This is a genomic window from Rhizobium sp. 'Codium 1' (assembly GCF_020889605.1).
GTDB lineage: Bacteria > Pseudomonadota > Alphaproteobacteria > Rhizobiales > Rhizobiaceae > Allorhizobium > Allorhizobium algae.
Map to the genome: position 1 here is coordinate 56,863 of NZ_JAJGPW010000004.1, position 57,671 is coordinate 114,533.

At 61.5% G+C, this 57,671-nt stretch carries 47 protein-coding genes and 1 tRNA gene (1 of these 48 running past the window's edge); 24 read left to right on the forward strand and 24 right to left on the reverse strand.

Annotated elements, in window-relative coordinates:
- A protein-coding gene (hflX, locus tag LJE98_RS11900; protein WP_229575742.1) for a GTPase HflX crosses the window boundary here: on the forward strand, window positions 1–1,214 show its 3' portion. Its footprint begins 193 nt before the window's first position; the window shows 1,214 of its 1,407 coding nt (coding positions 194–1,407); its start codon lies beyond the left edge, outside the window; its stop codon occupies window positions 1,212–1,214.
- Window positions 1,215–1,245: 31 nt separating this feature from the next.
- On the opposite strand, the gene mazG is transcribed toward hflX, so the two are convergent.
- Together mazG and LJE98_RS11910 are read right to left on the reverse strand one after the other, a co-directional pair.
- Window positions 1,246–2,064, reverse strand: a complete 819-nt coding sequence (gene mazG, locus LJE98_RS11905) for a nucleoside triphosphate pyrophosphohydrolase (protein WP_229575437.1) — start codon at window positions 2,062–2,064, stop codon at window positions 1,246–1,248.
- A gap of 20 nt (window positions 2,065–2,084) precedes the next feature.
- The gene (locus LJE98_RS11910; RefSeq protein WP_229575438.1) at window positions 2,085–2,672 is read right to left on the reverse strand and encodes a deaminase; all 588 of its coding nucleotides are present in this window, start codon (window positions 2,670–2,672) and stop codon (window positions 2,085–2,087) included.
- 268 nt (window positions 2,673–2,940) lie between these two features.
- On the opposite strand from LJE98_RS11910, the gene cysG reads away from it, so the two are divergent.
- The 5 genes from cysG (at window position 2,941) to LJE98_RS11935 (ending at window position 7,897) form a co-directional block, all read left to right on the forward strand.
- Window positions 2,941–4,383, forward strand: a complete 1,443-nt coding sequence (cysG, locus tag LJE98_RS11915) for a siroheme synthase CysG (RefSeq protein ID WP_229575439.1) — start codon at window positions 2,941–2,943, stop codon at window positions 4,381–4,383.
- A gap of 2 nt (window positions 4,384–4,385) precedes the next feature.
- The gene (locus LJE98_RS11920) at window positions 4,386–4,700 is read left to right on the forward strand and encodes a DUF2849 domain-containing protein (RefSeq protein ID WP_229575440.1); all 315 of its coding nucleotides are present in this window, start codon (window positions 4,386–4,388) and stop codon (window positions 4,698–4,700) included.
- 14 nt (window positions 4,701–4,714) lie between these two features.
- Window positions 4,715–6,388 (forward strand): nitrite/sulfite reductase, encoded by a 1,674-nt coding sequence (locus LJE98_RS11925; RefSeq protein WP_229575441.1) that lies wholly within the window; start codon window positions 4,715–4,717, stop codon window positions 6,386–6,388.
- A gap of 13 nt (window positions 6,389–6,401) precedes the next feature.
- Entirely contained in the window at window positions 6,402–6,914 is a 513-nt protein-coding gene (locus LJE98_RS11930) for a DUF934 domain-containing protein (protein WP_229575442.1), read from the forward strand.
- A gap of 170 nt (window positions 6,915–7,084) precedes the next feature.
- Complete coding sequence (locus LJE98_RS11935) at window positions 7,085–7,897, forward strand: ferredoxin--NADP reductase (protein ID WP_229575443.1); 813 nt, start codon at window positions 7,085–7,087, stop codon at window positions 7,895–7,897.
- 48 nt (window positions 7,898–7,945) lie between these two features.
- On the opposite strand, the gene LJE98_RS11940 is transcribed toward LJE98_RS11935, so the two are convergent.
- The 6 genes from LJE98_RS11940 to LJE98_RS20155 all read right to left on the reverse strand — a co-directional run bounded on the left by LJE98_RS11940 (window position 7,946) and on the right by LJE98_RS20155 (window position 14,091).
- The gene (locus LJE98_RS11940; protein WP_229575444.1) at window positions 7,946–8,761 is read right to left on the reverse strand and encodes a hypothetical protein; all 816 of its coding nucleotides are present in this window, start codon (window positions 8,759–8,761) and stop codon (window positions 7,946–7,948) included.
- A gap of 228 nt (window positions 8,762–8,989) precedes the next feature.
- Window positions 8,990–10,009, reverse strand: coding sequence for a betaine--homocysteine S-methyltransferase (gene bmt / locus LJE98_RS11945; protein WP_229575445.1), 1,020 nt, complete (start codon window positions 10,007–10,009; stop codon window positions 8,990–8,992).
- A gap of 131 nt (window positions 10,010–10,140) precedes the next feature.
- The gene (locus LJE98_RS11950; RefSeq protein WP_229575446.1) at window positions 10,141–11,193 is read right to left on the reverse strand and encodes a quaternary amine ABC transporter ATP-binding protein; all 1,053 of its coding nucleotides are present in this window, start codon (window positions 11,191–11,193) and stop codon (window positions 10,141–10,143) included.
- Window positions 11,186–12,100, reverse strand: a complete 915-nt coding sequence (locus LJE98_RS11955) for an ABC transporter permease (RefSeq protein ID WP_229575447.1) — start codon at window positions 12,098–12,100, stop codon at window positions 11,186–11,188. Before LJE98_RS11955 ends, LJE98_RS11950 begins: the two co-directional genes overlap by 8 nt.
- Window positions 12,101–12,324: 224 nt before the next feature.
- The gene (locus LJE98_RS11960; RefSeq protein WP_229575448.1) at window positions 12,325–13,323 is read right to left on the reverse strand and encodes an ABC transporter substrate-binding protein; all 999 of its coding nucleotides are present in this window, start codon (window positions 13,321–13,323) and stop codon (window positions 12,325–12,327) included.
- A gap of 639 nt (window positions 13,324–13,962) precedes the next feature.
- Window positions 13,963–14,091, reverse strand: coding sequence for a hypothetical protein (locus tag LJE98_RS20155; RefSeq protein ID WP_267499028.1), 129 nt, complete (start codon window positions 14,089–14,091; stop codon window positions 13,963–13,965).
- 238 nt (window positions 14,092–14,329) lie between these two features.
- Between LJE98_RS20155 and LJE98_RS11965 the strand changes: the two genes are divergently transcribed.
- Window positions 14,330–15,790, forward strand: a complete 1,461-nt coding sequence (locus tag LJE98_RS11965) for a cobyric acid synthase (RefSeq protein WP_229575743.1) — start codon at window positions 14,330–14,332, stop codon at window positions 15,788–15,790.
- A gap of 32 nt (window positions 15,791–15,822) precedes the next feature.
- Here LJE98_RS11965 and LJE98_RS20160 read toward each other — a convergent pair whose 3' ends face one another.
- Together LJE98_RS20160 and LJE98_RS11970 are read right to left on the reverse strand one after the other, a co-directional pair.
- Window positions 15,823–15,948, reverse strand: coding sequence for a hypothetical protein (locus tag LJE98_RS20160; RefSeq protein ID WP_267499029.1), 126 nt, complete (start codon window positions 15,946–15,948; stop codon window positions 15,823–15,825).
- 360 nt (window positions 15,949–16,308) lie between these two features.
- Window positions 16,309–16,384: transfer RNA gene (locus tag LJE98_RS11970), tRNA-Lys, on the reverse strand.
- Window positions 16,385–16,569: 185 nt separating this feature from the next.
- Between LJE98_RS11970 and LJE98_RS11975 the strand changes: the two genes are divergently transcribed.
- Window positions 16,570–17,316: a cytochrome c biogenesis CcdA family protein gene (locus tag LJE98_RS11975; protein WP_229575449.1), complete on the forward strand. Its 747-nt coding sequence runs from the start codon at window positions 16,570–16,572 to the stop codon at window positions 17,314–17,316.
- A gap of 42 nt (window positions 17,317–17,358) precedes the next feature.
- Entirely contained in the window at window positions 17,359–18,321 is a 963-nt protein-coding gene (locus LJE98_RS11980) for an AEC family transporter (protein ID WP_229575450.1), read from the forward strand.
- On the opposite strand, the gene LJE98_RS11985 is transcribed toward LJE98_RS11980, so the two are convergent.
- Entirely contained in the window at window positions 18,298–19,503 is a 1,206-nt protein-coding gene (locus LJE98_RS11985) for a UbiH/UbiF family hydroxylase (protein WP_229575451.1), read from the reverse strand. The two genes, LJE98_RS11980 and LJE98_RS11985, sit on opposite strands and share 24 nt — an antisense overlap.
- 190 nt (window positions 19,504–19,693) lie before the next feature.
- On the opposite strand from LJE98_RS11985, the gene pcsA reads away from it, so the two are divergent.
- From pcsA to LJE98_RS12030, 9 genes are all read left to right on the forward strand, one after another.
- Entirely contained in the window at window positions 19,694–20,422 is a 729-nt protein-coding gene (gene pcsA, locus LJE98_RS11990; RefSeq protein WP_229575452.1) for a phosphatidylcholine synthase, read from the forward strand.
- A 117-nt stretch (window positions 20,423–20,539) separates the two neighbouring features.
- Entirely contained in the window at window positions 20,540–22,135 is a 1,596-nt protein-coding gene (locus tag LJE98_RS11995) for an ABC transporter ATP-binding protein (RefSeq protein ID WP_229575453.1), read from the forward strand.
- Complete coding sequence (locus LJE98_RS12000) at window positions 22,125–23,216, forward strand: ABC transporter permease (protein ID WP_229575454.1); 1,092 nt, start codon at window positions 22,125–22,127, stop codon at window positions 23,214–23,216. Before LJE98_RS11995 ends, LJE98_RS12000 begins: the two co-directional genes overlap by 11 nt.
- Window positions 23,213–24,133 carry an ABC transporter permease gene (locus LJE98_RS12005; RefSeq protein WP_229575455.1) on the forward strand — a complete coding sequence of 307 codons (921 nt, stop codon included), beginning with the start codon at window positions 23,213–23,215 and terminating at the stop codon, window positions 24,131–24,133. The genes LJE98_RS12000 and LJE98_RS12005 overlap by 4 nt, the downstream gene beginning before the upstream one ends.
- A 38-nt stretch (window positions 24,134–24,171) precedes the next feature.
- A complete protein-coding gene (locus tag LJE98_RS12010) occupies window positions 24,172–25,245 on the forward strand; it encodes a BMP family ABC transporter substrate-binding protein (RefSeq protein WP_229575456.1) in 1,074 nt (357 codons plus the stop codon).
- A 150-nt stretch (window positions 25,246–25,395) separates the two neighbouring features.
- Window positions 25,396–26,148, forward strand: coding sequence for a FadR/GntR family transcriptional regulator (locus LJE98_RS12015; protein ID WP_229575457.1), 753 nt, complete (start codon window positions 25,396–25,398; stop codon window positions 26,146–26,148).
- Window positions 26,149–26,222: 74 nt separating this feature from the next.
- Entirely contained in the window at window positions 26,223–27,584 is a 1,362-nt protein-coding gene (gene glmU, locus LJE98_RS12020) for a bifunctional UDP-N-acetylglucosamine diphosphorylase/glucosamine-1-phosphate N-acetyltransferase GlmU (RefSeq protein ID WP_229575458.1), read from the forward strand.
- Between the two features lie 139 nt (window positions 27,585–27,723).
- Window positions 27,724–29,550 (forward strand): glutamine--fructose-6-phosphate transaminase (isomerizing), encoded by a 1,827-nt coding sequence (glmS, locus tag LJE98_RS12025; RefSeq protein WP_229575459.1) that lies wholly within the window; start codon window positions 27,724–27,726, stop codon window positions 29,548–29,550.
- Window positions 29,551–29,651: 101 nt separating this feature from the next.
- Window positions 29,652–30,380 (forward strand): DUF502 domain-containing protein, encoded by a 729-nt coding sequence (locus LJE98_RS12030; protein WP_229575460.1) that lies wholly within the window; start codon window positions 29,652–29,654, stop codon window positions 30,378–30,380.
- A 12-nt stretch (window positions 30,381–30,392) separates the two neighbouring features.
- Here the strand turns inward: LJE98_RS12030 and recG are convergent, their stop codons facing one another.
- On the reverse strand, window positions 30,393–32,498 hold the full coding sequence (gene recG / locus LJE98_RS12035; protein ID WP_229575461.1) for an ATP-dependent DNA helicase RecG: 2,106 nt from the start codon (window positions 32,496–32,498) through the stop codon (window positions 30,393–30,395).
- A 95-nt stretch (window positions 32,499–32,593) separates the two neighbouring features.
- Between recG and LJE98_RS12040 the strand changes: the two genes are divergently transcribed.
- Window positions 32,594–32,908 (forward strand): succinate dehydrogenase assembly factor 2, encoded by a 315-nt coding sequence (locus LJE98_RS12040; RefSeq protein WP_229575462.1) that lies wholly within the window; start codon window positions 32,594–32,596, stop codon window positions 32,906–32,908.
- Window positions 32,909–32,914: 6 nt separating this feature from the next.
- Window positions 32,915–36,421: a transcription-repair coupling factor gene (gene mfd / locus LJE98_RS12045; protein WP_229575463.1), complete on the forward strand. Its 3,507-nt coding sequence runs from the start codon at window positions 32,915–32,917 to the stop codon at window positions 36,419–36,421.
- 31 nt (window positions 36,422–36,452) lie between these two features.
- Here mfd and LJE98_RS12050 read toward each other — a convergent pair whose 3' ends face one another.
- The 3 genes from LJE98_RS12050 to LJE98_RS12060 all read right to left on the reverse strand — a co-directional run bounded on the left by LJE98_RS12050 (window position 36,453) and on the right by LJE98_RS12060 (window position 40,027).
- Window positions 36,453–37,388 (reverse strand): DMT family transporter, encoded by a 936-nt coding sequence (locus LJE98_RS12050; RefSeq protein ID WP_229575464.1) that lies wholly within the window; start codon window positions 37,386–37,388, stop codon window positions 36,453–36,455.
- Window positions 37,389–37,445: 57 nt separating this feature from the next.
- Window positions 37,446–38,117, reverse strand: a complete 672-nt coding sequence (locus tag LJE98_RS12055; RefSeq protein ID WP_229575465.1) for a DsbA family oxidoreductase — start codon at window positions 38,115–38,117, stop codon at window positions 37,446–37,448.
- 98 nt (window positions 38,118–38,215) lie between these two features.
- The gene (locus LJE98_RS12060) at window positions 38,216–40,027 is read right to left on the reverse strand and encodes an extracellular solute-binding protein (protein ID WP_229575466.1); all 1,812 of its coding nucleotides are present in this window, start codon (window positions 40,025–40,027) and stop codon (window positions 38,216–38,218) included.
- Window positions 40,028–40,291: 264 nt separating this feature from the next.
- On the opposite strand from LJE98_RS12060, the gene LJE98_RS12065 reads away from it, so the two are divergent.
- On the forward strand, window positions 40,292–40,924 hold the full coding sequence (locus tag LJE98_RS12065; protein WP_229575467.1) for an invasion associated locus B family protein: 633 nt from the start codon (window positions 40,292–40,294) through the stop codon (window positions 40,922–40,924).
- Window positions 40,925–41,005: 81 nt separating this feature from the next.
- Here the strand turns inward: LJE98_RS12065 and hspQ are convergent, their stop codons facing one another.
- The 4 genes from hspQ to LJE98_RS12085 all read right to left on the reverse strand — a co-directional run bounded on the left by hspQ (window position 41,006) and on the right by LJE98_RS12085 (window position 44,304).
- Window positions 41,006–41,335, reverse strand: coding sequence for a heat shock protein HspQ (gene hspQ / locus LJE98_RS12070; RefSeq protein WP_229575468.1), 330 nt, complete (start codon window positions 41,333–41,335; stop codon window positions 41,006–41,008).
- 87 nt (window positions 41,336–41,422) lie between these two features.
- Window positions 41,423–42,343 (reverse strand): DMT family transporter, encoded by a 921-nt coding sequence (locus tag LJE98_RS12075; RefSeq protein ID WP_229575469.1) that lies wholly within the window; start codon window positions 42,341–42,343, stop codon window positions 41,423–41,425.
- 150 nt (window positions 42,344–42,493) lie between these two features.
- A complete protein-coding gene (gene glnA, locus LJE98_RS12080; RefSeq protein WP_229575470.1) occupies window positions 42,494–43,903 on the reverse strand; it encodes a type I glutamate--ammonia ligase in 1,410 nt (469 codons plus the stop codon).
- A 62-nt stretch (window positions 43,904–43,965) separates the two neighbouring features.
- A complete protein-coding gene (locus LJE98_RS12085; protein WP_006727717.1) occupies window positions 43,966–44,304 on the reverse strand; it encodes a P-II family nitrogen regulator in 339 nt (112 codons plus the stop codon).
- Window positions 44,305–44,655: 351 nt separating this feature from the next.
- Between LJE98_RS12085 and LJE98_RS12090 the strand changes: the two genes are divergently transcribed.
- Complete coding sequence (locus LJE98_RS12090) at window positions 44,656–46,131, forward strand: NAD(P)H-hydrate dehydratase (protein ID WP_229575471.1); 1,476 nt, start codon at window positions 44,656–44,658, stop codon at window positions 46,129–46,131.
- Between the two features lie 21 nt (window positions 46,132–46,152).
- On the opposite strand, the gene LJE98_RS12095 is transcribed toward LJE98_RS12090, so the two are convergent.
- The 3 genes from LJE98_RS12095 to uvrA all read right to left on the reverse strand — a co-directional run bounded on the left by LJE98_RS12095 (window position 46,153) and on the right by uvrA (window position 51,784).
- Window positions 46,153–47,814, reverse strand: a complete 1,662-nt coding sequence (locus tag LJE98_RS12095) for a Na/Pi cotransporter family protein (protein ID WP_229575472.1) — start codon at window positions 47,812–47,814, stop codon at window positions 46,153–46,155.
- Between the two features lie 151 nt (window positions 47,815–47,965).
- Window positions 47,966–48,769 (reverse strand): DUF72 domain-containing protein, encoded by an 804-nt coding sequence (locus LJE98_RS12100; protein WP_229575473.1) that lies wholly within the window; start codon window positions 48,767–48,769, stop codon window positions 47,966–47,968.
- 93 nt (window positions 48,770–48,862) lie between these two features.
- Window positions 48,863–51,784 (reverse strand): excinuclease ABC subunit UvrA, encoded by a 2,922-nt coding sequence (uvrA, locus tag LJE98_RS12105; RefSeq protein WP_229575474.1) that lies wholly within the window; start codon window positions 51,782–51,784, stop codon window positions 48,863–48,865.
- A 268-nt stretch (window positions 51,785–52,052) separates the two neighbouring features.
- Here uvrA and LJE98_RS12110 point away from each other — a divergent pair, with 268 nt between their 5' ends.
- Window positions 52,053–52,586, forward strand: coding sequence for a single-stranded DNA-binding protein (locus tag LJE98_RS12110; protein WP_229575475.1), 534 nt, complete (start codon window positions 52,053–52,055; stop codon window positions 52,584–52,586).
- A 91-nt stretch (window positions 52,587–52,677) separates the two neighbouring features.
- Here LJE98_RS12110 and LJE98_RS12115 read toward each other — a convergent pair whose 3' ends face one another.
- Window positions 52,678–53,964, reverse strand: coding sequence for a DUF2254 domain-containing protein (locus LJE98_RS12115; protein ID WP_229575476.1), 1,287 nt, complete (start codon window positions 53,962–53,964; stop codon window positions 52,678–52,680).
- 12 nt (window positions 53,965–53,976) lie between these two features.
- Entirely contained in the window at window positions 53,977–54,606 is a 630-nt protein-coding gene (locus LJE98_RS12120) for a MarC family protein (RefSeq protein WP_229575477.1), read from the reverse strand.
- Window positions 54,607–54,801: 195 nt separating this feature from the next.
- On the opposite strand from LJE98_RS12120, the gene gyrA reads away from it, so the two are divergent.
- Complete coding sequence (gene gyrA, locus LJE98_RS12125; protein WP_229575478.1) at window positions 54,802–57,615, forward strand: DNA gyrase subunit A; 2,814 nt, start codon at window positions 54,802–54,804, stop codon at window positions 57,613–57,615.
- Window positions 57,616–57,671: the final 56 nt, after the last annotated feature.

Genomic DNA, 57,671 nt, shown 5'->3' on the forward strand with positions numbered 1-57,671 from the left:
CGCGCGCCATAGATCTGACCATCGTCCAGGGCCTGATCGTTGCGGTCAACCAGCCGCGCCCGGCCACCCTGCTTGGAACGGGCAAGATTGCCGAAGTGGCGGCCCTGCTCGACGAGCACGACGCGGGCCTTGTCATCGTCGACCATCCGCTGACACCGGTACAGCAGCGCAATCTCGAAAAGGCCTGGAACGCGAAGGTCATCGACCGTACGGGTCTGATCCTCGAAATCTTCGGCCGCCGCGCCTCCACCAAGGAAGGTACGCTGCAGGTCGAGCTTGCTCACCTCAACTATCAGAAGGGCCGCCTCGTGCGTTCCTGGACCCACCTTGAACGCCAGCGCGGTGGTGCAGGCTTCATGGGTGGCCCGGGTGAAACCCAGATCGAGGCCGACCGCCGCCAGCTGCAGGACAAGATCATCAAGCTTGAGCGCGAGCTCGAACAAGTGGTCCGCACGCGCCAGCTGCACCGCGCCAAGCGACGCAAGGTGCCCCATCCGATCGTGGCGCTCGTGGGGTATACGAACGCCGGCAAGTCGACACTGTTCAACCGCATCACCGGTGCGGGCGTGCTGGCCGAAGACATGCTGTTTGCGACGCTCGATCCGACGCTTCGCCGGATGAAGTTGCCGCATGGCCGGACCGTCATCATGTCGGATACCGTCGGTTTCATCTCCGATCTGCCGACCCACCTGGTCGCCGCCTTCCGCGCGACACTGGAAGAGGTGCTGGAAGCCGATCTCGTCCTGCATGTCCGCGACATGTCCGACCCAGACAACGGGGCCCAGTCGGCTGACGTCCTGCGCATTCTCGACGATCTCGGCATTGACGAGAAGGAGCGCTCTGAGCGCATTATCGAGGTCTGGAACAAGATCGACCGGCTCGATCCTGAAAATCATGACGGAATTCTGCAAAAGGCCGCAGGCCGCGAGAATGTCTTGCCTGTCTCCGCCATCAGCGGTGAAGGTGTCGACACGTTGCTGGATGTCATCTCGCAACGCCTCTCGGGCGTGCTGACCGAGGCCACGATCACCATTGCCGCCGACAGGCATGCCGTGATTTCCTGGCTCTATGAAAATGCAGTGGTGAGCGGCCGCGAGGATCATGAGGATGGCAGCGTCAGCCTGGACGTGCGCCTCACCGACCGTCAGGCCGATGAACTGGAGCGCAAGCTCGGCGGCAAGAAGCCGACCGAGAAGGAAGACTGGGAGCGCTGAATCCTGTGGAGGTCTGCAGGCGGCCGGGCTGTCATCTGCCCTTCGCCGCTTGCCAAAGCTCTTCCATGCGCTCCAGCGAAGCCGCTTCGAGCGTTTCGCCTGCCCCTTGAAGAGACTGTTCTATATAGCTGAATCGATTCCGAAACTTGGTATTCGTGCCACGTAGCGCCTGCTCCGGTTCCGCCCCCACATGCCGGCCGATATTGACCAGCGCAAAGATCAGGTCACCGAGTTCGTCCTTGACCTTGTCCGCTTTGTTCTCGGCCAGCGCCTCGCGCAATTCGCCGATCTCCTCCTCGATCTTGTCAAGGATGGGGGCTGCCTCCGACCAGTCGAAGCCAACCTTGGCGGCGCGCTCCTGCAGCTTCAGCGCTTCGGTGAGTGCCGGGAAGGAGCGCTGCACCGAACCGAGATAGCCGGTATCGGGATCGTCAGCCGATCCACGGGCGGCACGCCGGGCGAGACGCTCGGCCTTCTCCTGCTGCTTGATCTTGTCCCACTGCGCCTTCACCGCTTCGGGCGTATCGGCGTCCGAGCGGGCAAACACATGCGGATGGCGGCGGATCATCTTTCGGGTGATTGCCTCGACCACATCGCCGAATGAGAACAACCCCTCTTCCTCGGCAATCCGCGCATGGAAGACCACCTGCAGCAACAGGTCGCCCAGTTCCTCGCAGAGATCGTCCGGGTCCTTGCGCTCGATCGCGTCCGCGACCTCATAGGCCTCCTCGATCGTATAGGGCTTGATCGTCTCGAAGCTCTGGACAATGTCCCAGGGGCAGCCGGTCTCGGGTTGACGGAGCGCCGCCATGATCTCGAGCAGGCGATTGATGTCGTGGGAGGCTTCCATGATGGTCCTGTAATCGTCGCTCAGTTGAGCGGAATGTCGTTGGCGCCCTTGGACGACTGGTAGCTCTCCGAAAGACGGTCATATTCCGCCTTGATCCGGCTCACCTGTTCGAAAAGTGCAGGGCGCTCGGCGTCGCTGGCCGAGGCGACCATCTCGATCATCGCATGGCTGAGCCAGAAGGCGTTTTGCCGTCGATAACCCCCGGGCTCAAGCCCGAAGAGCTCTTTCAGGATCTTCAGGTCGTGCGGGATGGCGAAAGCGTCGCGGCTATCCTCGTGGCTGAAGAAATAATAGAAATTGTCGAAGCCCGCCCAGGTGATCGCCGACATGCACATCGTGCAGGGTTCGTGCGTCGACAGAAAGATCAGGTCCTTGGTGTCGGGCCGCTCGCCCAGTTCGTAGAAGCGCTTCAAGGTATGCACCTCGCCATGCCAGAGCGGGTTTTCCAGTTCGTTGTTGGTTTCGGCCAGCACCAGTGACAGGTCCGACTTCCTGAGGATCGCCGCACCGAACACTTTGTTGCCTAGGGCAACGCCGCGCTGCGTCAGGGGAAGAATATCATGTTCGATGACGTCGAGCAGTCGACGGGTGAGTTCGGGGGTCGTCACGTGTTGCCACTCCGCGCTGTTGGGACTTCGATCCTAGCCCCTGGCAAACATGCGCCGAAAGCGAAATGATGGACTGTCTCCAACTTTTTGCGGCAGTTCGGGCTTTGATTGCTGATGGAAGCACGTAAGTAGAGGACCCGGTGACTTTTGCTCGCAACGGTGACGGGACTAGGACAGAAATACGCAAGGCCTCCGGCCAAGGGATTTCTGTTTCTTCAAATTATGAGCACGGGACGCGATATTGGGTTTCTCTGGCATCGGATGATTCATGACGCAGCAGGACAAACAGCTTTCGGTTTTCCCGGCCTTCTTCAAGGTTGAGAATCAGGTCGCCGCCGTTTTCGGAAACGGTGACGAGGCCTATGCCAAGGCGCGTCTGCTGAGAAACACCGAAGCCCGGATCATTGCTTATGCCGACGCACCGGAAGCCGACTACGCCGCCTTCCTGGCCCAGAACGGCATCGAGCAGGTCGCAGAGGCATTCGAACCCCTTCAGGTCGAGGGCGCATGTCTTGTATTTGCTGCGACGGGTGAGGGCGCACTCGACCGTGAGATCGTGGCGGCCGCACGTCAGGCGCGCATCCCGGCCAATGCCGTCGACCAGCCCGATTGGTGCGATTTCTACACGCCCGCGCTCGTCAACCGTGCTCCGGTTGCGGTTGCGATCGGCACAGAGGGCGTCGGCCCGGTTCTCGCCCAGATGATCCGCGCCGATATCGATCGTCTCCTGCCGCGCTCGCTCGGCAAGCTGGGGCGCCTCGCCAATTCCTATCGCCGTGCCGTTGATCGCCTCGTGCCGCGCGGAGCGCCGCGTCGGCTGTTCTGGCGCGATTTTTTCAAGGGCAAGGTCGCAGACCACGTCGAGTCGGACGACATCAGCATGGCCCGCCGCGAGGCGACCCGCCTCCTGAAGGGCGTGGCTGCCGATCGTGTTGAGGGGCGCGTCTTTCTCGTCGGTGCCGGTCCCGGTGCCGAGGATCTGCTGACCCTGCGCGCCCATCGCCTGATGATGGAATGCGATGTTATCGTCTATGACGCCCTGGTCCCCCGCGAAGTGGTCGATATGGGCCGTCGCGACGCCGAGCGCATTCCTGTCGGCAAGCGCAAGGGCTGTCATTCGAAATCCCAGACTGAAATCAACGCGCTTCTGGTGGAGCTGGGCCATGCCGGCAAGCGCGTCGTGCGCCTGAAATCAGGCGATCCACTGATCTTCGGCCGTGCAGGCGAGGAAATGGCCGCGCTGCGTGATGCGGGCATTGCTTACGAAATCGTCCCAGGCGTGACTTCTGCGCTTGCAGCAGCGGCCGATTTCGAATTGCCGCTGACGCTCCGCGGCGTCTCGTCGTCGCTGGTCTTCACGACCGGTCGCGACCTTCAGGGCAATGTGCTGCCGGACTGGGCGCGTCTCGCGCTGTCGGGCGCCACGGTCGCCGTCTATATGGGCCGCACTGTCGCAGCTTCGGTTGCCGAGCGGCTGATGGCCGGTGGGCTGGCCGAGGACACGACGGTTGCCGTCGTGGAGAATGCCGGGCGTCGGGACAGCCGTCTTCTGCACGGCACGCTCAAGGAATTGCCGGGACTGGAGGCTCGCACCGAGCTGACCGGTCCGGTCATGGTCATCATCGGCGACGCTGTCGCCGGAGCCGATTTCAGCCGTTCCGAGCCGCTTGGCGCGCTCGTTTCGGCCGAACCGCAACTTGCAAGGATTTGAGGATGGTAGACAAGGTTTTGACAGCAAACCGCCTGACCGACGGCATCGCCGTCTGGCTCGACGCCAGCGGCCAGTGGACAGACCGTCTGCAGGAAGCTTTCGTGGCGCGCCACGCCGAGGCCGTCGAGGCGCTGGAAGCCGCAGGCAAGCAGGCCTTCGCGAGTAATCTCGTCGTCGACGTCAACGTCATCGAGATCGAGGAAAAGGATGGCAAGCTCCGCCCGCTGCGTCTGCGCGAGCGTATTCGGGCGGAAGGCCCGACCATTGCATATGCCGAGGGTCACGGTTATGCCGACCCGGCATTCATCGCCGCCTGAGCCTGAGGTAAGACATGTATCGCTATGACGAATTCGACCACGCCTTTGTATCAGCGCGCGTAGAGCAGTTCCGCGACCAGGTGGCCCGCCGCCTGTCGGGCGAACTCGCGGAAGACGCCTTCAAGCCGCTGCGTCTGATGAACGGCGTCTATCTCCAGCTTCATGCATACATGCTGCGCGTCGCGATTCCCTACGGCACGCTGAACGCGAAGCAACTGCGCATGCTGGCCGAAGTCGCCCGAAAATACGACCGCGGCTATGGCCATTTCACCACCCGCCAGAACATCCAGTACAACTGGCCGAAGCTCTCGGATACGCCTGCGATCCTCGAGGATCTTGCAAGCGTCGAAATGCACGCGATCCAGACCTCCGGCAATTGCATCCGCAACGTCACGGCCGATCATTTCGCAGGCGCTGCCGCCGATGAAGTTGCCGACCCGCGCCCCTATGCCGAGATCCTCCGCCAGTGGTCCTCGTTGCACCCGGAATTTTCCTTCCTTCCGCGCAAGTTCAAGATTGCCGTGACGGGTGCCGAAAAGGATCGCGCTGCGATCCAGGTCCATGACATCGGCCTGCATCTGAAGAAGAACGAGGCCGGAGAACTCGGCTTCGCCGTGTATGTCGGCGGTGGCCAGGGCCGCACGCCGCTGATTGCCAAGAAGATCTGCGACTTCCTGCCCGAGGCCGATCTCCTGACCTACATCACCGCCATCGTGCGCGTTTACAACCTGCATGGCCGCCGAGACAACAAATACAAGGCCCGCATCAAGATCCTCGTTCACGAGACGGGCGTCGAGGAGTTGACGCGTCAGGTCGAAGCCGAATTTGCTGAAATCCGCGACAGCGAGTTGAAGCTGCCGGAAGGCGATATCCGCGCCATCGAGACCTATTTTGCGCCGCCGGCTCTCACCGCTCGACCAGACGGCTGGGAAGCACTCGCCCGCGCCCAGAAGGCCGACCCCGCCTTCGCATCCTGGGTCCAGCAGAACGTCCAGCCCCATCGTCATCCCGATTATGGCATGGTCACCATTTCGCTGAAGCCGATCGGTGGCACGCCGGGCGACGCCTCGGATGCCCAGATGGACCTCGTTGCCGATCTTGCCGAGCGCTATGCCTTCGACGAAATCCGCGTCAGCCACGAGCAGAACCTCATCCTGCCGCATGTCGCCAAGGGTGATCTCTATCCGCTGTATCAGGCGCTGGAAAAGGCAGGTCTCGGCACCGCCAATTCGAACCTGATTACCGACATGATCGCCTGTCCGGGCCTGGACTACTGCGCGCTCGCCAATGCGCGCTCCATTCCGGTTGCGCAGGAAATCTCGACCCGCTTCGGTTCGCAGAAGCGTCAGGAGGAGATCGGCGAACTCAAGATCAAGATTTCAGGCTGCATCAATGCCTGCGGTCACCACCATGTCGGCCATATCGGCCTGCTCGGTGTCGAGAAGAAGGGCGCCGAACTCTACCAGATCACGCTCGGCGGTTCCGGCGACGAGAACTCTTCGGTCGGGGAAATCATCGGTCGCGGTTTCGAGCCGGAAAAGGTAACCGATGCGGTCGAGACGATCGTCGACACCTATCTCGGCCTGCGCCTCAACCCCAGGGAAACCTTCCTAGAGGCCTATCGCCGCGTCGGCCCTAAACCGTTCAAGGACGCGCTTTATGGCGCAGCCCCAGTCGAAGCCGCCTGAGACAGGACAAGACATGACCAAGATCTGGAAAGAAACCGGTTTCGTCGAGGGCGATATCTGGGTGACCGAGACGGAAGAGCGCAAGGCAGGCGAGGGCGAGAAGGCCCTTTTGCCCGTGGAGGATTTCCTCGAATCCGTTGCTGACACAAACGACGTCGGACTCGGTGTCTTCCTGGCACCTGCCGATGACGTGCGGAAACTTGAGCCGTATCTCGACCGTATCGCCTTGATCGCCGTTGCCTTTCCGGCCTTCAGCGACGGCCGCGGTTTCAGCCATGCGACACTGCTGCGCGACCGGCTCGGCTATACGGGCGAGCTTCGCGCCGTCGGTGACGTCCTGATCGACCAGGTGCCGCTGATGCTGCGCACCGGCTTCGACAGCTTTGCCGTCACCAATCCGGTTGCCCAGCGTCGGCTTGCCGAAAACCGTCTCACGGGCGTTGCACAGCGCTACCAGCCGACGGCTCGGGATTCTGAGGCAGTTGGCGGTTTCAGCTGGCGCCGTCTGGGCTCAACGGGCGCTTGAGAGATAAATAAAACGCTATGTGCGGGCGGCGAATTGACCTCGGTCAAGGTTGCCGCCTTCGCTTTGGCAGATACCTCGGCTGCGAAATCTGCATGCCGGCTGAATTGTGGAATGGGGCGGTCTGGATTATAGGCTCTACCCAATCGACCGAAGGATAGGACCGACAGCCTATGAATGCTCCCGTGAAGACCGACAATGCCGAACTGATCGTGCCCGAAGGCGTATTCGCTGAAACGGTACTGAGCGTGACGCATTATACCGACCATCTTTTTCGCTTCCGCATGACGCGACCGGCTGGCTTCCGCTTCCGCTCGGGTGAATTTGCCATGATCGGCCTGATGGTCGAGGGAAAGCCGATCTACCGCGCCTATTCCATCGCAAGCCCGTCCTGGGACGAAGAACTCGAATTCTTTTCGATTAAGGTCCCGAACGGTCCGCTGACCCAGCATCTGCAGCGCATCCAGCCAGGCGACAAGGTGTTGATGCGCAAGAAGCCGACCGGGACACTTGTCCTCGACGCACTCACCCCGGGAAAGCGCCTCTACATGTTCTCGACCGGCACCGGCATCGCGCCCTTCGCCAGCCTGATCCGCGATCCGGAGACCTATGAGAAGTTCGAGGAAGTCATCCTGACCCACACCTGCCGTGAGGTGGCTGAGCTGAAATACGGCTTCGACCTCGTGGACGAGATCAAGAACCATGAATTTCTGGCGGAACTGGTGGGCGATAAACTGAAGCATTACGCCACGGTTACGCGCGAAGACTACCCCTTCAAGGGCCGCATCACCGATCTGGTTGAAAACGGCAAGATGTTCACGGACCTTGGCGTTCCCCCGCTCGACCCCGCGATCGACCGCGGCATGATCTGCGGATCGACAGCGATGTTGAAGGACACCAAGGCGCTCTTGGAAAAGGCTGGCCTTACGGAAGGCGCCAACAACAAGCCGGCCGAATTCGTGATCGAGCGCGCCTTCGTCGGTTGATCAAAGACGAGGGACCGACGCAACGCCCGGCCGACCCGCCGGGCGTTTTCATTTCTGCAGTTCGACGGTCGTTCTCTGACCGTTGGTCAGTTCAAGTCGAAGTGTGCTGTCACTGACTGCAGCCATTCGCTCTATGGGGGAGGGAACAGACCAATCATTGGTGATGACGGCCTGTTCCTGGTGAAAGGAGACGGCAACCAGCCGCGTCCGGTCCAGCGAGGGGAGAACGATCTCCATGCTGCCGTCACCATCCAGGTCTGCAACATGCGACAGATCGAGATTCCGACTGCCATTGATGTGGTTTGTCACGCCGTCGATGCCACCGAGATCAACCAGCCGTTTGCCCTCGATGCGGTAGAAGCGCAGCGATCCGCTCAGATGGGGGGTCACGACTGCGGCAATCAAAAGCTCGCCTGTGCCGCTGAAATCGGCAATGCCAACGGGATTGAGCCAGCGATTTCTATGGCCGATGGGCGCGCTGTCCGCCATCAGCTCGATACGGTCCCCCTTGATGGTGTAGAGGGCAAGTGACGCGCCCTGCGTCAGATGCGCCCGAACGATCAAGGCTTCCGGACTGCCATCCGCATTGACATCAGCAAGCCTGACCCGCCGATCCTCGAAAACCTGATCTGCCGGAAGTCGAAAATGGAGCTTCACCCCATTTCGCTCAATGACAAAGCCTGCCGCCTCGATGGCGTCTCCAAGTGCAGCATGGCCATAGACGCCGGTCGGTCCAACCAGCCAGGCGGAATTGGTTCCAAGGCGACTGATCTCGCCGTCGGGCAATTTCCTCGTATCCTGGGCGGACGCGGAACCTGCCGCAACGGTGCATGCGATTGAAATCAGCAGGCCTGCTTTCCACACGGAAACATCTCCTTGATGCATCGCCGAGGCACGGCGGAACAATGTGACGGGTTCACTGTGTCGGTCTGCTTCCAAAGTTGCATTTCACGTTTGGGTGACAGCGGAGATCCATGCTTCACCCTACCATCCTGGCGAATGGCTGGACCATGCCGGCTGCGCCTGCGACGGAAGAGCAGAATGAGAAAGGGCGCCGCAAGGCGCCCTTTTTTTGAGATTCTTTCCGACGGGTCAGTTGCCGCGGCGTCGCGGGCGCCGGCTGCTTTCCTGCGCGCCACTCTCGTCTGCGGTCTTGTTGCGCAACGGGCCGATCCGGTCGACGATCACCTCCAATGTCGGGCGGGGCCCAGGCGTGTAGTCGTCGAGCGCCTTGCGCATGGCGGCCAGATGATCGCAGGACGTGCCGCAGCAGCCGCCGATGATCTTTGCGCCGGCGTCGCGGGCGAGGCGGGCATAATCCGCCATCAGCGGTGGCGTTCCCGAATAGAAGATCTCGGTGCCGCGGAATTCCGGAATGCCGCAATTGCCCTTGACGATCACGACTGCATCGGGGTTCGCGCCGGTCATGTCGAGCAGGCTCTGCAGGATGTCCGAGGCGCCGACACCGCAATTGGCGCCAACGGCGAGTGGTCCGGAGCCGACATCAGGAGCTACACCGTGGATGTCCTTCGGATGAAGCCCCATCATGGTCTTGCCCGCCGTGTCGAAGGAACCGGTGAACGTGTAGGGCATGCCGACCTTGACGGCGGCTTCGGCCGCCGCGCGGATCTCGTCCGGCGATGACATGGTCTCGATCCAGGCGACATCCGCGCCGCCGGCTTTCAAACCTTCCATCTGCTCGACAAATGCGGAGACCGCATCTTCGTAGGACATCGCACCGAGCGGGATCAGCAATTCGCCGGTCGGACCGACGGATCCGGCCACGATCACCTTGCGCGGCGCCTTGTCGGCGACAGAGCGGGCGATCTCGGCAGCCTTCTTGTTGAGTTCATGCACCCGGTCCTGGGCATGGTGCAGCTTCAGGCGATGGCGGGTGCCGCCGAAGGAATTGGTCAGGATGATATCGGCGCCGGCATCGACAAAATCCTGATGCAGCTTGACGATTTTTTCAGGCTGCGCCTCGTTCCACAGCTCAGGCGCCTCGCCCGCCTCGAGACCCTGCGCGAAGAGATTGGTCCCGGTCGCGCCGTCGGCGAGCAGCGCGCCCTTCTCGGCCAGCAGTTCGGAAAGCGGATTGGACGGGGTTGCCATGGCGGTTCCTCTCTTTGTCATGCCAGTCATATAAAGAAGTCTTTATATCGTATCAATCTCCAAAACGACAACGGCCCCGCAATTGGCGGGGCCGTCGAGCCGCATGTCCCTGATCGGGAGAGTGATTGCCGCTATTCCGCAGCCAGTTGGTTGTCGTCGTGGCTCTTCGGCGTGACCATGGCGGAAATGATCTGTTGCAGGTCCGCTCTTCCGATCGGCTTACCTGCCTCGTCGGTGACGATTATGCTCGACTGCGAGGCATCTGTCATGATCCGCGCGGCAGCCTCAAGCACGGTACTTCCGGTCAAGGCGAGCCCGTCGCCCGCACCCGAGACAGGACCCATGATGGTGTCGAGGCGAATGACACGGCCACGGTTCACTTCCTTGACGAATGCGGAAATATAGTCGTCGGCCGGCTGCAGCACGATCTGTTGGCCTGTACCTTGCTGAACCACCTCGCCATCCCGCAGGATCGCGATCTGATCCCCAAGACGCAGCGCCTCGTCGAGATCGTGGGTGATGAAAACGACGGTTTTCTTCAGTTCCTGCTGCAGTTCCAGAAGCACGCTCTGCATATCGACGCGGATCAGCGGATCGAGCGCCGAATATGCTTCGTCCATCAGCAGGATGTCCGCATCGTTCGACAGCGCGCGCGCAAGCCCAACACGTTGCTGCATGCCGCCAGACAGCTGGTTCGGATAATGGCTTTCGAAGCCCGAAAGGCCCACCCGATCAATCCAGCCGCGCCCTGTTTCTTCGCTCTTCGAGCGCGGAATGCCCTGGATATCAAGGCCGTAGATGGTGTTCTCCAGCACGGTGCGGTGCGGCAGGAGCGCAAACTTCTGGAACACCATTGCCGTCTTGTGCCGGCGGAACTCCCTGAGCTCCAGCGGGCTCATCTGACAGACATCGACGCCATCATAGAGCACTTCTCCGGCAGTCGGCTCGATCAGCCGGTTGATATGGCGGATCAGCGTCGACTTGCCGGATCCCGACAGGCCCATCACCACGGTGATTCCGCCGCCCGGCATATGGATGTTGATGTCCTTCAGGCCAAGGACATGGCCATGCTTCTCGTTGAGATCCGCCTTGGAGAGGCCGGATTTCACCTGGTCGATATAGGCGGCGCCGTCTGGTCCGAAGATCTTGTAGAGACTGCGGATTTCAATGTCGTGACTAGCCATGGACGACCTCCGTGTGGCGCTGAAGACGCTTGCCATATGCCTGGCTGGCGCGGTCGAAGATGATGGCAATGGTAACGAGCGCGAAGCCATTGAGGAAGCCGATGGTCAGGAACTGGTTGGCGATCGCCTGCAACACATTCTTGCCGAGGCCACCAACGCCGATCATCGAGGCAACCACGACCATGGCGAGAGACATCATGATGGTCTGGTTGATGCCGGCCATGACGGTCGGCAGCGCCAGCGGGATCTGAACGTTCATCAGTTTCTGGCGTGACGACGAACCGAAGGCGTCTGCCGCCTCCAGAACCTCGACATCAACGAGCCGGATGCCGAGATTGGTCAGGCGGATCATCGGCGGCACCGCATAGATGACGACGGCAATGACACCCGGCACCTTGCCGATGCCAAAGATCATGACGACAGGGATCAGGTAGACGAAACTCGGCATGGTCTGCATCACGTCGAGGATCGGATTGACCACCGCCTGGGCACGATCCGAGCGCGCCATCATGATGCCGATCGGGATGCCGATGATAATCGCGAGCAACGTCGAGACAGTGACGATCGCCAGCGTGATCATCGTGTCTTCCCAGAGCCCGACAAAACCGATGAAGAGCATGCCAATGATCGTCAGGGCGACAATCCGCATGTTGCGGCTGGTCAGATACACAATCACGACCATCACCGCGAGGATGATGAACCATGGCGTATCGACGAGCAGGGCTTCAAGCCAGTTCAGAAAGATTTGCAGAGGGTCTGTTACCGCGTCGATCACGTTGCCGTAAGCGCGTACGAAACCCTTGAAACTGTCGTCTATGCCTTTGCGCGCGATGCGCATGGCGGTGTCGTCGATCTCCGGAAACGTGCAGAGCAGTTCCGGCAGGTAGTTGCATAAAGTTGAAGCCATCTCGTTCCCCTTGTCGACCCCCGCTTACTGTGGCGTTTAAAACGCTGCGGTCGGCCTTGGCGGCGCTGCCCCATATTCCCGCGGCGAGAGGCTAACCGAGTTCCGAAAGGGAATTCATGCCGTCTGCGACGTCGGAAGTCGTTTCAATCGTGTGACGCGGCAGGCCGCCTCGCAGAAAGCGCGGCGGGCCGAAGCCCGCCGCGTGTAATCATTTAGGGCTGCGCTCAGAGAGCTGCCTTGACCTTCTCGGAAACCTCAGGGGCGACCCAGGTGGTCCACATGTCCGGGTAGGTTTCGAGGAAGTGCTTGGCGCCGTCTTCATTGGTGCCCTGGTTTTCTTCCATCCAGGCAAGGACCTTGCCGACCGTGGCATTGTCCCATTTGCGGGTCTTGACGTAGTCCATGGCAACGCCGGCCTTATCTGCAAAGCCCTTGGTCACGACAGTGTAGACGTCGGAGATCGGATAGGAATTGACCTTCGGATCAGCGCAATCCGGAACGGCCGTGCAGGCGTCCCAGGACTCCTTGTCATGCTCGACGCCAAAGGAGAGCTTGACCATCTCGTACTTGCCGAGAATTGCGGTCGGGGCCCAGTAGTAGCCGAGCCAACCCTTCTTGTTTTCAAAGGCATTGGCGATCGAGCCGTCGAGGCCGGCAGCCGAACCGGTGTCGATCAGTTCGAAGCCCTTTTCCTTCGCGCCGAGGGCACGATAGAGGTTCGAGGTCGAGACCTGGCAATTCCAGCCCGAGGGGCAGTTCGTTACTGCAGCCTTGGATGGATCTTCCGGCGCCGGGAACAGTTCCGGATGATTCAAGGCATCCTGGACCGACTTGATATCCGGATTGGCGTCGGCAATGAACTTCGGAATCCACCAGCCTTCCACGCCGCCGTCGGAGAGGAGCGGAGCGGCCTGGATGAGGCGGCCTTCGGCGATTGCTTCGTCGAGGGCGGTGCGCACGGCATTGACCCAGAATTCCGGAGCCATGTCCGGCTGGCCCTTTTCGTTCATCGAGGCGAAGGTCGGCATGGTGTCGCCGGTGACAACAGTCACCTTACAACCATAGCCGCTTTCGAGGATGATCTTGTCCACGTAGGCGGCGACGCCAGCCGAGGCCCAGTTCATTTCTGCGATGGATACATCGCCGCATTCGGCAGCTTGGGCGGACCCTGCAACTGCGTAGAGACCCGCGGCGAGAAGTGTGGAAGCGAGGAGCTTCTTCATGGAGTTAAGACCTCCCAGTCTTATCTGGCAGCGTTCATCGGGACGGGCAGAGACGGCTACTGCAGACCGCTCGGCCAATTATGTCTTCATTTTGGATGGCGACCGGGACGCGTCGAGCCGGTGCGACATCCATTGGACCCGGTCTTGTCATGGAGAGCATTTTGCCCTGTCGACCGTCTGTCACGCTGGACAACCTACGTCTTTGGGACCGAAAATCAACCTCCCGAACGACGCGGGGTGGTCCGGGGGCGCAACCACCAAGTCATTGGTGCGACTGATTTTGACGCAATTCGGCCGCTGCTGGAAGGCAAGTCGCTCAAGAGACGGGCTGTTGAATTCGGCGGATCGCAGTGGAGGCTAATTTGCCGTCCCGGTTGAGACTTCGGATATCCCAGATGCGCCAATATATAGGGTATGCGTCCGGTTTCACAGACACAAAAAAAATTCTAAAAATGTTTCAGAAAGAGTGGGCGCTAACGATACGGTAACGCATGAAACGATAGATGGGTCAGCTGGCAGTTCGCTGTCGGTTGCGCCCCGGATCGAGTATTGCGTCCCGGGGCGTTTGTTTTTTGTGGATAGGGTCACGGTGCAGACCCTGCCTGGGTGGCATGCGCCCGATTGGCCTCGCGGATGCGATCAGCCCTTTACCGAGATGACAGGCATGCGCGGACGGCGCACTTCCCAGCGGGCAATCGTCTGGCTGTGCGGGGCACGGCTGTTCCAGGCAATGGCAAGTCTATTGCGGTTCTGCAGGATGTAGAGCATGGGTGTTTCCTAGATTGCCGCGCCTCTTCGAGCGCTGGTTTCGAGGCGCAGATAACCACTGATCTGCCCGCGCGCCAGAGCATAAACCGTCACCATATGTCGCAAACGACAAACTGACGAAGAAAAGTCCGCGGCAGCCTGTCGCAGTGTCGCAATCGCGGAAACCTTCATGGCGGGATCGTGGCAAAACGAAGGAAAACAGGCGGCAAACCCCATGGCGGAAACAGGACAGGATGCGATGACGCGAACGATCATGTTGCAGGGAACAGGGTCGGATGTCGGAAAAACGATACTCGTCGCAGGCCTTTGCCGGCTGGCATCGAATCGTGGCCAGAACGTCGCCCCCTTCAAGCCGCAGAACATGTCGAACAATGCCGCCGTATCCGACGACGGGGGAGAGATCGGCCGGGCGCAGTGGCTGCAGGCGCTTGCCGCGCGCACCCCCTCGTCGGTGCATATGAATCCGGTCCTGCTGAAGCCCCAGAGCGAGACGGGCAGTCAGATCATCGTTCAGGGCAAGGTTTTCGGACAGGCGAGGGGGCGTGACTATCAGCGCCTCAAGCCTCAGCTCCTCGGAGCGGTCATGGACAGTTTCGCAAGGGTCAGTGCGGGCAGGGACCTCGTAATTGTTGAAGGCGCCGGCTCACCGGCCGAGATCAACCTGCGGGCGGGCGATATCGCCAATATGGGGTTTGCCACGCGCGCCGGAGTGCCTGTCGTTCTGGTCGGCGACATCGATCGTGGAGGAGTGATCGCTTCGCTCGTGGGAACTCACACGATTCTACCCGACGAGGACCGTCGTCAGATCTGCGGCTACATCATCAACAAGTTCCGTGGCGACGTCACCCTGTTCGACGAGGGCATTGCCGCGATCGGCGCTTTCACGGGGTGGCCATGCCTCGGTGTCATCCCCTGGCTCAAGGCTGCCGGTCGGTTGCCGGCAGAGGATTCGGTGGTTCTGGAGCGACTGGTCAAGGGCAGCGGCGGTGCATTGAAGGTCGCCGTTCCCGTGTTGTCACGCATCGCCAATTTCGACGATCTCGATCCACTTGCCGCCGAACCCGAAGTTGACCTGGTCTTCGTCCGCGCCGGTGATCGCTTGCCCGCGGATGCAGGCCTGGTCGTCCTGCCGGGCTCGAAATCGACGATCGCCGATCTCGAGGAGTTTCGGTCGCATGGATGGGACCGCGACATTGCAATGCATGTCCGTCGGGGAGGCCGCGTGATCGGCATCTGTGGTGGATACCAGATGCTTGGCCGCAGCGTTGCCGATCCACTGGGATTGGAAGGACGGCCACGCACGGTCGAGGGACTGGGCCTGCTCGACGTCGAGACCGTGATGGCGGCAGAAAAGACGGTGCGCAACAGCAGGGCCCATTCACTCGAGCATGACGTGCCGCTGTCGGGCTATGAGATCCATCTCGGACTGACCGAAGGCCCCGACACGATCCGCGCCCCGATCTCAATCGACGGCCGGACCGACGGAGCGGCCTCTGCCGATGGTCGGGTCACAGGTACCTATCTGCACGGCCTGTTTTCCAGTGACCCTTATCGCCACCGTCTGCTTTCGAGTTTCGGGATAGAGGGGGGAGGACGGAGCTATCGCGACATGGTCGACGAAGCGCTCGACGATCTGGCATTGGAACTTGAGCAACGCCTGTCGCGCGAATGGTTGCGCGAGCTGCTTGGCGGCGGATGAAATTCAGGCGCCTTCCCTGTGGTGTGGAAATGTCACGATTCTTTCGTCACATCCATGGGCGACGCCATGAGCTCGCCACCGCCCATTGAATTGTTGGCATATTTGAAAGCGAGAATGCTGAGCACCGAGGCGACCAGCAGAACGAATATATATCGCATTGTTTTTGGCTCCTGCCTGACCATCGACAACGAGATTGCGGCAAAAGCAGTTCCAGCGGCACACCCTTTGAGGGTTCGCCGCTGCGGATGAATCGAATCTGTTGCTGATCGGCAACAGATTCGCTAACGGATCACTCAACTGCTCGCTACCTCGGCCGGGGACGCTGTCAGGCGCCTGGACCCGAGCGAATTGTCCGAATGCTTGATCGCCAGAATGCTGAACACCGCCGCGATCATCAAGAATACCATCACGCGCATGGGCTACCCCCTAGCCAGAGCCTGGCTCAGAATAGGACAGGCCGATTGGGGATCAGCTAAGCCGATCGTTACAATCCGAATGATCTCATGGAATTTTGAAAGTGGTGAGAGCGCAGGGGTTCGAACCCTGGACCTACTGATTAAAAGTCAGTTGCTCTACCGGCTGAGCTACGCTCTCCCGTGCGGCTCTGGCGCCGCCTCAAGAAGTGCGCGGAACATAGGCAGGTGACCCCGACCGGTCAACCGCAAAAATGCAGTTATGCGAGCAAAATGTGGCCCCGTTGTCGCAGCCTACGCAATGGTGATTGGCAAGCTGGGGTCGGCGGGATTAGGAAGGGCCCGGTTTGGGTTCCGGAGTTGATCGTGTCGATTGCCGATATTTCCTTTTTCAGCGCGCTTCTGGCCGGAGCCCTGTCCTTTCTGTCGCCTTGCGTGCTGCCGCTCGTGCCGCCGTATCTCTGCTACATGGCAGGGATTTCGGTCGACCAGTTCCGTGATGGTGAGCAGGCGGAAAACGCGGCCGCCCGGCGGACCGTGCTGCTGACGTCGCTTGTATTCACCCTGGGCTTTGCCACGGTCTTCGTCTCGCTGGGGGCGGGGGCGTCGACCATCGGCGGGCTGCTGCGCCAGCACATGGACCTCCTCTCCAAGATCGGCGGCGCCATCATCATCGTCATGGGCCTCAATTTTCTCGGTGTCTTCCGCCTCGGACTGCTGTCGTCGGAATACCGATTCGCCGGCGGCGGCAAGCCGGCCACCCTGTCGGGCGCCTATGTCATGGGACTCGCCTTCGCCTTCGGCTGGACGCCCTGCATCGGCCCCGTACTCGGTGCGATCCTCGGCGTGGCCGCGTCGAAGGAAACCGTCGGCGACGGCGCGCTTTTGCTTGCCGTCTATTCGCTGGGTCTTGCCGTTCCCTTCTGGATCGCTGCCGGCTTTTCCGGCGCCTTCATGCGCTTCCTGACGCGCTTCCGTCGACATCTCGGCGTGGTGGAGAAGGCGATGGGCACTCTTCTAATGCTCACCGGCCTCGCTTTCATCTTCGGCTATGTTTCCGACATGGCGATCTGGTTTCAGCAGACCTTTCCAATCCTCTCGCAAATCGGCTAAGTGCGGATCAGGCGCAGATGCGCGTTCTGAGGGAGAGAGCCCATGGCGGATATCGTCGCACTGGTATTGCCGTTTTTCGGCCTGATCCTGATCGGCTACGTGTCCGGCAAGCTCGGTGACCATTCCTCCCAGGCGCTGGGCTGGCTGAATTTCTTCGTCATCTACGTCTCGCTGCCGGCGCTGTTCTTCAAGCTGGTGTCGCGCACGCCGATTGAAGAGCTCACACGCATCGACTTCATCGCCGCCTGCCTTGCCGCAACCTATTCGATCTTTGTGCTGGTGTTCGTGATCGGCCGCTATGTTCGCGGTAACAATATCGCCGAATCGACCGTACAGGCGCTGGCCGGAGCATATGGCAATATCGGCTACATGGGGCCTGGCCTTTCGCTGCTGGCATTCGGGGAGAAGGCGGCTGTTCCGGTGGCGTTGGTCTTCTGCTTCGAAAACGCGGTCCATTTCATGGTCGCTCCCGCCATGATGGCCTTTGCCGGAGGTGACAAGCGGCCGCCCGCCCAACTGGCGCTCGATGTCGTCCGAAAGATCCTGACGCATCCCTTCATCATTGCCACTCTTGTCGGCTTCCTGGCAGCAGCCCTTGCTTTCGAGCCACCGCTCGCGCTTCAGCGCCTGATCGATTATCTCGCCCAGGCGGCCGCCCCTTGCGCGCTTTTTGCAATGGGCGTGACTTTGGCGCTGCGCCCGTTGAAACGCATCCCGGTCGAGATCGGCTATATCGTGCCGATCAAGCTCGTCCTTCACCCGATCCTGGTCTATGTCGTCCTGAGCTTCGTCGGAAATTTCGATCCGCTCTGGGTCTATACGGCCGTCTTGCTCGCCTCCCTGCCGACGGCCACCAATGTCTTCGTCATCGGCCAGCAATATGGCGTCTGGCAGGAGCGGGCCTCCGCCACCATCCTCGTCACGACAGTCATCTCGGTCGTTTCGGTTTCGGCCCTGCTGTTCGCAATCACCAGTGGCGTGTTACCGCCCGACCTTTTTCCGTAACAGCGACGGCAGGCTCCTCAGGCCCCGCCCGGGGGCCACGCCTTCCTGCATGATGAGATTGCGCAAGGGCGCCACGCTTGCGAGCACTTGCAGCCCGGCAGCCCTCAGCATTTGAACCGGAAGCAGGTCTGACAACAGTGAACGGTTGAGCAGGTCGACGCTTGCCGTTCGGCTGGCGATGTCGAGCCGGCGCTTGCGGTCGAACCGGTCACCGCAGTCAGGCGCGATGGGTCCCGAATTATGGTCGGCGAGGATGTCCTCGAGCGCCGCAATGTCGCGCAGACTGAGGTTGAGGCCCTGCGCCCCGATCGGCGGGAAGGCGTGGCCAGCTTCGCCGACGAAGGCTGCGCGTCCCTTGCCGAAGCGCGTGGCGGTCATGCCCGAGAGCGGCCATGCCTGCACGCCGTCTTCCACCGTCACCTGTCCGAGCATGGACTGCATGCGCGCTTCGACTTCGCCCGAGAGCTGCTCGACAGGGAGCGCCGTGAGACGCTCGGCCTCCTGCGGCGTCACCACCCAGACGAGGCTCGATCTCAGGCCGGGCAGGGGCACTTGGGTAAACGGACCCGATTCCGTGTGGAATTCGGTCGATATGTTCTGGTGCGGCAGCGTGTGGGTGAGGTTCATCACGACCGCGGTCTGCGGATAGGACCATGTCTTCACGCCGACGCCGGCGCTTTCACGCGTATTGGAGCGTCGTCCATCCGCACCGATCGCAAAGGCGGCCGTGATCGCATCCTCGCCGCTCAGTTCGATCGTCACACCATCCGTGCCGATTTGAATGGTGTCCGCCGCGCATGTCTTGCGGGTGATCAGCGGCTCTGCCGAAACAGACTTCGACAGTGTCTCGAGCAAAGCCGAATTGGGAATGTTGTAGCCGAAGGCCTCGAGCCCGATCTCCGCACTGCGGAAGGCGACGGTGGGCGCGCGCAGAAGCCGTCGTGTGCCGTCGATGATCTGCATCACAGCAAGCGGGGCGGCCCTGGCCTTCAGATCCTGCCAGAGGCCGAGGCGCCCCATCATCGACAGGGACTGTTCCATCAGGGCCGTGGTCCGCCGATCGGAGGCATCCGGCTCAGGCCCCACCAGCATGACGCGACGCCCGCCCCGTGCCATGGCAATGGCGGCGATCTGGCCGGCCGGGCCGGCTCCGATCACGGCAATGTCGTATTCGTGGCTCATGGTCAGGATTCCTGATTGGCGATGTCACCAGGATATCTAGATCTGCGCCGCCATAAAATCCATGGGCCCATTTGGCGCAGATGGCCGGACATGCGTTGGCGATTTGCGGGCATATTCTGCCTCTCGTGTTGCAAACACCGCCATTTCATCCGATACCGGTTCCTCCGTAGTGCCGCCGACTGGAGCAGGGATGAAGATCTTCAATTACAAGCGGGTACCCTATGCCGAGATCCGTGCCTTCTCGGTCCATATCCTGACCGCTTCCGGATCCTTCCTGGCCTTTCTCGGCGTCGTTGCGGCAGCCGAACATCGTTTTGTCGACATGTTCTGGTGGCTCGGCCTCGCGCTTGCCGTCGATGGCATCGATGGCCCGATCGCCCGCAAGGTGCGCGTCAAGGAAGTCCTGCCCAACTGGTCCGGCGACACGCTCGACAACATCATCGATTATGTCACATACGTGCTTCTGCCGGCCTTCGCGCTCTATCAGAGCGGCATGATCGGCGAGCCCTGGTCCTTCGTCGCCGCCGGTCTGATCGTGGTGTCGAGCGCCATCTATTATGCCGACATGGGCATGAAAACGGATGAATACTTTTTCTCCGGCTTCCCGGTCGTCTGGAACATGCTGATCTTCACGCTCTTCGTGATCGACGCCAGCGCCACAACGGCCTTGTTCGCCGTCCTCGTTTCTGTCGTCCTGACATTCCTGCCGATCAGTTTTCTGCACCCGGTGCGCGTCAAGCGTCTGCGCACGCTCAACCTTGCCGTATTCTTCCTCTGGTGCGGGTTCGGTGGCTATGCGCTCCTCCTGCATTTCAATTCACCGCCATGGGTCGTGACCGGCATGGTCTTGAGCGGCATCTATCTCTACGTGATCGGCGGCGTGCTGCAGTTTTTTCCTGGACTTGGGCGCCGCAACTGACATCGGACCGAATGCGTCTGGGCAAAAACCAAAAAAACTGTTGCCTATATATTGTGCGCTGCCGCAAACCGGTTATGAATTGAGCGATGGACCGGGCGCAAGACCTGGCCGGGACGCATGAGAGTGCAAGGGGGACCTGTGCCGCAACAATCGCCAGAGGGTGACAAGCCGCTATTGACCGTGCGGGGCCTCACGAAGCTGTTCGGCAGTTTCAAGGCTTGCGACGGAATCGATCTCGATGTCGGCCATGGCGAGATCCATGCGCTTCTCGGCGAGAACGGCGCGGGCAAGTCGACCCTCGTCAAGATGCTCTTCGGCATCCTCGCGCCGTCCGCCGGTACGATTGGCTGGGAAGGTCTTGACCGGGAGATCGCCAATCCGGCCGCGGCACGGCACCTCGGTATCGGCATGGTATTCCAGCATTTTTCGCTGTTCGAAGCGTTGACCGTCGCCGAGAACATTGCGCTCTCGCTCGACGAGAAGATCTCGATTTCCGATCTCGCGGAAAAGGCGGCGGAGCTGTCGATCGCTTACGGTTTGCCGCTGGATCCCTACGCTCATGTGGCCGATCTCTCCGTCGGCGAGCGCCAGCGCATCGAGATCGTTCGGGCGCTGTTGCAAAACCCGAAACTCATCATCCTCGACGAGCCTACTTCGGTCCTGACGCCGCAAGAGGCAGACAAGCTCTTCGAGACACTGTTCAAGCTGAAGGCGGAAGGACGCTCGGTTCTGTATATCAGCCATCGCCTGGAAGAGGTGCAGCGCATCTGTGATCGCGCCACGGTGCTTCGCCACGGCAAGGTGACGGGCACCTGCGATCCGCGCCAGGAAACGCCGGCTTCGCTTGCCCGCATGATGGTCGGCGCCGATGTGGCTGGCGTCGAAAAGGCGGAACCACCCTCGGACGGCGCCGTCCAGCTTCAGGTGATCGATCTCTCCGTCAGCCCACGCACGCCATTTGCGATGCCATTGAAGAACGTCTCCATCACCGTGAAGGCTGGCGAGATCCTCGCCATCGCGGGCGTCGCCGGCAACGGGCAAAGCGAGTTGTTCGATGCCTTGTCCGGCGAATACGCGGTGGAGAACCCTGACGCGATCCGCCTGCGTGGCAGGTCGGTTGGACGTCTCGGCATCAATGAGCGCCGCCTGCTCGGCGCGGGCTTCGTCCCCGAGGAGCGCCATGGCCATGCGGCGATCCCGGCGATGAGCCTTTCGGAAAACCTGTTTCTTTCACGCAATGCCTCCGATCGCTCGGCCTATCTCTCGGGCGGCAGGATCGGCCTGATCCGCCACGGCCTCGTTCAGCAGGCGGCGCGGCGGATCTCGGAGATGATGGATGTGCGCAAGAGCGGCGACGATCCGGCAGCGGGCTCGCTCTCGGGCGGCAATTTGCAGAAATTCATCGTCGGCCGTGAACTCGATCGCCAGCCCTCCGTTCTCGTGGTCAATCAGCCGACCTGGGGCGTCGATGCCGGGGCTGCAAGCCGTATCCGCCAGGCACTTGTCGATCTTGCCAAGGCGGGTTCGGCGGTCGTCGTGATCAGCCAGGATCTGGATGAAATCTTCGAGGTCGCCACCGCGATCGCGGCCATCTCCGAAGGCAAGCTCTCGGATGCCTATCCGGCCTCGGCCATGACCCGAGAGCGCATCGGCATCCTGATGGGAGGCGTTCATGGTCTCCAGACCGCCCCGGAGGCCGCCCATGCGCATTGAACTCGAACGCCGGTCCCGTCAATCGAACCTTTTCGCCATCGTGTCGCCGCTTCTTGCGCTGGCGCTCACGGTCTTCTTCGGCGGCATCATGTTCATGCTGCTCGGCAAGGACCCGGTCTCGGCCCTGTACAGTTTCTTCATCGAGCCATTGCTGGAGGTCTGGTCACTGCACGAGCTCGCGGTCAAGGCTGCACCCTTGATCCTGATCGGTGTCGGTCTCTCCGTCTGCTATCGCTCGAACAACTGGAACATTGGCGCTGAAGGTCAGTTCATCGCGGGCGCTATCGTTGGTTCCATCCTGCCGATCACCTTCTATGAATGGAGCTCACCGCTGCTCCTGCCGCTGATGCTGGTCATGGGCGCGATCGGTGGTGCCGCCTATGCCGCGATCCCGGCGCTGTTGAAGACGCGCTTCAACACCAACGAGATTCTGACCAGCCTCATGCTGGTCTATATCGCCCAGCTCCTCCTCGACTGGTTGACGCGCGGCATCTGGAAGGATCCGGCGGGCTATAACTTCCCGCAGTCGCGGTCCTTCGTGTCCGAAGCCGTCCTGCCGGAAATCCTGTCGTCTGGACGCGCCCATCTCGGCATCGTTTTCGCCCTGGTGGCTGCCGTCGCCGTCTGGTTCATGTTGCGCTACACGCTCAAGGGCTTTCAGGTCGTGGTGCTTGGACAGTCTGAACGGGCGGGGCGCTTTGCCGGCTTTTCATCGCGCAAGATGGTCTGGTTTTCGATGATGTTCTCCGGCGCCCTTGCTGGCCTTGCCGGCATAGCGGAAGTCTCGGGCTCGATCGGCCACCTGCAGCCGACCATTTCGCCGGGCTACGGCTTCACCGCCATCATTGTCGCCTTTCTCGGCCGCCTCAACCCGCTCGGCATCATCGCCTCGGGCTTCGTGCTGGCCTTGACCTATCTCGGTGGCGAGGGAGCGCAGCTGTCGATCGGTGTCTCCGACAAGGTGACGCGCGTCTTTCAGGGCCTGCTGCTCTTCTTCGTGCTCTCTTGTGACACACTGATCCTCTACAAGGTGCGCCTTGTCTTCGATCGGGCCCGCAACGCGTCGGCAAAGGGGGCATGACCATGTTCGAAGCCATCCTGCTGACCGTCATTACCGCCTCGACCCCCCTCGTGATCGCCGCCATGGGCGAACTGGTGACCGAACGCTCGGGCGTGCTCAATCTCGGCGTCGAGGGCATGATGATCATCGGCGCCGTCTGCGCCTTCATCGCGACCAACATGACGGGATCCCCGTATGTCGGCCTTCTCGCGGGCGTTGCAAGTGGCGCCGCCTTTTCCCTGCTCTTTGGCTTCCTTACCCTGACGCTGGTCGCCAACCAGGTCGCGACCGGACTGGCGCTGACCATTCTCGGTCTCGGGGTGTCCGGCATGGTCGGGGAAGGTGTCGTCGGCGTACCGGGTGTGAAGATGCAGCCGATCGTGATTCCGCTTCTGTCGGACATCCCGGTTGTCGGCCCGATCCTCTTTGCTCAGGACCTGTTCTTCTACCTCTCCATCCTCCTGGTGGCTGGCGTGAACTGGTATCTGTTCAAGAGCCGCTCCGGCCTGAAGCTGCGCGCCATCGGCGACAGCCATGGTTCGGCGCACACGCTGGGGCTTTCGGTCATCCGCACGCGCTATCTCGCCGTGATGTTCGGTGGCGCCTGCGCCGGTTTGGCTGGCGCGCAGCTGTCGCTGGTCTACACGCCGCAATGGGTCGAGAACATGTCGGCGGGTCGCGGCTGGATCGCGCTCGCGCTTGTCGTGTTTGCGGCTTGGCGCCCGTGGCGTCTCCTGGCAGGTGGCTATCTCTTCGGTGCCGTCACAATTGGCCAGCTCCACGCCCAGGCACTCGGGATCGGCCTGCCGTCACAGTTTCTGTCCGCGCTGCCTTATGCGGCGACCATTGTCGTGCTGATCATCATCTCGCATAATCGCCGCACGACGCTGATCAACACGCCGGCCTGCCTCGGCAAGCCTTTCGTGCCGGATCGATAAAGAAAACAAAAGTTCAACCAAACCAACAGGGGTAAATCATGAAAAACATCCTCCTCGTGCTTGCTGCTTCGGCAGCCGCCATCGTCGGCGTCGCGGCGCCGGCAGCAGCCCAGGACAAGACGAAGGTCTGCTTCGTGCACGTGGGCTCCAAGACCGACGGTGGCTGGACCCAGGCCCACGACATCGGCCGCCAGCAGCTGCAGGAGCATTTCGGCGACAAGATCGAAACGCCTTACCTCGAAAACGTTCCGGAAGGCCCGGATGCCGAGCGTGCGATCGAACGCATGGCCCGTTCTGGCTGCGCCATGGTCTTCACAACCTCCTTCGGCTTCATGGACGCGACGCTCAAGGTCGCCGAAAAGTTTCCGGACGTGAAGTTTGAACATGCGACCGGCTACAAGACCGCCGACAATGTCGCCACCTACAACTCGCGCTTCTATGAAGGCCGCTTCATCAATGGCCAGATTGCCGGAAAGATCTCGAAGACCGGCGTTGCCGGCTACATCGCCTCCTTCCCGATCCCGGAAGTCGTTGCCGGCATCAATGCCTTCCTGCACGGCGCGCGTACGGTAAACCCCGAGTTCAAGCTGAAGGTGATCTGGGTCAACACCTGGTTCGATCCGGGCAAGGAAGCTGATGCCGCCAAGGCTCTCTTCGACCAGGGCGTCGATGTGTTGACACAGCACACCGACACGACAGCCCCGATGCAGGTCGCCGAAGAGCGTGGTCTCAAGGCTTTCGGTCAGGCTTCCGACATGATCGCCGCCGGCCCGACCGCGCAGCTCAGCGCCATCGTCGACACCTGGGCGCCTTACTACATCAAGCGGACCCAGGCCGTTCTCGACGGCACCTGGACCTCCGTCCAGACCTTCGATGGCCTGAAGGACGGTATCCTGTCGATGGCGGCCTATACGAACATGCCTGACGACGTGAAGGAAATGGCCATGGATAGCGAAGCCAAGATCAAGTCGGGTGAACTCAAGCCCTTCACCGGCCCGATCAACAAGCAGGACGGTTCGGCCTGGCTGAAGGAAGGTGAGTCTGCGGATGACGGCACGATCCTCGGCATGAACTTCTATATCGAAGGTGTAGACGACAAGCTTCCGCAGTAAGCTCTGCGGTTCAGACCTGTGGAAAGGGCGCCTTTGGCGCCCTTTCTTTTAAGTGTTTCCGTGAATTGGAAAATTCTCAGATACTCACTTCACGATCTTTGCTGTTTCCTATAACAAGCCGTCCCATGATAAAGCAGGGACTGGTGACGGATGCGCAAGGATGAAGTTCGGGATCTGAGGGTCGTAACAAACCTTCGCACCAGCCATGCGCGGGTGGTGGATCAGCTCGGCCTGGCAATCGTCGGCGGGCAGTTCGAGATCGGCGAACCGCTGCCCGGCGACAGCGAGCTGGAATCCCAGTTCGACGTGTCGCGTTCCGTCTTGCGCGAGGCCATGAAGACGCTGACGGCCAAGGGCCTGGTCGTCGCGAAGTCACGTGTCGGAACGAGGGTGACCGATCGCTGCCATTGGAACCTGATCGACGAAGACGTGCTTCGCTGGCATTTCAAGGCCGGCGTGACCCGCGAGTTCATCGATTATCTCTATGACGTCCGCCTGGTCTTCGAGCCGGCCTCGGCGGCCTATGCCGCGCTGCGGGCAACGCCCGAGGACTGCGCCGAATTGCGACGCTACGCAAACCTGCTCGGCGCCAAAGACCTCGACTGGCAGAGCCAGGTGGAGGCTGACCTGCGCTTCCATGTGCTGCTGGTCCTGGCCGGTGCCAATCCCTTTCTCGAAAGCATGATCGGCTTCCTGAAGGCTGCTCTCGACGGCGCATTCACGCTGGCCTTCGACCCGAAACTCGCAGGCCGGGGCGAGACAATCATCGATACCCATCTGGCAATCGTTGATGCAATCGAGCAGAAGGATGCAGACGCCGCACGGGCTGCGACGGAGAAGGTCGTTCAGCTCGGCCGCATCACGGCCCTGAGGGCCGTCGACGCGTCCACCAATCGGACCTGACGTCGAACGCCGGTCTTGCAGCCCTGCGTCGCGGGCGTTAGTGAGAATCGCGTTTCTCATGCCCGGAGCCAACCATGACCCGCACATGCCTTGCCATCGTCCTTGCTGCCGGCGACAGCACCCGGATGAAGTCCTCGATGTCCAAGGTGCTGCACCCTGTCGGGGGACGACCGATGATTGCCCATGTTATGGGCTCGATCGCAGCCAGCGGGGTCTCGGATGTGGCTCTTGTGCTCGGGCGAGATGCCGACAGGGTCGAGGCGGCGGCAAAGATCGGCGAACTCACTCTCGAGAGCGTCCTGCAGACGGAGCGCCTCGGCACCGGCCATGCCGTTCTCATGGCCCGCGACGCAATTGCTCGCGGTTACGACGAAGTTCTCGTCGCCTATGGCGATGTACCTCTGATTACCGCCGGCCCGCTCAAGGCGGCCCGTGAAGCGCTGGCTGGTGGCGCGGATGTCGCGGTCATCGGCTTCCACACGATGAATCCGACAGGTTACGGCCGTTTGCTGGTGGACAATGGCGAGCTGATTGCAATTCGCGAGGAAAAGGACGCGACCGATGCCGAGCGCGCCATCACCTGGTGCAACAGCGGCCTCATGGCAATCAACGGCCATAAAGCGCTCGATCTCCTGAGCCGGATCGGCAACAGCAATGCCAAGGGTGAATTCTACCTGACAGACCTCGTCGAGATCGCGCGTTCCCTGGGCGGCAGGGCGGTCGCCGTCGATGCGCCCGAGAGCGAACTGACCGGCTGTAACAACCGTGCCGAGCTTGCGGCAATCGAGCGGCTCTGGCAGGAGCGCCGCCGCCACGAATTGATGGTCTCGGGCGTGACGATGATCGCGCCGGAGACCGTCTTCCTTAGCCACGACACGGTGATTGGCCAGGATGCCCTCATCGAGCCGAACGTCGTGTTCGGACCCGGTGTTACCGTCGAAGGCGGCGCTGTCATCCACGCCTTCTCGCATCTCGAAGGCGCCCATGTGTCAGCCGGCGCGAGCGTTGGACCCTTCGCCCGCCTGCGTCCCGGTGCGAACCTTGCCGAAGGCTCCAAAGTCGGCAATTTCTGCGAGGTGAAGAAGGCCGAGATTGGCCGCGGCGCCAAGGTCAACCACCTGACCTACATAGGCGATGCCATTGTGGGGGCCGAGGCCAACATCGGTGCCGGCACGATTACCTGCAACTATGATGGCGTGAACAAGCACGAGACGCGGATTGGAGCAGGGGCCTTCATCGGCTCCAATTCATCCCTCGTCGCTCCCGTCTCGATTGGAGACGGAGCACTGATCGCCTCCGGCAGCGTCATCACCAAGGATGTGCCAGCCGATGCGCTCGCCTTCGGTCGCGCACGCCAGGAGATGAAGGCTGGTCGTGCCGCAGTCATTCGCGAGCGAAACCTGGCAATCAAGGCGGCCAAGAAGGCCGGCAAGTAACGGCGTCAGACCAGACTTCACCGCTTGTTATGCTGCGTTGCATTACGAGACGAAACGCAATTTGACCTGTCGTGCGATTGCCTATTGCGGCGGAACCGCTAGGAACAGTCCGCGAGAACGATATGAAACGGAGAATTGCATGTGCGGCATCGTCGGCATCGTCGGTAACCAGCCCGTGGCGGAGCGTCTGGTCGACGCGTTGAAGCGGCTCGAGTATCGCGGCTATGATTCCGCCGGTGTCGCCACGATCAACGATGGCAAGCTCGATCGTCGCCGCGCCGAAGGCAAGCTCTTCAATCTCGAAACCAAGCTCGCGGGTGATCCGCTTGCAGGCAATATCGGGATTGCCCATACCCGCTGGGCCACCCATGGCGTGCCGAACGAAACGAACGCCCACCCCCATTTCGTCGACGGCGTCGCCGTCGTCCACAACGGCATTATCGAGAACTTCTCCGAGATCAGGGACGAATTGGCGGCCGAAGGCGCCGCCTTCACCACCCAGACCGACACGGAAGTAGTCGCCCAGTTGCTTGCCAAGTACAGGCGCCAGGATCTCGGCCGCCGCGAAGCCATGCACGAGATGCTGCGCCACGTGACGGGCGCCTATGCGCTTGCCGTTATCTTTGAGGATGATCCCTCGACGATCATGGCAGCCCGCTCCGGCCCGCCGCTTGCCATCGGCTTCGGCGATGGCGAGATGTTTCTGGGCTCCGACGCCATCGCGCTCTCGCCCTTTACCAATCGCATCTCTTATCTGCACGACGGCGACTGGGCCGTCATCGGCAAGCAGGGCGCTCACATCTTCGACATGGACGGTAACCCGGTCGATCGTCCTGTCCAGATTTCTTCGGCCAGCGCCTACATGATCGACAAGGGCAACCATCGTCACTTCATGGAGAAGGAAATCTACGAGCAGCCGGAGGTCATCTCCCACGCGCTCTCCTACTACGTGGATCTCGCCGAGCACAGGGTGCGTGATACGGCGGCTGAAATCGATTTCGCCAACCTGCGCGGTCTTGCCATCTCCGCCTGCGGCACGGCCTATCTGGCGGGCCTCGTCGGAAAATACTGGTTCGAGCGCTATGCCCGCCTGCCGGTCGAGATCGATGTCGCCTCCGAATTCCGCTATCGCGAGATGCCGCTCTCGAAGGATCAGGCCGCTCTCTTCATCTCCCAGTCTGGCGAGACCGCAGACACGCTCGCTTCCTTGCGCTACTGCCGCGACAACGGCCTGAAGATCGGTGCCGTCGTAAACGTCAAGGAATCGACGATCGCGCGCGAAGCGGATGCCGTCTTCCCAATTCTGGCAGGGCCCGAAATCGGCGTTGCATCGACCAAGGCATTTACGTGCCAGCTCGCAGTTCTTGCCTCGCTGGCGATTGCCGCCGGTCGCGCGCGTGGCACCTTGACCGAGGACGAGGAAAAACAGCTCGTGAAGAGCCTGGCCGAAATGCCGCGCATCATGAGCCAGGTGCTGAACTTGGTGCAGCCGCAGATCGAGGCGCTGTCGCGCGATCTCTCCAAGTTCAAGGACGTGCTCTATCTCGGCCGCGGCACCAGCTATCCGTTGGCGCTCGAAGGGGCACTCAAGCTCAAGGAAATCTCCTATATCCACGCAGAGGGTTATGCTGCCGGCGAACTGAAGCACGGCCCGATCGCCCTGATCGACGAGAACATGCCGGTCATCGTGATTGCACCCTTCGACCGCTTCTTCGAAAAGACCGTGTCGAACATGCAGGAAGTGGCGGCCCGTGGTGGCCGTATCATCTTCATCACCGACGACAAGGGGGCTGCCGCCTCGAAGCTGGAGACCATGGCGACAATCGTGCTGCCATCGGTGGCGGAAATCATCTCCCCCATGGTCTATTCGATCCCGATCCAGCTGCTCGCCTACCACACGGCCGTCTTCATGGGCACGGATGTCGACCAGCCGCGCAACTTGGCCAAGTCGGTCACGGTCGAGTGAATGATCTGACGGAGAGGCGACCGCCCGAATTCTTGCTCTTGCGCCGCCCTTGACGCTCCGTCATTGTCCAAGTGTTACGGCGCTGCACAATGACGGTGGGCATGAGCGAAGGTTCTGACAGGATTTCGATGGCGACGCGGCTCAGGAACAACTTCCTGACCGGCCTGATCATCTGCGCGCCTATGGCGATCACCGTCTATCTGACCTGGACTTTCATCCGCTGGGCCGACAGCTGGGTGAAGCCCTACCTTCCGGACCGCTACAATCCGGAGGCCTATCTGAAGTTTGCCGTTCCCGGCACAGGTCTGCTGATCGCCATCCTCTTCATCACGCTTGTCGGTTTTCTGGGCCGAAACCTGATCGGCCGTTCGATCGTCGCCTATAGCGAGAACATCCTCAACCGGATGCCTTTGGTGCGTACCGTCTACAAGAGCACCAAGCAGATCTTCGAGACCGTGCTGAAGGAGCAGGGCAATTCCTTCAAGAAGGTCGGCCTGATCGAATTTCCGCGCGCCGGGACCTGGGCGCTGGTTTTCGTCTCCACAGACGCCAAGGGCGAGATTGCCGCCAGGCTCAACCAGGACGGCGATGAAATGGTCGCCGTCTTCCTCGCGCCGACGCCAGTCCCGACCGCCGGCTTCCTGATGTTCGTGCCGCGCAGCAAGTTGATGCTCCTCGACATGAGCCCGGAGGAGGGGGTGAAGCTGTTGATCTCGGCTGGACTGGTGACGCCGGACTACAAGCCCACGGCATCCGATGTCATGGCTGCGTTCCAGGATCTTGACGCGGAAAATCCGGTCGAGCCGCCCAAGCGCGCCGGCCGCTCCTGAACACGTCTTGCGTCACCCTGCATGCAGGAAGCGGATCGCCTCGTCGCGGCGGTGCAGATAGAGCAGCGTCCTGACGGCCTCTCCGCGCTCCGAGGTCAGCTCCGGATCACGATCCAGAAGGTAGGCCGCATCCTTGCGGGCGATTTCCAGCAGGTCGCCATGGTGTTCGAGGCTGGCGATCTTGAAGCCTGGCGTTCCTGACTGGCGGGTTCCCAGCAACTCACCTTCGCCACGCAGCTTCAGATCCTCCTCGGCGATCAGAAAGCCGTCTTCCGAATCGCGCAGGATCGACAGCCGCGCCTTGCCGGTTTCGCCAAGCGGGCCCTTGTAGAGAAGAATGCAGCTCGACGCTTCGTCGCCACGCCCGACACGGCCGCGCAACTGGTGCAACTGGGCGAGCCCGAAACGCTCCGCATGTTCGATCACCATGATCGTCGCATCGGGCACATCGACGCCAACCTCGACCACCGTGGTGGCGACCAGCAACCGAGTCTCGCCATTCTTGAAGGCGAGCATGGCGGCATCTTTTTCCGGCCCGCTCATCCGCCCGTGCACGAGGCCGATCGGGGACTTGATGAACTGCGCCAGCACCGCGTGTCGCTCCTCCGCCGACATCAGTTCGCTGTCTTCCGTTTCCTCGACCAGCGGGCAGATCCAATAGGCCTTCTTGCCCTCGGCAATGGCGGAACGCAGTCGTTCGATGACATCGGGCACCCGTTCGGTCGGCACGGTCACCGTCTGGATCGGCTTGCGACCCGCTGGCTTCTCCGTGAGCTTGGAGACGTCCATATCGCCGAAGGCGGCCAACACCAGCGTGCGGGGGATCGGTGTGGCCGTCATGACCAGCATATGCGGGGAAATCCCCTTGGAGGTCAGCCTCAGCCGCTGATGCACGCCGAAACGATGCTGCTCGTCGACCACGGCGAGCGTCAGGTTTTTGTAGATGACGGCATCCTGGAACAATGCATGTGTCCCGATGACGATCTGCGCCTCGCCTGAGGCAATGCGCTCGAGGATCGCCTCGCGTTCCTTGCCCTTGGTTCGCCCCGTGAGAACATCGATTTTCAGGTCAGCCGGTGCGCCGAGCTTGGCGAGCGTCGCATGATGCTGCCGCGCCAGAATTTCCGTCGGCGCCATCAGCACGGCTTGCCCGCCGGCTTCCACCGCGGCGGCCATGGCAAACAGCGCAACGAGCGTCTTGCCGGCGCCGACGTCGCCCTGAACCAGCCGAAGCATGCGCTGGTCCGTTGCCATGTCCTTCAGGATGTCCTCGATCGCGGCAACCTGGCTATTGGTCGGTTTAAAGGGCAGGGCGGCGCGGATCTTGCCGCTCAATTCACCTGTTGGCCTGATCGGCACGCCCGGCACACGCCGGAGTTTCTGTCGGACCAGGGCAAGCGACACCTGGCCAGCGAGGAATTCGTCATAGGCGAGACGGCGGCGGGCAGGGGCCTGCGGGTCGATGTCCTTCTCGTCGCGCGGATTGTGGAGAGCCACGAGGCTGTCGCGTACGCTGGCAAATCCCTGTTTGGCCGCGAGCGTCGCATCGACCCATTCGGCAAGATCCGGCATCTTCTCGACTGCGGATTCGACAGCCTTGCGCAACACCTTCGGGCCAAGCCCCGCCGTCAGCGGATAGACCGGTTCGACCAGCGGCAGGTTCTCCGCCTCGCTCGCCTTTACCATGAGGTCTGGGTGAACCATGGATGGCCGGCCGTTGAACCAGTCGACCTTGCCGGAAACCATCACGATTTCGTCGACCGGCAGCGCCTTTTCCAGCCAGTTCCCCTTGACCCGGAAGAAGGTGAGGGCCAGTTCCCCAGTCTCGTCATGCAGGAAGATCCGGTAGGGCATGTTGTTCTTGCCCGGTGGCGGCGGTTGGTGGCGGTCAACCCGGCCGGTGATGGTCACCAGCGAGCCCTGGCTCGCATGGGCGATGCCGGGTTGGTGACGCCGGTCGATCAGCCGGTGTGGCGCGAGGAAGAGCAGGTCAACGACCCGCGCATCATCCGCGTCCTCGCGCCCGAGCAGGGTTGCGAGAAGCTGGGCGAGCTTGGGACCAACTCCGCTGAGCGAAGCCACGGAGGCAAAGAGGGGATCGAGAAGGTGGGAACGCATGATGGGGGCAAAATGCCTCGCAATATGCCGGTTTGGCAAGCTGACAATTGCCGGCTGCTGCTCTATAGAGGCGCAGGAATTGGAAGGATGCCAAGATGACTGGACTGGTGAAAAGCAGTGCCGACCTCGATCCGCGCCGTCGGCGCATCCTGTTCCGCTGCTGGCATCGCGGCATCCGGGAAATGGACCTGATGCTTGGCCAGTTCTGCGAGGCCCATATCGCGGAGCTTTCCGATGCGGATCTCGACGAGCTTGAGCGCATCATGGCAGAGGAGGACAACGACCTCGTCCGCTACATCACCGGCGCTGATCCAGTTCCCGCCCATCTCCAGACGCCCCTGTTCGAACGCATTGCCGCCCTCCGGCCGGATTTCTCACCGGTCACGGGCGAAGAAACCGCTGCAAAGTAACCGATTATGTCTCTGATCGATGTGAAGCGGATTGTCGCTGCGCAATCCGCCCTGACGCTCTCCCATGTGCCCGACGGCATGGATGCCTTCATCCTGGCTGAACTCGCGCGCGAGGGAAAGCCCGTGGCCTATGTCGTCTCCGACGGCCAGCGGCTGCAAAACATCGAACAGACGCTGAGCTTCGCAGCCCCCGACATCCCGGTTCTGAGCCTGCCGGCCTGGGACTGCCTGCCATACGACCGTGTGTCACCCTCGGCAGACGTCTCGGCGCGCCGCCTCTCGGCCCTGTCGGGCCTGATTGCGCTCAGCCACAAGTCCCATCCGGCAATCATTCTGGTGACCGTCAATGCGATGCTGCAGAAGCTGGCACCGGCTGAGACCATCGAAAGCCTGGGCTTTTCGGCCCGTCCCGGCAACCAGCTGCGCATGGACGACATCGCCGCCCGCCTGGAGCGCAACGGTTTCGACCGCGTCGCGACCGTGCGCGAAGTCGGCGAATTCGCCGTGCGTGGTGGTATCCTCGACGTCTTCGTGCCTGGCTCGGAAGAGCCAGTACGCCTCGACTTCTTCGGCGATACGCTCGAAAGCATCCGTTCCTTCGATCCGGCGAACCAGCGTACCATCGGTCAGGTCCGCTCCCTCGACCTGAACCCGATGAGCGAAGTCACGCTGACGCCTGAGACGATCAGCCGGTTCCGCAAGAACTATCTGTCGCTGTTCGGCGCGGCCACGCGCGACGACGCGCTTTATGCCGCCGTCTCCGAAGGCCGTCGCTATGCCGGCATGGAGCATTGGTTGCCGCTCTTCCACGACAGGCTGGAAAGCGTCTTCGACTATATCAAAGGCTTCCGTCTGGTCACCGACCATACGGTACGTGAGGCAGCCGAGGAACGCGCCAAGCTGATCCGTGACTATTACGAAGCGCGTCTGAATTCGGCGACCCCCGGCAAGGGCCATCTCGCCCAGGGCACGCCCTACAAGCCGGTGCCGCCGGAGCGCCTCTATCTCGGATCGGCTGAATTCGGCGCCAGTCTCGACGCCTTCGACCCGATTCGCATCACCCCCTTTGCCGAACACGGCGGCGAGAGCCGTATCGTCATTGAGGTGAAGGCCCGTCCGACCCCGCGTTGGGCAAAGTCCGCCAATGAGGCGAGCGAAGAAGGCAACCGAGCCAACGTCTTCGGCCAGGCCGTTACCTATATCGCCGACAAGCGCGCAGCCGGCGCCAGGGTCATCGTGTCAGGTTGGTCTGAAGGATCGCTCGATCGCCTGCTGCAGGTGCTGAACGAACATGGCCTGGAAAGGCTCGTGCCTGTCGCTGCCCTCAAGGATGTCGACAAGCTCAAGAAGGGCGAGGCGGGGACCGCAGTCCTGAGCCTCGAAGGTGGTTTCGAGACGACCGATCTCGTCATCATCGGCGAGCAGGACATTCTCGGCGATCGCATGGTCCGCCGCTCCAAGCGCCGCAAGCGCGCCGCCGATTTCATCTCGGAAGTGGCAGGCATCGACGAGGGCTCTGTTGTCGTGCATGCCGAACACGGCATCGGCCGCTTCGTCGGCCTGCGCACGATCGAAGCAGCCGGCGCACCGCATGCCTGCCTCGAACTGCGCTACGCCGACGACGCCAAGCTCTTCCTGCCGGTCGAAAACATCGACCTCCTCTCGCGTTACGGCGGCGAGGCGACGGAAGTGCAGCTCGACAAGCTCGGTGGCGGCGCCTGGCAGATGCGCAAGGCAAAGCTCAAGAAGCGCCTGCTCGACATGGCCGGTGCGCTGATCCGTATCGCTGCCGAGCGCATGACCCGAACTGCGCCAGTGCTGACCACCCAGGAAGGACTCTACGACGAATTCGCCGCCCGTTTCCCCTATGACGAGACGGAAGACCAGGAAACCGCGATCGAATCCGTCCGCTCCGACCTCGGCGCCGGTCGCCCGATGGACCGCCTGGTCTGCGGCGACGTCGGCTTCGGCAAGACGGAAGTGGCGCTTCGCGCTGCCTTCATTGCCGCCATGAACGGCATCCAGGTGGCCGTGGTCGTACCGACAACGCTGCTGGCCCGCCAGCACTTCAAGACCTTCTCCGAACGTTTCCGTGGCCTGCCGATCCGCATCCAGCAAGCCTCGCGCCTCGTCGGTACCAAGGAACTGAATCTCGTCAAGAAGGAAGTAGCTGACGGCAAGACCGACATCGTCGTCGGCACGCATGCGCTGCTCGGCACCGGCGTCAACTTCGCCAATCTCGGCCTCCTCATCATCGACGAGGAGCAGCATTTCGGCGTCAAGCACAAGGAACGGCTGAAGGAGCTGAAGTCAGACGTGCACGTCCTGACCCTGTCCGCTACCCCGATCCCGCGCACCCTGCAGCTTGCCATGACCGGTGTGCGCGAACTGTCGCTCATTACCACGCCGCCGGTCGACCGCATGGCGGTCCGCACCTTCATCTCGCCTTTCGATCCGCTCGTGATCCGCGAAACCCTGATGCGCGAGCATTATCGCGGTGGCCAGAGCTTCTATGTCTGCCCGCGCCTCTCCGATCTCGCGGACGTCAAGAGCTTTCTCGATGAGAATGTGCCGGAGCTGAAGGTCGCCATCGCCCATGGCCAGATGGCAGCGGGCGAACTTGAAGACATCATGAACGCCTTCTACGATGGCCGCTACGACGTGCTGCTGTCGACGACCATCGTCGAATCCGGCCTCGATGTGCCCACGGCCAATACGCTGATCGTGCACCGCGCCGACATGTTCGGTCTCGCCCAGCTCTATCAGATCCGTGGCCGCGTCGGCCGCTCCAAGGTGCGCGCCTTCGCGCTGCTCACGCTCCCGGTCAACAAGGTGCTCACCACGGGCGCCGAACGTCGCCTGAAGGTCCTGCAGTCGCTCGACACGCTCGGTGCCGGCTTCCAGCTCGCAAGCCACGACCTCGATATCCGCGGCGCGGGCAATCTCTTGGGCGAGGAACAGTCCGGCCATATCAAGGAAGTCGGTTTCGAGCTCTACCAGCAGATGCTGGAAGAGGCCGTCGCCGAGGTGAAGGGCGTCGACGAGATCCACGACACCGGCTGGTCTCCGCAGATCCAGGTCGGCACGTCAGTCATGATCCCGGACGACTATGTGCCCGATCTGCACCTCCGGCTCGGCCTCTATCGTCGCCTCGGCGAGATCACCGAACTGAACGAGATCGACGCCTTCGGCGCCGAGATGATCGACCGTTTCGGCCCGATGCCGGTCGAGGTCCAGCACCTGTTGAAGGTCGTCTATATCAAGGCGCTTTGCCGCAAGGCCAATGTCGAGAAGCTGGAAGCAGGCCCCAAGGGCGTCGTCGTCCAGTTCCGTGGCAAGCAATTCCCCAATCCGGCAGCGCTGGTCGGCTACATCGCCAAGCAGGGAACGATGGCGAAGATCAGGCCTGACCACTCGGTATTCCTCACCCGTGACCTGCCGACACCGGAAAAGCGGCTGTCGGGAGCGGCTGTGGTGATGACGCAGCTGGCGGAGCTGGCGAAGGCGGGTTGAGGCGCGCAGCCTCGCCTGAACCGCTTGGTTATCAGGTGTCCCCTTGGTCCGGCTTGATCGCCAGCGCTGCATCCGACTTGCCGGCCACCGGCGGCGGGAGCGGCGTGTCGCGCTTGCGCTCGCGGATCAGCGTCAGGAGACCTGAGCCGACGATCAGCACGATGCCGAGGCCCATCGGCCAGTCGACCTTGTCTCCGAAGACGAGATAGCCGAGCAGAATCGCCCAGAGCATCTGGCTGTACTGGATCGGCCCGACAATCGGGGCGGGGGCATAAAACGAGGCCAGCATCATGAAGATATTGCCAATGGCTGCCAGAAGGCCGAAGGCGGCCAGCAATATCAGGTCATGGCCGCCGGGCGCCTGGAAGTCCGGTAGCGAGAAGACGGCGCAGATGATCACGCTGCCGAGGAGGCCGGCGCCATAGAGCGAGATGTTCTTCTCCTGCGGTCCCATGGCCCGGAAGATGATGATCGTGACGGCGCCGGCAAAGCCCGAGACCAGCGCTGCCAGATGTCCCACCTGCAACTCACGGAAGCCCGGTCTCAAGACCACGAGCACGCCAAGGAAGCCGATCAGGACGGCTGCCCAGCGTTTCATGCCCACCTCTTCCTTGAGGAAGATCACCGACATGATCGTCGCAAAGCTCGGCAGCAGGAAGATCAGGCAGAAGGCCTCGGCCATCGAAAGCTGGGTAAAGGCAATGATGCTGCCGACCGTTCCGACCGCAGAGCAGACGAAGCGCAGGCCCCAGAGCGGCCAGTTCGTGCTGCGCACCAGATCCGTATAGCGGTCGCCCCGCTTCATCAGGAAGGGGATGGCAACGAAGCCGAACAGGCTGCCGATGAAGCCGGCCTCGAAGGCCGGCACGCGCCCCTCCACCAGTTTCACGGCACCATCACTGAAGGAATAGGCGGCAAAGCAGATAAAGGCGAAAAGGACGCCCTTGAAGGTGGTGTCGGCGGACAAGGTGATAATCCCGGGGAGGAGGTAACCTCACCGGGATACGAGTGTTCGCGCTAACCGTCAATTCAGATTGCGCAGGGCCTCGGCCTTCGCCTTGGCGATTTCGCGCAAGGCATTGGCGAGTTCCGCCGGCGGCTGGGCGCCGCTCACGGCATATTGTTGGTCGAAGATGAAGAACGGCACGCCGTTGACGCCCATCTGCTTGGCCGCTTCCACCTCGGACAGAACGTGGCTCACGTCGGCATCGCCTGACAGCAGCGATTCGATCACGGGGCGTGACAACCCTGCATCTGCTGCAATGTCGAGCAGCACATTGGGATCGCCGATATTGCGGCCTTGTTCGAAATTCGCCTTGAACAGCAGATCGACGACGCGAGTCTGCGTCTCGCGGCTTTCCTGTCCGGCCCAGTGGATCAGCCGGTGCGCGTCGAGCGTGTTCGGCCCGACCTTGATTGCGTCGAAATCGAAATCGATGCCGACCTCGGCGCCGAGCGACTTCAGATGCGCATGCGCCTGGTCCATCTTGTCCTTGCCGCCGAGCTTCTTGGCGAGCGCGACCTGCTGGTCGACACCTTCGGGCGGAAAATCGGGATTGAGCTGATATGGGCGCCAGTTGATGTCGACACTGACCTCGTCCTGCACTTCGGCAATTGCGAGCTCCAGCCGGGCCTTGCCGAGATAGCACCAGGGGCAGACCACGTCGGATACGAGGTCGATGGTGATGCGGTCCATGAGGGTGTCCTTTCCTGGCAGAGATATGCCTGTCACTTAAAGCAATGCAGGCCGGAGACAAGCTCCGGCCCGAAAACACAGCGTCAAACGCGTGAGGTTTACTGGGCGCGCGCGTCGAACCAGGTCGGGCGCTGATAGCCGTAGAGAGGAGCCGCCTCCGGTCGCCCGATATGCTTCCAGCGGGCCACCCACTGCTCACCGATATGATAGAGCGGCACGACGTAATGTCCGGCAACGAGCAGCCGGTCATAGGCACGCACGGCTGCCTGGAAGTCGGCGGGGTCGCGGGCCTGCAGCAGAGCCTCCATCATCCGGTCGATATCGGGATCGGCAACGCCGGCATAGTTGAAGCTGCCCTGCGCGTCCCTCGACACCGAACCCCAGCGGTTGACCTGCTCTGCGCCCGGCGACAGCGAAGAGGTATAGGCCTTGATGATCATGTCGTAGTCGAAGCTGTTTGAGCGCGCCTGATACTGGGCGTCGTCGACGGTGCGGATCGCCATGTCGACGCCGATCAGCTTCAGCGTGCGCTGGAAGGCCAGCGCCATTTTCTCCTGGCCCTCGTTCTGCGTCATTACTTCAAAGGCAAGCTGGTTGCCGCTGGCATCCAGCATCTTGCCACCCTGGATCTTGTAGCCCGCCTCGCCAAACAGCTTTACGGCCTTGCCAAGCGCCTTGCGGTCACCGCCCGAACCGTCGGTCGCCGACTGGGTATAGGTCCCCGCAAGGATTTCAGGCGGCAGGGCGTCCTTGGTCGCGCCCAGCAGAGCCAGTTCCCTGTCGTCGGCGGCATTGCCATAGGCGCCGAGCGCCGAGTTTTGCCAGTAGCTTTGGGTGCGGGTGAAGACGCCGCCATAGAGCGTCTTGTTCAGCCATTCGAAGTCGAAGGCCGTATTGATCGCCTCGCGCACCTTCACATCGGCGAAAGCCGGCCGGCGTGTGTTGAAGACGAAGCCCAGCATGCCTGCCGGCAGGCCCGGCTTGAAGGCTTCCTTCACCACATCGCCATTTTGCGCGGCCGGGAAGTCATAGGCCCGCTGCCAGTGATTGGCGTCACCATCCGGGTAGATGTCGATATCACCCTTCTTGAAGGCCTCGAACAGAGTGGCTTCCTGAAGGAAATAGGTGACCGTGATCTCGTCGTAGTTGTCGAAGCCGACCTTCGATGGCAGGTCCTTGCCCCAGTAATCGGGGTCGCGCGCCCAGGTGACCTTCTCGCCGGGCTTCAGATCCTTGATTTTGTAAGGACCCGAACCGACGGGGATGGCGAGCCCGCCCTGATCGAAGGTGGCAGGATCGATCGCATGCTTGGGGAGGATAGGCGTGGCAGAAGCGAAGATGAGAGGGGTCTCGCGGTTCGCCTTCTCGTTGAAGGTGAATTTCACCCCGTGCTCGCCGACTTTCTCCATCTTGTCGACCGCAGTCAGTCGCCCATTGAAAGGCGGGCGCCCCTTGTCGCGCAAGAGTTCGAAGGTGAAGATCACATCATCCGGGGTGACCGGCTTGCCGTCATGCCACCTGGACTGCGGATTGATGTTGAACTGCACGTAGCTGCGGTCCGCATCCCACTCCACGCTCTCGGCAAGCAAGCCGTAGAGGGTGAAGGGCTCGTCGGCTGAACGCGTCATCAGCGGTTCGTAGAGCAGATTGCCGAATTCGGGATCCCAGACGCCGCGTGCCGTGGTCCGCATCCCCTTGAGGACGAAGGGGTTCAGGGCGTCGAAAGTGCCAACAACGCCGTAGTTCACCTTGCCGCCCTTTTTCACATCCGGCTTCACATAGGGAAAGTGTGTGTAGTCGGAGGAGAGGGCTGGTTCGCCATGCATTGCGATCCCGTGCACGGGCTCCGCTTGGGCCGCGGTCGCAAGTGGCAGCAGGCAAAGGCTGAATAAGAGACGGCGCAAGGTCATGGTCCTCCCCGGTGTGGAATCTGCAAATCGCGCGGACGCTATCACAATCACCATAAAACCAACACAAGCCGGTGGGATTTAGGCGACGTGAGTCGATCCGGCGTCAAAGAAACGCTGGATATTCCGGCCGCCACAATGTAACAGGTGAGCCGGAGCGCCGGGTCATGTATTTGCCTCATTTGAACGACAGGTGAGGGCACACGACCGGTGAATGACGCGGCAGAAAAGTCCGCGCGACAGGGGTTTTCAGGAGACGGAATACGTATGATGTTCAAACTTAGCAACGCAACGCGGACGGCTGTGTCTGCACTCGCATTGTCCTTCGCTGCCACCGCCATGCCGGTTGTCGCGCAGGCTCAGGAAGCCGCAGCTCCCTCCGAGGCGAAGTGGTTCAAGACCTGCGCCAAGCAGGAAGAATCTGACGTCTGCGTCGTCCAGAACCAGCTTGTTGCCGCCAATGGCCAGCTGATCACGGCCGTTGGCCTGATCACGGTCGAAGGCAAGGTCAACCGCAAGCTGCTCCAGGTGACGGTTCCCTCGGCGCGTCTGATCCCGCCCGGCGTCCTGATGCAGATCGATGGCGCCAAGGGCACCAAGCTCGACTACGCCGTCTGCCTGCCGGATCGTTGCACCGCCGAAATTCCGCTGACGGATGCGATCGTCGACAGCCTGAAGAAGGGTGGCGAGGTCGTATTCACCTCGATCAACTTCCGCCGCGCGCCGAACCCGATCAAGATTCCGCTCTCCGGCTTTACCGGCGCCTACGATGGCGAGGCCATGTCCCAGTCGCAGGCCGAAGAGCGCCAGCGCCTCCTGCAGGAAGCCATGCAGAAGAAGCAGGAAGAGCGCAACAAGGCAATTACAGATGCCCAGAACGCTGCCAAGCAGGGCAACTGAACCGCTTCGGTTCTGAAGTGACAAAGAAAAGCCCGCGTCGTTCTCGACGCGGGCTTTTCTGTTTGGACTGGATGTGAACCGTCAGTGCGCGAAGTTCATCTTGGGCTTGTACTGGCCGCTCTGCTGCGGTTCGAAGATCTGCTGGATCTGCGGATTGCGCAGCGGCTCCTGGCTCTGATCGCGTTCGAGGTTCTGCTCGGACACATAGGCCACATATTCCGTCTCGGCGTTTTCCGCGAGCAGATGATAGAAGGGCTGATCCTTGTGCGGCCGCACTTCGGCCGGGATCGCATTCCACCATTCCTCGGAATTCGCAAACTCCGGATCAACATCGAAGATCACGCCGCGGAACGGAAAAACCCGGTGCCGTACGACATCCCCGATACCAAATTTAGCGCTTCGTTGTTTCATGGCTTGACTTCCTTTCCCTTCCATATTTGGGAAGAAAGCCCGGCGAAATCAAGGGATGGTGTGTAACGTCATTTCCACCTGCGATACCTAGCCTGTTTTGCGTCCTGGTGCGGTCGCCAGAATGAGGCCGCCGGTCACCAGCACGATCCCCACCGCATGATAAGCCTCGAACCGTTCTGCGAGGAAGACGACCGCCATCAGGATCGACACCGGTGGCATAAGATAGAGCGTCATGCCGGCAATGCCCGGACCGAAGACCTGCACCGCGTGCTGGAAACAGTAAAAGGCGGCGATCGAGGCGAACAGGATGATCCCGGCGAGCTTGGCGAACTCCATGCCCGTGTCGGGCAGGGGGCCGCCCATTGCAATCTCGACCAGCCCCGGCGGGATGAGGACGATCGAGCCCGAGAGCGCCAGCAAGGCAAACAGCGGCAATGGCGGCATGGCGCGTACCGAAGGACGTCGCAGAAGCAGCGAATAGGCGGCAAAGGCAATCGCCGCAACGAGGATCGCGAGGTCGCCAATATTGAAACTCAGTTGCAGCAGTGCTTCGGGATGCCCCTTCAGCACGATGGCGACGACACCGGCAAAGGCGATCACCATGCCCGAAACTTCCAGCCGCGTGATCGCACGGCTCTGGAACAGCCACTGGAATACGATGATGAACAGCGACGAGGTCGTGTAGATCAGCGTCGCGTTGGAGGCCGTCGTCAGCGTCAGCGCCCAATAGACGACACCACCGCATATGCCCATGCCGAGAATGCCGAGCGTCAGCCAGAGAGCCGTATGGTGGCGGACGAAATTGAGGCAGGCCTGCCGCTCCTGCCAGAGGAAGGGCGACATCAGGAGCGCCGCACCCACCCAGCGCAGAAGCGCTGTCGCGAACGGGCCAACTTCGCCGGAGATGCCCCGGCCGAAGATCAGGTTCGACGAGAAGAAGACCGGCGCCAGCAGGAAGAGCAGCCAGTCGTGGAGGCGCGGACCGGAAGAATGGGGAAGAGGTGGCATGGGAGATCGCTTGTCGCGGAGGAATATCTCTACGAGAGCTAGCGCGGCAGACCTCCTGGCGAAAGCGCTTTTTCAGCGAAACGGTTCCGTCCGCAACGAAAAACGCCGGCGGAAATCTCCGCCGGCGTCTTGTACGGGCTGCGCGGTCGATCAGACCGAGTAGTACATGTCGTATTCGACCGGGTGCGGGGTCATTTCATAGCGCATGACTTCCTGCATCTTGAGCTCGATGAAGCTGTCGATCTGGTCGTCGTCGAAGACGCCGCCGGCGGTCAGGAACTTGCGATCCTTGTCGAGGCTTTCCAGCGCTTCGCGCAGGGAACCGCAGACGGTCGGGATCTTCTTCAGTTCCTTCGGCGGCAAGTCATACAGATCCTTGTCCATGGCCTTGCCCGGATGGATCTTGTTCTTGATACCGTCGAGGCCGGCCATCAGCATCGCGGCAAAGGCGAGGTAGGGGTTTGCAGTCGGATCCGGGAAGCGGACTTCGACGCGCTTGGCCTTCGGGTTGGAGCCGAAGGGAATGCGGCACGATGCCGAACGGTTGCGCGCCGAATAGGCGAGCAGGACCGGCGCTTCATAACCCGGAACCAGACGCTTGTAGGAATTGGTCGACGGGTTGGTGAAGGCGTTGATCGCCTTGGCGTGCTTGATGATGCCGCCGATGAAGAAGAGGCAGCTTTCCGACAGGCCGGCATATTCGTCGCCAGCGAAGGTCGGCTTGCCGTCCTTCCAGATCGACATGTGCACATGCATGCCCGAGCCGTTGTCGCCGAAGATCGGCTTCGGCATGAAGGTTGCGGTCTTGCCATAAGCATTGGCAACCTGATGCACGACATATTTGTAGATCTGCATCTTGTCGGCATTGCGCACCAGCGCGTCGAACTTGATGCCGAGCTCGTGCTGGGCAGCAGCCACTTCATGGTGGTGCTTTTCAACGACGACACCCATTTCGCCAAGGACCGTCAGCATTTCGGAACGCATGTCCTGCAGGCTGTCGATCGGCGGAACCGGGAAATAGCCGCCCTTGACGCGCGGACGGTGGCCAAGGTTGCCGGTCTCGTAGTCCGTGTCGTCGTTCGACGGCAGTTCGGTCGAGTCGAGCTTGAAGCCGGTATTGTACGGATCGGCCTTGTACTTGACGTCGTCGAAGACGAAGAATTCGGCTTCCGGGCCCACGAAGACGGTGTCACCGATGCCGGATGCCTTCAGATAGGCCTCGGCTTTCTTGGCGGTGCCGCGCGGATCGCGGTTGTAGGCTTCGCCGGAGACCGGATCAAGGATGTCGCAAAGGATGACCATCGTCGACTGGGCGAAGAAGGGGTCCATGTGTACGGTGGCCGGATCCGGCATGAGCACCATGTCGGATTCGTTGATGGCCTTCCAGCCGGCGATCGAGGAGCCGTCGAACATGACGCCGTCGGCGAACATGTCTTCGTCGACGCAGGCAATGTCCATCGTGACGTGCTGCAGCTTGCCCTTCGGATCGGTGAAGCGCAGGTCGACGAACTTGACGTCGTTGTCCTTGATCTGTTTCAGAATATCGTTTGCGGTCGTCATATTTTTTTCTTCCTCGCAAGAGCTCACGATTTGAACCCGACCTCCCTAGGTGTCGGGTCCGATTAGATGGCGTCGATACCGGTCTCGCCGGTCCGGATGCGGACGACTTCTTCGACATTCGAAACGAAGATTTTTCCGTCGCCGATGCGGCCCGTCTGGGCTGCATTGCGGATGGCGTCGATGACGGCCTCCACGTTTTCATCGGCCAGTACCACTTCGACCTTCACCTTCGGCAGAAAGTCCACGACATATTCGGCGCCGCGATAAAGCTCTGTATGGCCCTTCTGGCGACCGAAGCCCTTGGCTTCCGTCACGGTGATACCCTGCAAGCCGACTTCCTGAAGGGCTTCCTTCACTTCATCGAGCTTGAAGGGCTTAATGATCGCTTCGATCTTTTTCATGAGAAAATTTCTCTCCGCTTCCTCAGTAAAGCAGGATGAGCCCCGCCCGCCGGGCTGGATGCATGGAATGTGCCAGTTATTTGCAGATTTGTTGCAAAATTACCGTCTTCCTCCGTCCGACAGGGCAAATCTCCTGCAAAACGGGCGGAAAAGCCAGCCCGAATTGTAGGAAATAACGCTTCCAGCCAATCTTTTTTCCAAAGCCTCTCTATTCTTAACCGCCTGTGTCAACTGCACAAAACACCACCTCAATGCGCAACATCTGTGCAGATGCACTGAATTTCACCAAAGTGGGCCTGCCTCAAATCGTGCAGCTTTGCTCGCGCCGTGATTTCTGCTCTAACGAGTTGCATGATGCTCCCGAGACCAGAGATCTTGTTGACCCCGACCAAGATGTCGCGCGTCGATGCCGCCGCGATAGCCTCCGGAATCAGCGGCCAGGCGCTGATGTTGCGCGCCGGCGAGGCGGTGGCGGCATGTGTCTTGCGCCACTATCCGGCTGCTCTTCGCTTCGCGGTCTTGTGTGGCCCTGGCAACAATGGCGGCGATGGCTATGTGGCCGCCGACGCGCTAGTTCGTTGCGGCGCCAATGTCCGGGTTTTTGCCTTGGGAGACCAGGAACGACTGCGTGGTGACGCCAGGATCGCCAGGGCGGGATGGTCGGGACGGGTAGAGGCGCTCGAAGCTTACATGCCCCAGGCGGGCGATGTGGTGATCGATGCTGTGTTCGGCGCAGGTCTCGCACGGGACGTTCCGGACCTGGTGCAACAGGCAATCGCAGACGTGACAGCTGCGGCTATTCCCGTAATTGCGGTCGATCTGCCCTCGGGCATCGATGGCGCGAGCGGCAAGCTTCGCGGCGCGGCCTTCCGGGCTGAGCGCTGCGTCACCTTTGTCACCCGAAAGCCGGGTCACGTCCTTCTTCCGGGGCGCGATCATTGTGGCACCGTCGAGGTTTTCGACATCGGCATCCCGCACAGGATCGTCGCGGCCGAGGCGGCAGGGCTGTGGGTCAACGGCCCCGCGCTATTTCAGTCTTTCCGCCGCCCGCGATCGGCGGAGGATCACAAATATCGCCGCGGCCATCTGACGGTCTTCTCGGGCCCGGCCATTTCGACCGGAGCGGCACGCCTGTCGGCCGGTGCGGCACTGAAGGCCGGCGCGGGACTGGTAACGCTGGCGTCTCCGAGCGATAGCCTCGCGGTCAACGCAGCCCATCTGACTGCGGTGATGCAGACGGCAATGGACACGCTGGCCGACGTCGAAAGCTGGCTCATCGACCAGCGGCGCAACACCTTCGCGCTTGGACCGGGATTCGGCGACAGAGACAAGGCGCGGAGCTATGCTGTGGCTATCGCGCGCAGTGGGCGCAATCTGGTGCTGGATGCCGACGGAATTTCCGCCTTCTCCGGCGATGCAAGTGCACTTCGTGAAGCCTTCGAAGGCTCGGCAGGCCAACTCGTCATCACGCCACACGAGGGAGAATTCACCCGTCTTTTCCCGGACATCGCCCGCGGCGACGGCGGCAAGGTCGAGAAGGCCCTCGCGGCGGCAAGGGCGATCAGCGGCATCGTCGTCTACAAGGGCGCCGATACCGTGATCGCATGTCCCGATGGTCGCACGGCGATCGAGGAACAAGCCCCGGCCACGCTTGCCACTGCCGGCTCCGGCGACGTGCTGGCGGGCATCATCGCTGCCAATCTCGCCAATGGCATGCCAGCTTTCGAAGCGGCCTGTGCCGGCGTCCATCAACATGGCCAGGCGGCGAGGCGGGCGGGCGAGGGGCTTACGGCCGAGGATCTGGTCTCCCATGTCCTGCCGGCCTGACATCACCCGCGTGAGAGCAGTCTAGAGCTCTGCCGGTTGCACCAGCCGGCTGCGCCTGAGCAGGCCTTCGCCCTCAAGCAAGGGATAGGCGATCGAAACGAAAAGCGAATTGATCTCCTTCAGATCCCGCATCGTGTCGATGTGCAAAGAGCTTGATTCGAAGCTGGCCGCATTGCCCTGCCGCAATCGCTGCAGATGGCTTTCCTCGCTGGTCTTGACCAGGTTGCGGATCGCTTCCTTGCGGGCGACGAGCTGGCGCGCATGGCCGATGTCGCGCGTCACCAGCAGGTTGAAGGCGAGATGGGCGTTCTGCACCACCTCGTCATGCATGGCACAAAGCTCGGCCCACCCCTCGGCGGAGAACGCGACATTGCGCTCGTTCTTCTTGCGCGCCCGCGTCAGCATGTTCTGCGAAATGATGTCCGCTGCCTGCTCGATCTTGATTGTCGCACCCAGCAGGTTCTGGCATTGGGCCGCAGAACCCGGGTCGAGCGCCGTCTGCGAAATGCGGGCGAGGTAGAACTTGATGTCGCGGTGGATCGTGTCGATCTGGTCATCCAGCGCCTCGATCCTTTGAGTCTTCTTCGCGTCCCAGCGCTCGTAGAGCTCGAATATGCCGTTGAGCATGATTTCGGTCTTGTCGCAGACTGTCAGAACCTCGCGTGTCGCATTGGATATCGCCTGCTGTGGATTGGTCAGATCCATCACATTCAGTGCCGAGAAGCGGTCGTCATTGGCGGCTCTCTCTTCAGAACCCGCCAGCATCCGTTCCAGCACGGCAGCGACAAGGCCCGCAAAGGGAAGTCCGAGCACGAGAACGGCGCCGTTCATTGCCAGATGCACCATCACGACGGAATCCCCGGGATGAGCGGAGAAAACCGATGGGCTGACCGCAAAGACGAATTGCGCGGCCAGCGCAATCAGCGTCATCATCCCACGGATGACCACATTGCCGAGCGGCACGATCCGGGCATTCGCCTCGGCATTTTTCGTAAGGAGCGCTGCAATGATCGCGGCGCCGAAATTGATGCCGAGCACCAGCGGAATGATCAGGGCGTCTGGCAGAAGATTCTGGTCGGCGAGCGATGCGACGAGCAGTACCGCCGCCACGCTGGAATGGAATGCCCAGGCGAGCAGGGCGGCCAGCACGAAGGCGCTGATCCAGTCGGCCGCGAGATAGTTGAACAGGACGGGCAGGATCCTGCTCTCGCGCAGCGGTTCCGATGCCTCGCCGATCAGGCGCAGAGACAGGAGAAGGAGGCCGAGCCCGAACAGGATTCGCCCGATCTGCCGCCAGCCCCGCGCCTCGGAAGCGCGAAAGGCGATGGTCCCGGCAAGCAGCAGCACGGGGACGAGCAGCGAGAGATCGTAGCGCAAGATCCGCACGACAAAGGCGGAGCCGAAATCCGCGCCGAGCAGCGTCGCAACCCCGATGGCTGGCAGGACGTAGCCAGCGGCCGAAAAGGAGGCAACGATCAGGGCGACGGCCGTTGCACTTTGCAACGCCACCGCAAACAGGAATCCGGCAAAGGCTGCGGAGAACCGATTGCCGACGGCATGCCGCAGCTTGTCCTTCAGGACCCCGCCATAGGCTCGCTCGATCCCCGTGCGAACCATGCGCGTTGCCCAGAGAAGCAGCGCCACCGCGCCAGCGAGATGAATGAAGACGGCGATGCCAGACATGAAGTGCCCCGAACTCTGAAACGCTGGACGTGCACGCCCAAAGAGGAAAGCATGCCGACCCAGGGCGCGGACACGGCCGCGACTCTGCGACCGAGCCTAGTCCAGTTTCGCCAATGTCACAAATTGACCGATGCGAAGACGTTCGAAGTGGTCACCCGACCCGCTTCTGCAACTCGATCGCGCCTTTCGGCGCGTTCACCTTGCCGCCCGAGATGAAGAAGGCAAAGACATCGCGTGGGATCTGCTCCGCAGGTTTGTCTCCGGCAATGAGCGTGAGGTCCTCGGGTGTACCCCCTGCGGCATAAGTCTCGAACCGGCCAGACCAGGCGTCGAGATCGTTCGCGGGATAGCAGGTTGGCGTTTCGTCCGCCCCCTTCTGCAGGCGGGCATAGACGAAGTCCGCCGTGGGGTCGGCGAACATCGGATAGTCGTGGTGGTCGGCACATACGGCCGCGACACCATGTCGGCGCAGCATGTCGATAAACTCCGGGACCTGGAAGCTTTCGTGCCGGGGTTCGACGACATGACGCAGTGGCAACCCATTCAGCTCTTTCGGCAGCAGGCCGAGAAAGGCCTCGAAATCCTCAGCGTCGAATTTCTTCGTGCCCATGAACTGCCACAGGATTGGCCCCAGATGCGGTCCGAGCTCCTCGATGCCCTGGTGCAGGAATTTCTCAACCGAGGGCCCGGCCTCGGCCAGGATCTTCCTGTTGGTACAGAACCGGCTGGCCTTTAGCGAAAATACGAAATTGTCAGGCACTTCTGACGCCCATTTGGCAAAGGTTGCCGGCTTCTGGCTGGAATAATAGGTGCCGTTGACCTCGATCGCGGTCAGCTGCCGGCTGGCATATTCGAGCTGTCGCTTCTTGGGCAGATCAGAGGGATAAAAACTGTCATCCCAGGGGTCGAAGGTCCATCCCCCGATGCCGGTGCGGATAATGCCGGATTTGGTCATGAAATGCCTCCCGCTATGCAAATTAGGTAATTGGCTAAATCAGAAGCGGACTCTGCAAAAAGGCAGGGTCCCCTCAGTCTCGGTGGCGGCGGATCACTCCGCCGCCTGCGCCTTCTTCACCGGCCGCCGCTGCAGCAACTCCTTGAGGAACTGCCCTGTATAGGAGGACTCGACCTTGACCACCTCTTCCGGTGTCCCCTGTGCCACGATCTGGCCGCCGCCATCGCCACCTTCCGGACCGAAGTCGAGGATGTAGTCGGCTGTCTTGATGACCTCGAGATTGTGTTCGATGACGACGACAGAATTGCCCTGGTTCACCAGTTCCTGCAGCATTTCCAGAAGTTTGGCGACGTCGTGGAAGTGCAGGCCGGTGGTCGGCTCGTCGAGAATATAGAGCGTGCGGCCCGTCGAGCGCTTCGACAGCTCCTTGGCAAGCTTGACGCGCTGCGCCTCGCCACCCGACAGCGTGTTCGCCTGCTGGCCGACCTTGATATAGCCGAGACCGACATCGAACAGCGCCTGCAGCTTGTCGCGGACGGCGGGGACGGCCTGGAAGAACTCGACACCCTCCTCGACCGTCATGTCGAGCACATCGGCGATCGACTTGCCCTTGAAGGTCACGTCCAGTGTCTCTCTGTTGTAGCGCTTGCCGTGGCAGACGTCGCAGGTGACATAGACATCGGGAAGGAAATGCATCTCGATCTTGATCACGCCGTCGCCCTGGCAGGCCTCGCAGCGGCCGCCCTTGACGTTGAACGAGAAGCGGCCTGCCTGATAGCCGCGTGCTTTCGCTTCCGGCAGACCGGTGAACCAGTCGCGGATCGGAGTGAACGCGCCGGTATAGGTCGCCGGATTGGAGCGCGGCGTGCGCCCGATCGGCGACTGGTCGATATCGATCACCTTGTCGATGAATTCAAAGCCGTCGATGCGCTCGTGTTCGGCCGGATTTTCACGCGCGCCCATGACACGCCGCGCCGCCGCCTTGTAGAGCGTCTCGATCAGGAAGGTCGACTTGCCGCCACCCGATACGCCGGTCACAGCCGTGAACACGCCGAGCGGGATCGAGGCCGTAACGTTCTTCAGATTGTTGCCCTTGGCGCCGACGACCTTGATCTGCTGACCCTTTTTCGGCTTGCGCCGCTGCGCCGGAACGCTGACGCCCATTTCGCCCGTCAGGTATTTGCCCGTCAGCGATTTCGGATGCGCCATGATGTCCTGCGGCGAGCCTTGCGCGATCACCTGACCGCCATGGATGCCGGCTGCAGGGCCGATGTCGACCACATAGTCGGCGCTCAGGATCGCATCCTCGTCATGCTCGACGACGATCACCGTATTGCCGATGTCGCGCAGATGTTTCAGCGTATCGAGCAGCCGCGCATTGTCGCGCTGGTGCAGGCCGATCGACGGCTCGTCGAGCACGTAAAGCACGCCGGTCAGGCCTGAGCCGATCTGTGACGCCAGACGGATACGCTGGCTCTCGCCACCCGACAGCGTGCCGGAATTGCGCGACATGGAGAGATAATCGAGGCCGACATCATTGAGGAAGCGCAACCGCTCACGGATCTCCTTCAGCACGCGCACGGCGATTTCGTTCTGCTTGTCGGTCAGCTTGGCCGGCAGGTCTTCGAACCAGGAGCCCGCATTGCGGATCGCCATATTGGTCACCTGGCCGATATGCAGGCCATTGATCTTGACTGCCAGCGCCTCGGGCTTCAGGCGGAAGCCGTTGCAGGCGGGGCAGGGGGCCGCCGACATGAAGCGCTCGATTTCCTCGCGCGCCCAGGCGCTGTCGGTCTCCTTCCAGCGCCGCTCGAGGTTTGGCACGATGCCTTCGAAGGTCTTGGTCGTGGTGTAGGATCGCGCCCCGTCGGCATAGTGGAAGTCGATCTTCTCTTCTGTGCCGTGCAGGATCGCCTGGTGCGCCGCGTCTGAAAGATCCGACCACTTCGACGTCAGCTTGAAGCCGAACGCCTTGCCGAGCGCCTCGAGGGTCTGATTGTAGTAGGGCGAGCTGGACTTGGCCCAGGGCGCAATCGCCCCGTCACTGAGCTTGCGATGCACTTCCGGAACGATCAGCGCCTCGTCGATCTTCTGTTGTGAACCAAGCCCATCGCAGGTCGGGCAGGCGCCGAAAGGGTTGTTGAAGGAAAACAGACGCGGCTCGATTTCCGGAATGGTGAACCCGGAGACGGGGCAAGCGAACTTTTCCGAAAACAGCACCCGTTCATGCGTTTCATTCAGCGACTTGTTGGCCGAACCGCCGGCCGATGTTTCCTCGGGCGGCAGGGGCTTGTCTGCGAATTCTGCCACCGCCAGTCCGTCGGCAAGCCGAAGGCAGGTTTCCAGACTGTCCGCCAGACGGCTCGCAATATCCGGCCGCACCACGACGCGGTCGACGACCACATCGATGTCGTGCTTGTATTTCTTGTCGAGCGTCGGCGCGTCCGCGATCTCGTAGAACTGCCCGTCGACCTTGACGCGCTGAAACCCCTTCTTCATCAGCTCGGCGAGTTCCTTCTTGTACTCGCCCTTTCGGCCGCGGATCATCGGCGCAAGGATGTAAAGGCGGGTGCCCTCCTCATAGGCCAGGATGCGGTCCACCATCTGGCTCACCGTCTGGCTTTCGATCGGCAGCCCCGTCGCCGGCGAATAGGGAACCCCGACGCGGGCGAAGAGCAGTCGCATGTAGTCGTAGATTTCGGTGACCGTGCCGACCGTCGAACGCGGATTGCGCGACGTCGTCTTCTGCTCGATCGAGATTGCCGGTGAAAGTCCCTCGATCTGGTCGACATCGGGTTTCTGCATCATCTCGAGAAACTGTCGGGCATAGGCCGACAGGCTCTCGACATAGCGTCGCTGGCCCTCCGCATAGATCGTGTCGAAGGCAAGCGACGACTTGCCGGAGCCGGATAGCCCCGTCATCACGATCAGGCTGTTGCGCGGCAAATCCAGGTCGATGCCCTTCAGATTGTGCTCGCGCGCGCCACGGATGGAGATAGTCTTGAGTTCGCTCATGTCAGGCTCTGATCGGCAAAGGGAAGGGCAGGGTTCCGGGGGGAACTGTCCTTATGTAGTCAACGAAGCCCTTGAGTCGAGGCACAAGGTGCGACCGATGTGGAATTTCGATTCTGTTGACAGGATCATAGGGAAATAATAGAACAAATAAAGAACATTTTCGCTGTGGATTTAAACCGGTCACCGCCCACTCGCTGCATCGGATGGGATAAGGTGACATTTGATTGGATTTTCAACGCCGCGGCGGCGCGGCAGTAAGGTGAGTGTCATGGCTGGTAGCGTCAACAAGGTCATTCTGATCGGCAATCTCGGAGCCGATCCCGAAATTCGCCGGACCCAGGACGGCCGGCCGATCGCCAACCTGCGCATCGCGACGTCGGAAAGCTGGCGCGACAAGAACAGCGGCGAGCGCAAGGAAAAGACCGAATGGCATTCGGTCGTCATCTTCAACGAAGGTCTGTGCAAGGTCGCCGAGCAATATCTGAAGAAGGGCTCGACCGTTTACATCGAAGGCCAGCTGCAGACCCGCAAGTGGCAGGATCAGACCGGCAATGACCGCTACTCGACGGAAGTGGTCCTTCAGGGCTTCAACGGCAACCTGACCATGCTCGGTGGCCGCGGCGATGGCGCTGGCGCTTCGCGTGGAGGCGACATGGGCGGCGGTGACTTCGGTGGCGGTTATGGCGGTGACTACGGCGCGCCGGCGCCCTCGCGCGGCGGCTCCACGAGCGGCGCCAGCCGCGGTGGCAGTGCCCCCTCGGGCGGTTTCTCCCGCGATCTCGACGACGACATTCCGTTCTGAGCCGGCAAGGCTCGACACGCTTAAGATGAAGTGAGTGAACGCCCTGCGCAGTCAGGGCGTTTGTGTATCAGCATGCGAGGCAAGGCTGCCCTCATTCACCGAGGTCGCCGCGCAGACGCTGGAGATCGGCCTCGATCGGCAGAGCCTTTTCGGCGCGCGAAAGCGCCAGGATGGCTTGGCGCCGGGCCGCGGCGCGGAAATCTCCGTTTCCGAGCCTGCTCAGTGCCGCAAGGCATTTCTGCAGCCGAAGCTGGACCTCCACCTGCGCCGCACCATCGCGGGCAATCGTCATGAAGGCATCTTCGAAGAGGTCGTCGGCCGTGAGCGGCGGAACGGAGACGCGGGAAAATTGCAGTTCCTGATCTTCAACCGGCTCAGACCATTTGCTGAGCAGTCGGGTGGCCCGGCCGATCACGTCGATCGCCGTGCCCGGATCGTTTACCGCCGGAGACAGGGCGCGCTGTGCTGTCTCGCTCAGCACCACCAGTCCGAACCGTGGATCCTGATCGAAGCTGCGCACATTGCCGATGGTCACGGCATACCGCAGAGAATCATTCAGTTCGTCGTCTTCATCCTCATCCTCATGCGGCTCGGACTTGCCGGCGTCCAGATAAGCGATGACGGTGTCTCGATAGACGAAGGCGCCGGGATTGAGCAGAAGATGGATCTCGCCGTCCATCCTTTCGGCCAGCCTGGAAAGCGCCTGCATGTCGATATGCTGGACATATCCGATGGCGTCGGCCTCGACTGGTATCATGCTGTCGAACCTCTTCCGGACGCCGGTCGGCAAAGGCTTTCCACCGAGATAGGGATTGTGCCGTCTGGCGTCGATGGCGCGCGCCGCCGCATCTTCGATCCGGTCCGTCGCATCACCAACCCGGCCGAGCTTGGTCAGATGGTCGATCCAGCGCAGGAGCTGGAAGACGATGAGCGCAATAACCCCGATCGTCACGACGAACAGAATGACGCGGCCCTTTTCGCCATAGGCGCCGGTCTGCAGCACGACGATACCGACAATGCCATACAGGAACGAGCCGACGAAGGTCGAAAGCACGTTCTGTGTCATGCGGTCCTCGACCAGCAGCGTTGTCGCGCGCGGCGTGACATTGCTGGTCGCAGACGCATAGGCCGAGGTCATCGCACTGACTGAGAAGGTCGTGACGGCCAGCATGCTGGAGGCGATGATGTTGAGGATCGTGTCGACGGAGTCTGCATTGATCGACCCCGGGATGTCGAAAGGCACGAAACGCTCGGCGACTGTCGCAAGGACTGCGGCCAGCACGCCGACCGCACCGATTGCCGACGCGCGGACCCACAGGCGTCGGCTGAATTGCTTCAGGATGAATCGCCAGCGGCTGGAGACGGCTTCTTGTGTCATGACGGACTTTCTTCAACCGATAAAGGCGGACTTCACCCCGTCAACGACGAACTGTACGGAAAGTGCCGCCAGCAATACGCCGAGAAGACGGGTCAGCAAGGCTCGTCCCGTGACGCCGAGGAAGCGATTGAGACGTTCGGCAAGATAGAGCGAGACGAAAACAAGTCCGAGTACAACGCCGATCACCGCGATCAGTTGCAGCTTGCCGATGAAGCCATCGACGGTGCCAGAAATCAGAACCGTGGCCGAAATGGCGCCAGGGCCGGCGATCAGCGGAATGGCGAGCGGGAAGACGGCAAGGTTGTGAATGTGGTCCTTGGTGATTGCGTCACCGGTCGTCTTTTCCTTGCGCTCGTTGCGTTTCTCGAAAATCATCTCGAAGGCGATGGCGAACAGCATCAAGCCGCCAGCGATACGGAAGGCGCCCATGGAAATGCCGAGCGCACCGAGAATGCTGGCGCCGAACAATGCAAACACGGTCAGAATGGCAAAGCCCATGACCGAGCCCCGAATGGCGACCACCTGGCGCTGCGCCCGCGTCATGCCCTGGGTGAGGCCGAGAAAGAGCGGCGCCAGCCCCGGCGGATCGACCGTGACGAGAAGGGTTGTAAACGCGCTGATCATCGTTTCGGTCACGGCCATGGCGTATCGTTCTCCTGTGCGAGCCTCCATAAAGCCGAAGCCTTGGTGGCCTTGCAAGGCTGGCCCCCAAGATATTGAGGGAAATGCCTTTCCCGCGCCGTAAAAGCCTGTTTATAACCAGCCTCGAAATTGGCGCTTTCGCGCATGTTCCGTTATAGATTTCCCAGTGATTCCGAACAGAGATCGTGACCTGATTTGACTGAGCAAAGCACTCCCGGCGGCGGCAAGTTCCCGCAAGGCATCGAGCCTATTTCCATCATGGAGGAAATGCAGCGGTCCTATCTCGATTACGCGATGAGCGTGATCGTGAGCCGCGCGCTTCCCGACGTGCGTGACGGGCTCAAGCCCGTGCATCGCCGCATCCTCTACGGCATGAATGAGCTCGGGCTCGACTGGAACAAGAAATACGTCAAGAGCGCCCGCGTCACGGGTGACGTCATGGGTAAATATCACCCGCATGGCGACTCCGCGATTTATGACGCGCTGGCCCGCATGGCGCAGCCATGGTCGCTGCGCATGCCGCTCATCGACGGCCAGGGCAATTTCGGCTCCGTCGATGGCGACCCGCCGGCCGCCCAGCGTTACACGGAATGCCGCCTCCAGAAGGTCTCGCACGCGCTGCTCGACGATCTCGACAAGGAGACCGTCGATTTCCGCGACAACTATGACGGCACCATGTCGGAGCCCGTCGTGGTTCCCGCCAAGTTCCCGAACCTCCTGGTCAACGGAGCCGGCGGCATCGCGGTCGGCATGGCCACGAACATCCCGCCGCACAACCTCGTCGAAGTCCTCGACGGCTGCACGGCGCTGATCGACAACCCGGCGATCGAATTGCCGGAACTGATGCAGATCATTCCGGGCCCCGACTTTCCGACAGGCGCCATGATCCTCGGTCGGTCGGGCATCCGCTCGGCCTATGAAACCGGCCGCGGCTCCGTCGTCCAGCGTGGCGTCGCCCGCGTTGAGCCGATGCGAGGCGACCGCGAACAGATCATCATCACCGAGATCCCCTATCAGGTGAACAAGGCGACGATGATCGAGAAGATGGCCGAACTCGTGCGCGAAAAGCGCATCGAGGGCATCTCCGACCTGCGTGACGAATCCGACCGCGACGGCTACCGTGTCGTCATCGAGCTGAAGCGTGACGCCGTGGCCGATGTCGTTTTGAACCAGCTTTACCGCTACACCCCGCTGCAGACCTCGTTTGGCTGCAACATGGTGGCCCTGAACGGTGGCAAGCCGGAACAGCTGACGCTGCTCGACATGCTGCGTGCCTTTGTTTCCTTCCGCGAGGAAGTCGTCAGCCGCCGCACCAAGTATTTGCTGCGCAAGTCGCGCGACCGCGCCCATGTCTTGGTCGGTCTCGCAATCGCCGTTGCCAATATCGACGAGATCATCGCCCTGATCCGCAGCGCGCCGGATCCGGCGACCGCCCGCGAACAGTTGATGACGCGCCGCTGGCCGGCCAAGGACGTGGAATCGCTGATCCGCCTGATCGACGATCCGCGCCACAGGATCAACGACGACCTGACCTACAACCTCTCGGAAGAGCAGGCCCGGGCCATCCTCGAACTGCGTCTTGCCCGCCTGACGGCACTCGGTCGCGACGAAATCGACGAGGAGCTGAACAAGATCGGCGCCGAGATTTCCGATTACCTCGACATTCTCTCCTCGCGCGTCCGCATCCAGCAGATCGTCAAGGACGAATTCACCGCAATCCGCGACGAATTCGGCACGCCGCGCCGCACCCAGATCGTCGACGGCGGTCCGGATATGGACGACGAGGATCTGATTGCCCGCGAAGACATGGTCGTCACCGTGTCGCATGCCGGCTACATCAAGCGCGTGCCGCTGACGACCTATCGGGCCCAGCGCCGTGGCGGCAAGGGCCGTTCCGGCATGGCGATGAAGGATGAGGATTTCGCGACCCGCCTGTTCGTCGCCAATACCCACACGCCTGTGCTCTTCTTCTCCTCGCGCGGGATCGTCTACAAGGAAAAGGTCTGGCGTCTGCCGATCGGCACGCCGACATCGCGCGGCAAGGCCATGATCAACATGTTCCCGCTGGAGCCCGGCGAGCGCATCACCTCGATCATGCCGCTGCCCGAGGATGAAACGAGCTGGGCAAACCTCGACGTCATGTTCTCGACGACGCGTGGCACGGTTCGCCGCAACAAGCTGTCCGACTTCATCCAGGTCAATCGCAACGGCAAGATCGCGATGAAGCTCGAGGAAGAGGGCGACCAAATCCTCGGCGTCGAGACCTGCACCGAGCATGACGACGTGCTTCTGACCACCGCGCTCGGCCAGGCGATCCGTTTCCCGGTCGATGAAGTGCGTGTCTTTGCCGGCCGCAATTCGATCGGGGTCCGTGGCATGACCATGGCTGAAGGCGATCGCCTGATCTCCATGACCATTCTCGCCCATGTCGATGCCGAACCCTGGCAGCGTGCAGCCTATCTGAAGCGATCTGCGGCCGAACGCCGGGCCATGGGCGTCGACGAAGACGACATCGCGCTGGTCGGCGAGGAAGTCGGCGCCGAAGGCGAACTGGCGGAAGGTCACTACCAGGAGCTCAAGGCCCGCGAGCAGTTCGTGCTCACGGTCTCGGAAAAGGGCTACGGCAAGCGTTCGTCCTCCTATGACTTCCGCACCTCTGGCCGCGGTGGCAAGGGTATTCGCGCCACCGACACCTCGAAGACGACGGAAATCGGCGAACTGGTCGCGGCTTTCCCAGTCGAGGAAAATGATCAGCTCATGCTGGTTTCCGATGGTGGTCAGCTGATCCGCGTACCCGTGAACGGCATCCGCATTGCGAGCCGCGCCACCAAGGGTGTGACGATCTTCTCGACGGCCAAGGATGAAAAGGTCGTATCGGTCGAACGCATCACGGAGCCGGAAGCCGATGATGAAGTCATCGAGGCCGCGGAGGTCACAGAGGGCGAGGGCACAGCCGCTCCGACCCCCGACGTGACCTCGACCGACAGCGGGGAAGCCCCGACGGAATGATCGAAGGCCGGCCCGCAACGGCCGGCTTTCGTCCAGAACAAATAAGACAAACGAAA

Excerpts from the sequence above, each read along its gene's own strand:
- mazG (WP_229575437.1), bottom strand. The coding sequence starts at position 2,064 with ATGGAAGCCTCCCACGACATCAATCGCCTGCTCGAGATCATGGCGGCG.
- cysG (WP_229575439.1), top strand. The coding sequence starts at position 2,941 with ATGACGCAGCAGGACAAACAGCTTTCGGTTTTCCCGGCCTTCTTCAAG.
- LJE98_RS11920 (WP_229575440.1), top strand. The coding sequence starts at position 4,386 with ATGGTAGACAAGGTTTTGACAGCAAACCGCCTGACCGACGGCATCGCC.
- LJE98_RS11925 (WP_229575441.1), top strand. The coding sequence starts at position 4,715 with ATGTATCGCTATGACGAATTCGACCACGCCTTTGTATCAGCGCGCGTA.
- LJE98_RS11930 (WP_229575442.1), top strand. The coding sequence starts at position 6,402 with ATGACCAAGATCTGGAAAGAAACCGGTTTCGTCGAGGGCGATATCTGG.
- LJE98_RS11935 (WP_229575443.1), top strand. The coding sequence starts at position 7,085 with ATGAATGCTCCCGTGAAGACCGACAATGCCGAACTGATCGTGCCCGAA.
- bmt (WP_229575445.1), bottom strand. The coding sequence starts at position 10,009 with ATGGCAACCCCGTCCAATCCGCTTTCCGAACTGCTGGCCGAGAAGGGC.
- LJE98_RS11950 (WP_229575446.1), bottom strand. The coding sequence starts at position 11,193 with ATGGCTAGTCACGACATTGAAATCCGCAGTCTCTACAAGATCTTCGGA.
- LJE98_RS11955 (WP_229575447.1), bottom strand. The coding sequence starts at position 12,100 with ATGGCTTCAACTTTATGCAACTACCTGCCGGAACTGCTCTGCACGTTT.
- LJE98_RS11960 (WP_229575448.1), bottom strand. The coding sequence starts at position 13,323 with ATGAAGAAGCTCCTCGCTTCCACACTTCTCGCCGCGGGTCTCTACGCA.
- LJE98_RS20155 (WP_267499028.1), bottom strand. The coding sequence starts at position 14,091 with ATGCTCTACATCCTGCAGAACCGCAATAGACTTGCCATTGCCTGGAAC.
- LJE98_RS11965 (WP_229575743.1), top strand. The coding sequence starts at position 14,330 with ATGACGCGAACGATCATGTTGCAGGGAACAGGGTCGGATGTCGGAAAA.
- LJE98_RS20160 (WP_267499029.1), bottom strand. The coding sequence starts at position 15,948 with ATGCGATATATATTCGTTCTGCTGGTCGCCTCGGTGCTCAGCATTCTC.
- LJE98_RS11980 (WP_229575450.1), top strand. The coding sequence starts at position 17,359 with ATGGCGGATATCGTCGCACTGGTATTGCCGTTTTTCGGCCTGATCCTG.
- LJE98_RS11985 (WP_229575451.1), bottom strand. The coding sequence starts at position 19,503 with ATGAGCCACGAATACGACATTGCCGTGATCGGAGCCGGCCCGGCCGGC.
- pcsA (WP_229575452.1), top strand. The coding sequence starts at position 19,694 with ATGAAGATCTTCAATTACAAGCGGGTACCCTATGCCGAGATCCGTGCC.
- LJE98_RS11995 (WP_229575453.1), top strand. The coding sequence starts at position 20,540 with ATGAGAGTGCAAGGGGGACCTGTGCCGCAACAATCGCCAGAGGGTGAC.
- LJE98_RS12000 (WP_229575454.1), top strand. The coding sequence starts at position 22,125 with ATGCGCATTGAACTCGAACGCCGGTCCCGTCAATCGAACCTTTTCGCC.
- LJE98_RS12005 (WP_229575455.1), top strand. The coding sequence starts at position 23,213 with ATGACCATGTTCGAAGCCATCCTGCTGACCGTCATTACCGCCTCGACC.
- LJE98_RS12010 (WP_229575456.1), top strand. The coding sequence starts at position 24,172 with ATGAAAAACATCCTCCTCGTGCTTGCTGCTTCGGCAGCCGCCATCGTC.
- LJE98_RS12015 (WP_229575457.1), top strand. The coding sequence starts at position 25,396 with ATGCGCAAGGATGAAGTTCGGGATCTGAGGGTCGTAACAAACCTTCGC.
- glmU (WP_229575458.1), top strand. The coding sequence starts at position 26,223 with ATGACCCGCACATGCCTTGCCATCGTCCTTGCTGCCGGCGACAGCACC.
- glmS (WP_229575459.1), top strand. The coding sequence starts at position 27,724 with ATGTGCGGCATCGTCGGCATCGTCGGTAACCAGCCCGTGGCGGAGCGT.
- LJE98_RS12030 (WP_229575460.1), top strand. The coding sequence starts at position 29,652 with ATGAGCGAAGGTTCTGACAGGATTTCGATGGCGACGCGGCTCAGGAAC.
- recG (WP_229575461.1), bottom strand. The coding sequence starts at position 32,498 with ATGCGTTCCCACCTTCTCGATCCCCTCTTTGCCTCCGTGGCTTCGCTC.
- LJE98_RS12040 (WP_229575462.1), top strand. The coding sequence starts at position 32,594 with ATGACTGGACTGGTGAAAAGCAGTGCCGACCTCGATCCGCGCCGTCGG.
- mfd (WP_229575463.1), top strand. The coding sequence starts at position 32,915 with ATGTCTCTGATCGATGTGAAGCGGATTGTCGCTGCGCAATCCGCCCTG.
- LJE98_RS12055 (WP_229575465.1), bottom strand. The coding sequence starts at position 38,117 with ATGGACCGCATCACCATCGACCTCGTATCCGACGTGGTCTGCCCCTGG.
- LJE98_RS12060 (WP_229575466.1), bottom strand. The coding sequence starts at position 40,027 with ATGACCTTGCGCCGTCTCTTATTCAGCCTTTGCCTGCTGCCACTTGCG.
- LJE98_RS12065 (WP_229575467.1), top strand. The coding sequence starts at position 40,292 with ATGATGTTCAAACTTAGCAACGCAACGCGGACGGCTGTGTCTGCACTC.
- hspQ (WP_229575468.1), bottom strand. The coding sequence starts at position 41,335 with ATGAAACAACGAAGCGCTAAATTTGGTATCGGGGATGTCGTACGGCAC.
- LJE98_RS12075 (WP_229575469.1), bottom strand. The coding sequence starts at position 42,343 with ATGCCACCTCTTCCCCATTCTTCCGGTCCGCGCCTCCACGACTGGCTG.
- glnA (WP_229575470.1), bottom strand. The coding sequence starts at position 43,903 with ATGACGACCGCAAACGATATTCTGAAACAGATCAAGGACAACGACGTC.
- LJE98_RS12085 (WP_006727717.1), bottom strand. The coding sequence starts at position 44,304 with ATGAAAAAGATCGAAGCGATCATTAAGCCCTTCAAGCTCGATGAAGTG.
- LJE98_RS12090 (WP_229575471.1), top strand. The coding sequence starts at position 44,656 with ATGATGCTCCCGAGACCAGAGATCTTGTTGACCCCGACCAAGATGTCG.
- LJE98_RS12095 (WP_229575472.1), bottom strand. The coding sequence starts at position 47,814 with ATGTCTGGCATCGCCGTCTTCATTCATCTCGCTGGCGCGGTGGCGCTG.
- LJE98_RS12100 (WP_229575473.1), bottom strand. The coding sequence starts at position 48,769 with ATGACCAAATCCGGCATTATCCGCACCGGCATCGGGGGATGGACCTTC.
- uvrA (WP_229575474.1), bottom strand. The coding sequence starts at position 51,784 with ATGAGCGAACTCAAGACTATCTCCATCCGTGGCGCGCGCGAGCACAAT.
- LJE98_RS12110 (WP_229575475.1), top strand. The coding sequence starts at position 52,053 with ATGGCTGGTAGCGTCAACAAGGTCATTCTGATCGGCAATCTCGGAGCC.
- LJE98_RS12115 (WP_229575476.1), bottom strand. The coding sequence starts at position 53,964 with ATGACACAAGAAGCCGTCTCCAGCCGCTGGCGATTCATCCTGAAGCAA.
- LJE98_RS12120 (WP_229575477.1), bottom strand. The coding sequence starts at position 54,606 with ATGGCCGTGACCGAAACGATGATCAGCGCGTTTACAACCCTTCTCGTC.